At 58.7% G+C, this 56,524-nt stretch carries 59 protein-coding genes and 2 pseudogenes (2 of these 61 cut by a window edge); 26 read left to right on the plus strand and 35 right to left on the minus strand.

The genetic code is table 11. The features are described 5' to 3' along the window. Positions 1–791, plus strand: partial view of an AraC family transcriptional regulator gene (locus QWY30_RS03925; RefSeq protein WP_290238438.1) — the 3' portion only. 43 nt of this gene lie to the left of the window's left edge; 791 of the gene's 834 nt are visible here — the last part of the coding sequence; its start codon lies off the left edge, out of view; it ends in the stop codon at positions 789–791. Positions 792–844: 53 nt separating this feature from the next. Here the strand turns inward: QWY30_RS03925 and QWY30_RS03930 are convergent, their stop codons facing one another. Genes QWY30_RS03930 through QWY30_RS03940 form a run of 3 tightly spaced genes read right to left on the minus strand, consistent with a single transcriptional unit; the run spans position 845 to position 3,042 of the window. Beyond that, positions 845–1,507, minus strand: coding sequence for a peroxiredoxin-like family protein (locus tag QWY30_RS03930; RefSeq protein ID WP_290238439.1), 663 nt, complete (start codon positions 1,505–1,507; stop codon positions 845–847). Positions 1,508–1,524: 17 nt separating this feature from the next. Then, complete coding sequence (locus QWY30_RS03935; protein WP_290238440.1) at positions 1,525–2,472, minus strand: DMT family transporter; 948 nt, start codon at positions 2,470–2,472, stop codon at positions 1,525–1,527. 30 nt (positions 2,473–2,502) lie between these two features. After that, positions 2,503–3,042, minus strand: a complete 540-nt coding sequence (locus QWY30_RS03940) for a carboxymuconolactone decarboxylase family protein (protein ID WP_290238441.1) — start codon at positions 3,040–3,042, stop codon at positions 2,503–2,505. Positions 3,043–3,156: 114 nt separating this feature from the next. Between QWY30_RS03940 and QWY30_RS03945 the strand changes: the two are divergent. The 3 genes and pseudogenes from QWY30_RS03945 to istB form a co-directional block, all read left to right on the plus strand. Next, positions 3,157–3,291: pseudogene (locus QWY30_RS03945) on the plus strand (LysR family transcriptional regulator); the annotation flags it as partial. A 114-nt stretch (positions 3,292–3,405) separates the two neighbouring features. Next, entirely contained in the window at positions 3,406–4,917 is a 1,512-nt protein-coding gene (gene istA / locus QWY30_RS03950) for an IS21 family transposase (protein ID WP_290238442.1), read from the plus strand. Beyond that, on the plus strand, positions 4,907–5,719 hold the full coding sequence (istB, locus tag QWY30_RS03955; protein ID WP_290238443.1) for an IS21-like element helper ATPase IstB: 813 nt from the start codon (positions 4,907–4,909) through the stop codon (positions 5,717–5,719). Before istA ends, istB begins: the two co-directional genes overlap by 11 nt. 62 nt (positions 5,720–5,781) lie before the next feature. Here the strand turns inward: istB and QWY30_RS03960 are convergent, their stop codons facing one another. Next, positions 5,782–6,018, minus strand: a complete 237-nt coding sequence (locus QWY30_RS03960; RefSeq protein WP_290238444.1) for a hypothetical protein — start codon at positions 6,016–6,018, stop codon at positions 5,782–5,784. A 146-nt stretch (positions 6,019–6,164) separates the two neighbouring features. Here QWY30_RS03960 and QWY30_RS03965 point away from each other — a divergent pair, with 146 nt between their 5' ends. From QWY30_RS03965 to QWY30_RS04005, 9 genes and pseudogenes are all read left to right on the plus strand, one after another. After that, the gene (locus tag QWY30_RS03965) at positions 6,165–6,347 is read left to right on the plus strand and encodes a hypothetical protein (RefSeq protein WP_290238445.1); all 183 of its coding nucleotides are present in this window, start codon (positions 6,165–6,167) and stop codon (positions 6,345–6,347) included. Beyond that, positions 6,344–6,790, plus strand: coding sequence for a DUF2924 domain-containing protein (locus QWY30_RS03970; RefSeq protein WP_290238446.1), 447 nt, complete (start codon positions 6,344–6,346; stop codon positions 6,788–6,790). The genes QWY30_RS03965 and QWY30_RS03970 overlap by 4 nt, the downstream gene beginning before the upstream one ends. Further along, positions 6,787–8,133, plus strand: coding sequence for a recombinase family protein (locus tag QWY30_RS03975; RefSeq protein WP_290238447.1), 1,347 nt, complete (start codon positions 6,787–6,789; stop codon positions 8,131–8,133). The genes QWY30_RS03970 and QWY30_RS03975 overlap by 4 nt, the downstream gene beginning before the upstream one ends. Next, positions 8,130–8,525 (plus strand): protein kinase family protein, encoded by a 396-nt coding sequence (locus QWY30_RS03980; RefSeq protein ID WP_290238449.1) that lies wholly within the window; start codon positions 8,130–8,132, stop codon positions 8,523–8,525. The genes QWY30_RS03975 and QWY30_RS03980 overlap by 4 nt, the downstream gene beginning before the upstream one ends. Before the next feature lie 122 nt (positions 8,526–8,647). Then, entirely contained in the window at positions 8,648–9,214 is a 567-nt protein-coding gene (locus tag QWY30_RS03985; RefSeq protein ID WP_290238450.1) for a carboxymuconolactone decarboxylase family protein, read from the plus strand. A gap of 32 nt (positions 9,215–9,246) precedes the next feature. Beyond that, a complete protein-coding gene (locus QWY30_RS03990; RefSeq protein WP_290238451.1) occupies positions 9,247–9,936 on the plus strand; it encodes a haloacid dehalogenase type II in 690 nt (229 codons plus the stop codon). A gap of 132 nt (positions 9,937–10,068) precedes the next feature. Further along, positions 10,069–10,239 carry a nitrate/nitrite transporter NrtS gene (nrtS, locus tag QWY30_RS03995; protein WP_290238728.1) on the plus strand — a complete coding sequence of 57 codons (171 nt, stop codon included), beginning with the start codon at positions 10,069–10,071 and terminating at the stop codon, positions 10,237–10,239. A 114-nt stretch (positions 10,240–10,353) separates the two neighbouring features. Then, positions 10,354–13,269: a Tn3-like element IS1071 family transposase gene (locus QWY30_RS04000; protein WP_003049965.1), complete on the plus strand. Its 2,916-nt coding sequence runs from the start codon at positions 10,354–10,356 to the stop codon at positions 13,267–13,269. 146 nt (positions 13,270–13,415) lie between these two features. Then, positions 13,416–13,790 (plus strand): annotated as a pseudogene (locus QWY30_RS04005) (ATP-binding protein); the annotation flags it as partial. A gap of 156 nt (positions 13,791–13,946) precedes the next feature. On the opposite strand, the gene QWY30_RS04010 reads toward QWY30_RS04005, so the two are convergent. The 15 genes from QWY30_RS04010 to QWY30_RS04080 all read right to left on the minus strand — a co-directional run bounded on the left by QWY30_RS04010 (position 13,947) and on the right by QWY30_RS04080 (position 26,688). Next, positions 13,947–14,867 carry a CorA family divalent cation transporter gene (locus tag QWY30_RS04010; protein WP_290238452.1) on the minus strand — a complete coding sequence of 307 codons (921 nt, stop codon included), beginning with the start codon at positions 14,865–14,867 and terminating at the stop codon, positions 13,947–13,949. A 5-nt stretch (positions 14,868–14,872) separates the two neighbouring features. Continuing rightward, positions 14,873–15,388: an MOSC domain-containing protein gene (locus tag QWY30_RS04015; RefSeq protein ID WP_290238453.1), complete on the minus strand. Its 516-nt coding sequence runs from the start codon at positions 15,386–15,388 to the stop codon at positions 14,873–14,875. Positions 15,389–15,432: 44 nt separating this feature from the next. Then, positions 15,433–15,879, minus strand: coding sequence for a hypothetical protein (locus QWY30_RS04020; RefSeq protein ID WP_008647292.1), 447 nt, complete (start codon positions 15,877–15,879; stop codon positions 15,433–15,435). 13 nt (positions 15,880–15,892) lie between these two features. Beyond that, on the minus strand, positions 15,893–16,870 hold the full coding sequence (gene egtD, locus QWY30_RS04025; RefSeq protein ID WP_034053995.1) for an L-histidine N(alpha)-methyltransferase: 978 nt from the start codon (positions 16,868–16,870) through the stop codon (positions 15,893–15,895). Further along, positions 16,867–18,075, minus strand: a complete 1,209-nt coding sequence (gene egtB, locus QWY30_RS04030) for an ergothioneine biosynthesis protein EgtB (RefSeq protein WP_197022694.1) — start codon at positions 18,073–18,075, stop codon at positions 16,867–16,869. The genes egtD and egtB overlap by 4 nt, the downstream gene beginning before the upstream one ends. A 21-nt stretch (positions 18,076–18,096) precedes the next feature. Continuing rightward, positions 18,097–18,858, minus strand: coding sequence for an FAD-binding oxidoreductase (locus tag QWY30_RS04035; protein ID WP_042797684.1), 762 nt, complete (start codon positions 18,856–18,858; stop codon positions 18,097–18,099). Beyond that, positions 18,851–19,459 (minus strand): sulfite oxidase-like oxidoreductase, encoded by a 609-nt coding sequence (locus QWY30_RS04040; RefSeq protein WP_008647302.1) that lies wholly within the window; start codon positions 19,457–19,459, stop codon positions 18,851–18,853. Before QWY30_RS04040 ends, QWY30_RS04035 begins: the two co-directional genes overlap by 8 nt. A gap of 17 nt (positions 19,460–19,476) precedes the next feature. Beyond that, positions 19,477–20,886, minus strand: coding sequence for a mercuric reductase (locus QWY30_RS04045; RefSeq protein ID WP_034053982.1), 1,410 nt, complete (start codon positions 20,884–20,886; stop codon positions 19,477–19,479). After that, on the minus strand, positions 20,883–21,260 hold the full coding sequence (locus QWY30_RS04050) for a DUF427 domain-containing protein (protein ID WP_487300239.1): 378 nt from the start codon (positions 21,258–21,260) through the stop codon (positions 20,883–20,885). The genes QWY30_RS04045 and QWY30_RS04050 overlap by 4 nt, the downstream gene beginning before the upstream one ends. After that, entirely contained in the window at positions 21,197–22,417 is a 1,221-nt protein-coding gene (locus QWY30_RS04055; protein ID WP_008647313.1) for a bifunctional alpha/beta hydrolase/OsmC family protein, read from the minus strand. The genes QWY30_RS04050 and QWY30_RS04055 overlap by 64 nt, the downstream gene beginning before the upstream one ends. Beyond that, positions 22,414–22,854, minus strand: a complete 441-nt coding sequence (msrB, locus tag QWY30_RS04060; protein WP_034054008.1) for a peptide-methionine (R)-S-oxide reductase MsrB — start codon at positions 22,852–22,854, stop codon at positions 22,414–22,416. The genes QWY30_RS04055 and msrB overlap by 4 nt, the downstream gene beginning before the upstream one ends. Positions 22,855–23,421: 567 nt before the next feature. Beyond that, positions 23,422–24,624 (minus strand): protein adenylyltransferase SelO, encoded by a 1,203-nt coding sequence (locus QWY30_RS04065; protein WP_290238454.1) that lies wholly within the window; start codon positions 24,622–24,624, stop codon positions 23,422–23,424. A gap of 4 nt (positions 24,625–24,628) precedes the next feature. After that, positions 24,629–25,117 carry a peroxiredoxin family protein gene (locus QWY30_RS04070; RefSeq protein ID WP_290238455.1) on the minus strand — a complete coding sequence of 163 codons (489 nt, stop codon included), beginning with the start codon at positions 25,115–25,117 and terminating at the stop codon, positions 24,629–24,631. An 85-nt stretch (positions 25,118–25,202) separates the two neighbouring features. Next, positions 25,203–25,712, minus strand: a complete 510-nt coding sequence (gene msrA, locus QWY30_RS04075) for a peptide-methionine (S)-S-oxide reductase MsrA (protein ID WP_008652077.1) — start codon at positions 25,710–25,712, stop codon at positions 25,203–25,205. 124 nt (positions 25,713–25,836) lie between these two features. After that, positions 25,837–26,688, minus strand: a complete 852-nt coding sequence (locus QWY30_RS04080) for an AraC family transcriptional regulator (RefSeq protein WP_052157284.1) — start codon at positions 26,686–26,688, stop codon at positions 25,837–25,839. A 69-nt stretch (positions 26,689–26,757) separates the two neighbouring features. Between QWY30_RS04080 and QWY30_RS04085 the strand changes: the two genes are divergently transcribed. The 4 genes from QWY30_RS04085 to QWY30_RS04100 all read left to right on the plus strand — a co-directional run bounded on the left by QWY30_RS04085 (position 26,758) and on the right by QWY30_RS04100 (position 32,837). Continuing rightward, positions 26,758–28,617: a glutamine--tRNA ligase/YqeY domain fusion protein gene (locus tag QWY30_RS04085; RefSeq protein ID WP_197970338.1), complete on the plus strand. Its 1,860-nt coding sequence runs from the start codon at positions 26,758–26,760 to the stop codon at positions 28,615–28,617. Positions 28,618–28,869: 252 nt separating this feature from the next. Further along, a complete protein-coding gene (locus QWY30_RS04090) occupies positions 28,870–29,064 on the plus strand; it encodes a hypothetical protein (protein WP_290238456.1) in 195 nt (64 codons plus the stop codon). 38 nt (positions 29,065–29,102) lie between these two features. Further along, positions 29,103–29,807: an isocitrate lyase/PEP mutase family protein gene (locus QWY30_RS04095; protein ID WP_079385910.1), complete on the plus strand. Its 705-nt coding sequence runs from the start codon at positions 29,103–29,105 to the stop codon at positions 29,805–29,807. Between the two features lie 114 nt (positions 29,808–29,921). Beyond that, positions 29,922–32,837 (plus strand): Tn3-like element IS1071 family transposase, encoded by a 2,916-nt coding sequence (locus tag QWY30_RS04100; RefSeq protein ID WP_003049965.1) that lies wholly within the window; start codon positions 29,922–29,924, stop codon positions 32,835–32,837. Positions 32,838–33,011: 174 nt separating this feature from the next. Here the strand turns inward: QWY30_RS04100 and QWY30_RS04105 are convergent, their stop codons facing one another. Continuing rightward, positions 33,012–33,866: an AraC family transcriptional regulator gene (locus QWY30_RS04105; protein WP_290238457.1), complete on the minus strand. Its 855-nt coding sequence runs from the start codon at positions 33,864–33,866 to the stop codon at positions 33,012–33,014. Positions 33,867–33,964: 98 nt separating this feature from the next. Here QWY30_RS04105 and QWY30_RS04110 point away from each other — a divergent pair, with 98 nt between their 5' ends. Both QWY30_RS04110 and QWY30_RS04115 read left to right on the plus strand, forming a co-directional pair. Next, positions 33,965–34,504 (plus strand): carboxymuconolactone decarboxylase family protein, encoded by a 540-nt coding sequence (locus QWY30_RS04110; protein ID WP_290238458.1) that lies wholly within the window; start codon positions 33,965–33,967, stop codon positions 34,502–34,504. Positions 34,505–34,587: 83 nt separating this feature from the next. Continuing rightward, the gene (locus tag QWY30_RS04115) at positions 34,588–34,935 is read left to right on the plus strand and encodes a thioredoxin family protein (protein WP_353958793.1); all 348 of its coding nucleotides are present in this window, start codon (positions 34,588–34,590) and stop codon (positions 34,933–34,935) included. A 54-nt stretch (positions 34,936–34,989) separates the two neighbouring features. Here QWY30_RS04115 and gorA read toward each other — a convergent pair whose 3' ends face one another. The 14 genes from gorA to QWY30_RS04185 form a co-directional block, all read right to left on the minus strand. Next, complete coding sequence (gorA, locus tag QWY30_RS04120) at positions 34,990–36,390, minus strand: glutathione-disulfide reductase (RefSeq protein WP_290238460.1); 1,401 nt, start codon at positions 36,388–36,390, stop codon at positions 34,990–34,992. A 31-nt stretch (positions 36,391–36,421) separates the two neighbouring features. After that, on the minus strand, positions 36,422–36,985 hold the full coding sequence (locus QWY30_RS04125) for a metal-dependent hydrolase (RefSeq protein WP_290238461.1): 564 nt from the start codon (positions 36,983–36,985) through the stop codon (positions 36,422–36,424). A 57-nt stretch (positions 36,986–37,042) separates the two neighbouring features. Further along, positions 37,043–37,888: an MTAP family purine nucleoside phosphorylase gene (locus QWY30_RS04130; protein ID WP_290238462.1), complete on the minus strand. Its 846-nt coding sequence runs from the start codon at positions 37,886–37,888 to the stop codon at positions 37,043–37,045. 2 nt (positions 37,889–37,890) lie between these two features. Continuing rightward, the gene (locus tag QWY30_RS04135) at positions 37,891–38,859 is read right to left on the minus strand and encodes a hypothetical protein (RefSeq protein ID WP_290238463.1); all 969 of its coding nucleotides are present in this window, start codon (positions 38,857–38,859) and stop codon (positions 37,891–37,893) included. Further along, on the minus strand, positions 38,765–39,643 hold the full coding sequence (locus QWY30_RS04140; RefSeq protein WP_290238464.1) for a phosphonate ABC transporter ATP-binding protein: 879 nt from the start codon (positions 39,641–39,643) through the stop codon (positions 38,765–38,767). Before QWY30_RS04140 ends, QWY30_RS04135 begins: the two co-directional genes overlap by 95 nt. 5 nt (positions 39,644–39,648) lie before the next feature. Next, positions 39,649–40,542, minus strand: coding sequence for a phosphonate ABC transporter, permease protein PhnE (phnE, locus tag QWY30_RS04145; protein ID WP_290238465.1), 894 nt, complete (start codon positions 40,540–40,542; stop codon positions 39,649–39,651). A gap of 6 nt (positions 40,543–40,548) precedes the next feature. Further along, on the minus strand, positions 40,549–41,448 hold the full coding sequence (locus tag QWY30_RS04150; protein ID WP_290238466.1) for a phosphate/phosphite/phosphonate ABC transporter substrate-binding protein: 900 nt from the start codon (positions 41,446–41,448) through the stop codon (positions 40,549–40,551). Next, positions 41,445–42,584, minus strand: coding sequence for an FAD-dependent oxidoreductase (locus tag QWY30_RS04155; protein ID WP_290238467.1), 1,140 nt, complete (start codon positions 42,582–42,584; stop codon positions 41,445–41,447). Before QWY30_RS04155 ends, QWY30_RS04150 begins: the two co-directional genes overlap by 4 nt. Next, entirely contained in the window at positions 42,572–43,195 is a 624-nt protein-coding gene (locus tag QWY30_RS04160) for a TIGR04282 family arsenosugar biosynthesis glycosyltransferase (protein WP_290238468.1), read from the minus strand. Before QWY30_RS04160 ends, QWY30_RS04155 begins: the two co-directional genes overlap by 13 nt. Beyond that, positions 43,192–43,872 (minus strand): TIGR04283 family arsenosugar biosynthesis glycosyltransferase, encoded by a 681-nt coding sequence (locus tag QWY30_RS04165; protein WP_290238469.1) that lies wholly within the window; start codon positions 43,870–43,872, stop codon positions 43,192–43,194. The genes QWY30_RS04160 and QWY30_RS04165 overlap by 4 nt, the downstream gene beginning before the upstream one ends. After that, a complete protein-coding gene (locus QWY30_RS04170; protein WP_290238470.1) occupies positions 43,869–44,672 on the minus strand; it encodes a DUF547 domain-containing protein in 804 nt (267 codons plus the stop codon). Before QWY30_RS04170 ends, QWY30_RS04165 begins: the two co-directional genes overlap by 4 nt. A gap of 20 nt (positions 44,673–44,692) precedes the next feature. Then, positions 44,693–46,858 (minus strand): dihydrolipoyl dehydrogenase family protein, encoded by a 2,166-nt coding sequence (locus QWY30_RS04175; protein WP_290238734.1) that lies wholly within the window; start codon positions 46,856–46,858, stop codon positions 44,693–44,695. Further along, entirely contained in the window at positions 46,858–47,865 is a 1,008-nt protein-coding gene (gene arsS / locus QWY30_RS04180; protein WP_290238471.1) for an arsenosugar biosynthesis radical SAM (seleno)protein ArsS, read from the minus strand. The genes QWY30_RS04175 and arsS overlap by 1 nt, the downstream gene beginning before the upstream one ends. A gap of 77 nt (positions 47,866–47,942) precedes the next feature. Continuing rightward, a complete protein-coding gene (locus QWY30_RS04185; RefSeq protein WP_290238472.1) occupies positions 47,943–48,797 on the minus strand; it encodes a DUF3047 domain-containing protein in 855 nt (284 codons plus the stop codon). A 66-nt stretch (positions 48,798–48,863) separates the two neighbouring features. Here QWY30_RS04185 and QWY30_RS04190 point away from each other — a divergent pair, with 66 nt between their 5' ends. From QWY30_RS04190 to QWY30_RS04220, 7 genes are all read left to right on the plus strand, one after another. After that, positions 48,864–49,481 (plus strand): sigma-70 family RNA polymerase sigma factor, encoded by a 618-nt coding sequence (locus tag QWY30_RS04190; RefSeq protein ID WP_290238473.1) that lies wholly within the window; start codon positions 48,864–48,866, stop codon positions 49,479–49,481. Beyond that, complete coding sequence (locus tag QWY30_RS04195; protein ID WP_290238474.1) at positions 49,478–50,113, plus strand: DUF1109 domain-containing protein; 636 nt, start codon at positions 49,478–49,480, stop codon at positions 50,111–50,113. The genes QWY30_RS04190 and QWY30_RS04195 overlap by 4 nt, the downstream gene beginning before the upstream one ends. Before the next feature lie 119 nt (positions 50,114–50,232). Then, complete coding sequence (locus tag QWY30_RS04200) at positions 50,233–50,568, plus strand: hypothetical protein (RefSeq protein ID WP_290238475.1); 336 nt, start codon at positions 50,233–50,235, stop codon at positions 50,566–50,568. Positions 50,569–51,011: 443 nt separating this feature from the next. Then, entirely contained in the window at positions 51,012–52,208 is a 1,197-nt protein-coding gene (locus QWY30_RS04205) for a tyrosine-type recombinase/integrase (protein WP_290238476.1), read from the plus strand. Continuing rightward, the gene (locus QWY30_RS04210; protein ID WP_290238477.1) at positions 52,205–52,708 is read left to right on the plus strand and encodes a hypothetical protein; all 504 of its coding nucleotides are present in this window, start codon (positions 52,205–52,207) and stop codon (positions 52,706–52,708) included. Before QWY30_RS04205 ends, QWY30_RS04210 begins: the two co-directional genes overlap by 4 nt. Before the next feature lie 124 nt (positions 52,709–52,832). Further along, a complete protein-coding gene (locus QWY30_RS04215; RefSeq protein ID WP_290238478.1) occupies positions 52,833–53,084 on the plus strand; it encodes a helix-turn-helix transcriptional regulator in 252 nt (83 codons plus the stop codon). Between the two features lie 2 nt (positions 53,085–53,086). Beyond that, positions 53,087–54,322 carry a DUF3631 domain-containing protein gene (locus QWY30_RS04220; protein WP_290238479.1) on the plus strand — a complete coding sequence of 412 codons (1,236 nt, stop codon included), beginning with the start codon at positions 53,087–53,089 and terminating at the stop codon, positions 54,320–54,322. A gap of 815 nt (positions 54,323–55,137) precedes the next feature. Here QWY30_RS04220 and QWY30_RS04225 read toward each other — a convergent pair. Further along, positions 55,138–56,524, minus strand: the 3' end of a protein-coding gene (locus QWY30_RS04225; RefSeq protein WP_290238480.1) for a type III restriction-modification system endonuclease. The gene runs 1,649 nt beyond the window's last position; only the last 1,387 of its 3,036 coding nucleotides appear in the window; its start codon lies off the right edge, out of view — the gene reads right to left on this strand; the stop codon is at positions 55,138–55,140.

A 56,524-nucleotide genomic window follows, 5' to 3' on the forward strand; every position in this document is an offset into this window, starting at 1 on the left:
CTAATGTGTTTAGTCACGGGACGCTCTGCGGAGAGCACGCTTTTGAGATCCAAGCTGGAATGGGTCACATTCACATCATCAAAAAAGCACCCTTAGAAATTATTTTGAAAGAAAACCAAATCGTCGAAGTTGCCGAATCGTCGATCGTTTTCTTTCCTAGACCAACCGAACATTCTTTTCGGTCCATCAAGCCTGAAGGCGCAGATATGGTCTGTGCCAAAGTTTCTATCGGGAGCGGTCTTCAAAACCCACTGATCCTCGGCATGCCAGAAGTTTTGGTTATACCGACCTCTAAGTTAACGGGTTTTGAAGAGATTTTTAATTTGCTGTATCAAGAAGCTTTTGGGGACAGGTGCGGCAGGCAGCATGCAATCGATCATCTGATGGATTACTTAACCGTGAGGATGTATAGGTTTTTGATTCAAGAAAATTTGATTCCAACAAGCGCGATTGCTGGCATGGCTGATTCAAAGATTTCTAAAGCCATAGAGGCAATGCACAGTCAACCTGGTCAAAGCTGGAACCTAGATCAATTAGCTCAAGAAGCAGGTATGTCCAGGGCGAGATTTGCTGATCATTTCAAAGAAAAAGTTGGTGTCGCACCGATTGCATATCTAACTGAATTGAGAATTAATTTGGCAATGCGAAAGCTGCAGGAAGGAAGACCGATAAAGAACCTTCATCGTGAATTAGGCTATGCGTCTGCGTCCTCATTCACTAGGGTTTTTCATCAAAAGAATGGTTTGACTCCAAAAGAGTGGCTAGTTAATAGCTGCCTTTCTACATCTTAAATTTAAACGCTTTTCAAAAAGCTATACCTGGTCGAATTTATTTAATTTGAAAATTAACGATGTTGTTGCAAACTTATTGCTTTCAGAACTTCAGTAGGTTCTGCACGCTCTCGGTAATCTGCTTCAATGTGAGCGTAAATGATTCGACCATCACTTCCTATGACGTAAGTCGCTGGTAGCGGCAAGACCCAACGTTCATTCCCATTGAGCATTGGCAGATCGTTACCTACGCTGCCATATAGTTCAATTAATGCTTTAGGTAGTTCAAATGCAATGCCAAATGCGTTGGCTGCTAGCAAGTTTGAGTCGCTCAGCACAGGAAATGCCAATTGATTTTTTTCAGCTGTCGATAGCGAATTGTCTGGTGTCTGCGGAGAGATAGCGATCAATCTGCCACCTAACTCAATGAGTGATTCCAGATGTTGTTGCCATGCACGCAGTTCCAAGTTGCAATATGGGCACCAACCGCCGCGATAAAAAGCAACCACCAAAATATTTTGGTGCCACAGATCAGACAGACGAACAACTTGACCAGTCGCGTCAGGTAATTCGATATCTGGAGCTTGATCACCGATCTGAAGTGCACTGACCTCGATGCCAGAGGCTTTGAGCTCTGCGGTGGCCCCCTCCATCATCGCCAAACGCTCGGATGGCACTCTTTGAATAAAGCCAGCCTTGTATTCGGCCAATTGTTGGGTTAGCGAAGTGGTACTCATAGTTTTCCTCGTTTTATTTAAGTTTTATCAGAAGTGACGGACGACACAGTGACGGCAACGATCAAGCCACTCATAACGACCAGCAAGCCTATGGCTTCAAGAAATGCAGGTACATGTCCTAAGACTGGCCAAGCCATCAAGGCTGCCAGCCCTGGGGCTAGCGCTGGGAACACGGCAGCTCGAGATGGACCTAGAAGTGAAACCATTTTTGAATAGGTGTAAAGCGTACCTGCACCAGCGATCACGCCCTGAACCAACACCTCGACCCAGAAAACATTTGGTTCAGCTTGCATCAAACCCGAAGCACCTGTAAACCAGAAATAAGCGGGGGCGTAAGTGCATAGCGCACTGATTGAAATCACCGAGGTAGCCAACAAGGGGTCGAGCCGATACTTTCTCAACACAATTCCAAAACTCGCCCACAACGAGCCAGCGATTACAAACATAGCATCTCCCATCGCTGCGTTCCATGTCAAGCTAGAGGCATCTACACCTGAAATCAATACAAGTCCTATCAGCACTACAACAATTCCAACCACCCGTCGATACGTCATTCGATCACCAAGCACTACTGCACCTAACACCATGCCCATCACGCTCATGGCAGTGAATGGGAATACAGCCGCATGGCTAGGAGGTGCAAATTGCAACGCTCCGAACATTAATAGTCCAAAGGGCGTGCCTGCGAATAACGCCACCAGCAGCCATACCCGCCATCTCTGTAAGAATTGCGCACTGTCTCGACGAAATGCCATTGCAAACACTGGCAGCATCAAAACTCCAGCAACCCCAAATCTCAACACAGTCAAATCAGGCGACGACAAACCGCGTGCAATGCCCCAACGTGCATAAACGGTGTAAAGCGCACCAATACTGGCTGCGACAAGACCCACGGCGATCCCTTTGGCAAATTGATGGCGATCACTTTGCCCCAACAACGGTAGAGTCAGTGTGCTGGTGTTCATTTTGTTGTCCTATTGCAAATAGGAATCCGCTCAAGCTGTCAGTGCAGGCGCTGGTGAGAAATCCACAGGTACTTTAGTTGTCCCATGAAGGTAATTTGTCACGGTCTTGTCACCAATGACTACCATCACATCCACAAGGTTTCCTGGTGTCCAGCCAGCGGCTAAAAACTCATCGACCAGTGCAGGATTGGCATGCCCGCGTTCAATTGCAATATTTCTAACCAATCGGGCCAATACATCGAGCTTGGCATCAAAAGTGGCACGACCTTGACGAATTTCGATGATTTGTTCGGGTGTGAAGCCGACCATTCCGCCGATGACCGTATGAGCAGCTAGACAGTACTCACAGTTGTTGACCTGGCTGACAACAAGGTTTACCACTTCACGCGACTTGCCATTGATGCTGCTCTTAGCGTTTTGCAGTGTTAGGTAGGTACCCAAAGCGGTTTCAGAATGCGCCAGAGTTGCATACAGGTTTGGCACCATGCCCAAACCTTTTTTGAGGTTGTCAAACAAAACTTGGTTTTCAGTGCTGACGCTTGCGTGTGTTGGAACGTTAACTTTGCTCATGAAAATCTCCTAGGTGTGAATTGATTGCTTGTAGTTTCATTTAATCTAATAAATCACACTAGTCTAAAATTATGACTATCATTTAGTCCAATTTGGAATATATAAGGAATTCAAATGGATCGCTTAGAAGCAATGCAAACATTTGTGCGCGTAGTTGAGAGCGGGAGTTTTTCTGCAGTTGCGAGGGAATCACGCACTACTCAAAGTGGCGTGAGCAAGCAGGTCGCAGCACTTGAAAAGGTCCTTGGGTGTTGACGATCGTTCAAAATTGACCCACTTAGCGCAATAGTTTTCACCCAAAATTGACCCATGTGATTGAATGTCCTGCTCAAGGATTGAGCAGGAGAATTTGGAGTGATCACAGTGGGCATGCTAGCTAAGATTAGGCGGATGCACTTTCGCGAGAAACTCTCGATCCGAGAGATTTCGCGCCGCACCAATTTATCCCGAAATACGATCCGGCAATGGTTACGTCAGCCAGATATGGTTGAACCCCAGTACCCGGCTCGACCGATTAAAAGCATCGTTGAACCGTACTTTGAGCAGATTCGGCAGTGGCTCAAAGCGGATAGTCATCGCGCCAAGAAGGAAAGGCGTACGGCTAAGGTGATATTTAATGAGCTAAAAACGCAAGGCTATACCGGTAGCTATGTGCGTCTAGCCGTCTGGGTGCGCAAGTTACGCCAAGAGATGATGGATGCTCCAGAGCGCAAAGCGTTCGTACCGATGTTCTTTGCACACGGCGAAGCCTTCCAGTTTGATTGGAGCTGTGAGTACGTCTGGATCGCGGGTCTACGGCGCAGACTAGAAGTCTCGCATTGCAAACTTGCCTCCTCGCGTGCCTTCTGGATGGTCGCGTACTTTACTCAGAGCCACGAGATGCTGTTCGATGCACACACTCGTTCATTTATCGCGTTTGGCGGCGTGCCACGACGAGGTATCTATGACAATATGAAGACCGCTGTCGATAGGGTGCTCCGAGGCAAGGGACGCAAAGTCAATGCACGCTTTGAAGCGATGTGCAGTCATTACCTCTTTGAGCCTGACTTCTGTAATGTGGCCTCTGGCTGGGAGAAAGGCATTGTTGAGAAGAACGTCCAGGATCGCCGACGCCAGATCTGGGTAGAGGTCGGTAATCAGCGATGGGATTCACTTGAGCAAGTCAATGCATGGGTCGCTGATCGTTGTCGCACAGCATGGTCTGAGATGATGCATCCACAATGGCCGACCATGACGATTGCTGATGTCCTCCAAGATGAGCAGCAGCAAATGATGCCGTGTCCTCGACCCTTTGATGGTTATGTAGAGCAACCGATCCGGGTCTCTTCAACAAGCCTAATCCACTTTGAGCGCAACAGGTACAGCGTACCAACTGCCTATGCACATCGAGTGGTCAGTCTGCATATCTACCCGGCGGAATTAGTACTCATCGCTGATGACCAGGAGATTGCCCGCCATGTTCGACAGTTTGATCGATACGTGACAATTTATAACTGGGAGCACTACATCCCGCTCATCGAACGCAAGCCTGGGGCATTACGTAATGGAGCGCCGTTCCTGACAATGCCCGACCCGTTATTAAGTCTTCAACGTCATCTTCTGCGTCATACGGGCGGAGATCGGATCATGGCGCAAGTCTTATCCGCTATTCCGGTGCACGGCATAGAGGAGGTTCTTGTCGCAGTAGAGATTGCTCTTGAATCGGGGCATCCGAGCGGTGAGCACGTACTCAATGTACTCGGAAGGCTTAAGAGCCCGGCCACACCTGAAACTGTTCTGGTTTCGCCGCTGAGCGTGAGAATCGAACCGTTGGCGAACGTATCTCGCTATGAAACGCTACGTAACATTCCAATAGAGATCAACCATGTCCCATGAAATTATCCGTCATTTAAAGTCACTCAAACTTCACGGCATGGCCCAAAGTTGGCCTGAGCTCACTGCACACAACCGCATTGCAGACTTCGATCCTGAACAGCTCATGATGCAGCTAATCAAGTCGGAGACAGCGGAGCGAGAGGTTCGCTCAGTAGCCTATCAAATGAAAGCAGCAAGATTCCCGGCGCATCGGGACTTCAATGGATTTACGTTTAGTGAGGCACAAGTCGACGAATCACTGATGACTGAGTTGCGTACATTGTCGTTTCTAGATGCGGCACATAATCTGGTATTTATTGGCGGCCCAGGAACAGGCAAAACACATTTAGCCACGGCACTTGGGATTGACGCGATTAGACAGCATGATAAAAGGGTTCGATTCTTCTCTACGATCGAATTGGTCAATGCTCTCGAGTTGGAAAAAGCCGCAGGTAAACAGGGACAAATTGCCCACCGTCTGGTTTATGCAGACTTAGTCATCCTGGATGAGCTGGGTTATTTGCCATTTAGTCAGGCAGGCGGTGCACTTCTATTCCATCTGTTATCAAAACTCTATGAACATACAAGTGTGGCAATCACAACAAACTTGAGCTTTGCAGAATGGCCCAAAGTGTTTGGTGATGCAAAGATGACAACGGCGCTATTGGATCGGCTCACGCATCACTGCCATATCGTCGAAACTGGAAATGAATCCTGGCGTTTTAAACAGAGCGAGACGAGTAAAAAACAGACCAACAGAAAATCAAACAAAAAGGGAGATTTGGATACGAAAAAACTTAACTTATCCACAGAAACACTGTAATTTATGCAGTAACAGGGTGGGTCAGTTTTAGATGAAAACTCTGGGTCAGTTTTAAGTGATTCTCAACAGTCGTACCTACCATCGGCTTTTATGGCATCAATGACGCTTTCTTTTTCCTGATCGAAATATGCAGAAATGATCTGATCGGCATCTTCAGCGATGCTGAATATTTCTTCCCGGGATCGATCACGAAGAATTGATCGTGCGCGGTATATGACAGAAGAGGCCTGCGGAAAACGCCAATCCGTCAAGCTGCCTTTTTGCGGGTCAAAGTATTCAAATTGCTTGTAAAAACCCATTGCGCACCGTCCGATTACTTGTTTGTGTGAACCGCGCCGATGAAACATTGTCTTGCGCGACAGGAAATATTTTGTCCGAATAACAGGTTCTCGTCACTCACGACAAAGGCTGAGAAAAGCCAGGTACTGCGCCGGTATGAACCTTCATGCCAGCATCCGTCCCTCGCCCCAAACAAAAGAAGCCCTCAGAGCGGTCCCCTGCGGCCATCGCGGGTGTCATCCTGGCCATGGCCGTCATCCGCATGCGCGACCGCCAGGATGGACTTGATAACCTGACCGAACAGAGCGTTAGTACGGGGTGTCCTGACCACCAAGGAGAACCCCAGTGACTGAACCCGTTGTGGCCCGCGTGGCCGCCCTCAAAACCGCCAGTACCGCCGAACTCAAGCAGATATGGCGGGACCTCTTCGACCAAGACGCGCCCCCGTTCAACCGCCGCTTCCTTGAAACGCGCCTGGCGTACCGCATCCAGGAGTTGGCCTACGGAGGCCTTAAGCGCGAGACTGCAAAGCGCCTTGAACTGCTGGGCGAACAACTCGATGGCGGCAAGCAGGAGGTCCGGCGCCGTCGGCTGGACAACCGCCCGATCGCCGGGACTCGACTGATCCGCGAATGGCAAGGCACACCTTGCGAGGTCGTGGTGGGTGTCGACCACTTCGACTACCAGGGCCGGCGATACAAATCTCTTTCCAGCATCGCGCGCGCCATTACCGGCACCAACCGCAATGGCTGGGCCTTCTTCGGGCTGAGCTCGGCAAGGAGCGGCGCATGACGGCAGACCGCCGCCTGATCTGCGCCATCTACACGCGCAAGTCCACAGAAGAGGGGCTCGACCAGAACTTCAACTCGCTGGACGCGCAGCGGGATGCCTGTGAGAACTACATCGCCAGCCAAAAATCAGAGGCCTGGCTCATGGCGCGGGAACGCTACGACGACGGGGGCTACTCCGGGGGCAACATGGAGCGCCCCGGCCTCAAAAAACTGCTGGAAGACGTCCGCAGCGGCATGGTCGACATCATCGTCGTCTACAAAATCGACCGGCTCTCGCGCTCACTTGCCGACTTTGCCAAGCTGGTCGAGATTTTTGATGAGCACAAGGTCACCTTCGTGTCGGTGACGCAAGCGTTCAACACAACCACCTCCATGGGCCGGCTGACATTGAACATCCTGCTGTCCTTTGCCCAGTTCGAACGAGAGTTGTCTGGCGAGCGAGTGCGCGACAAGATTGCAGCCTCACGCCAGCGCGGGATCTGGATGGGTGGAATGCCACCGCTGGGCTATGACGTTTCAGACCGCAAGCTAATTCCCAACCCGGAAGAGGCGAAGGTCGTGCGGGAGATGTTCACGAGGTTCGCTGCGATGCCCTCGATGGCCACGCTTGTGAGAGACATGCGCGCCAGGGGCGTCACATCCAAGTCGTGGACCACCGGCAAGGGAATCGAACGCCAAGGCAAGTTGATCACCAAGGGCTACGTCTACAAGGTGTTCAAGAACCCTGTCTACATCGGTATGGCCGCCTACAAGGGGCAGCAGTACCCGGGCGAACACAGCGCCATCATTGATCAAGAGGTCTGGGACACGGTGCAGGAACTGCTCAAAGCGGGCGACAAGCACGTCAAGGGCGGCTGTGGGATGCGCGAAACCAAGGCGCAGTCCATGTTGCGCGGTTTGATCTTTTCCCCGGAGGGCCGGGCCTTCACGCCTGGCTGGACTAGCAAGGGTCCAAAGCAGTACCGCTACTACATCAACACCGACGCCATCAAGCTCGGCAAAGAGGCCTGCGAAGTCCGACGTGTACCGGCCGGCGAAATCGAAGGGGTTGTGGTCGAGCAGTTGCGGGGCGTTTTGAGAGCACCGGAAATTCTGGCTGCCGCGGTCAGGGAAGTCACCTTGTCTCGACCGGACATCAGCGAAGCCGATGCAATCCAGACGTTGCAGTCAATTGACCAGGTCTGGGACAACTTGTATCCGGCTGAGCAGGCATGCATCGCCAAAGCGCTGATCGAGCGGATCACGGTTCGCACGGACGGTATCGATATCAAGTGGAAGTCCACAGGCATGACCAAACTGCTTCGCGACACGGTCATGCAACAAGCCTACAAGGAGGCGGCATGACTCAAGCTGCGCAAATGCCGGAGACGACCCACATCCCAATGACCTTTCGACCGCGGGGCGGCAAGACGGTCATCGTCTTGCCTGATGGATCGCGTGGTGTGTTTCGCCGCGAGGCCACGATCGACAACACGATGATCAAGGTGATCGCCCGCGGATTCCGGTGGCAGCGACTGCTTTACGACGGGACCTACGCCACCATCGAGGACCTGGCTGCCGCGGAGAAGATCAACCCTTCCTATGTCAGCCGCATCCTGCGCCTGGCCTACTTGTCGCCAAAAGTGGTTCAGGCAATTCTTGATGGGTCACACCCAGCATGGCTGACCATGAAAGATCTTCTAAGGCCCCTGCCGTCAGACTGGGCGGAGCAAGAACGACTCTTGCTGCGCGCCTGAGTCGCTTAATCCGTTCCTGTCAGCTAGCCGAGACGAATTGAGCCAATAACGAGACTAAAGGGAAGATTAATTCATCTCGACAATCCCTAAAATATCAGTTCACTAGATAGGAAGAGGCTCCAATGTCCAGCAAGTACATCAATTCCCTCACCCCCGTCGCGCTCACGAGTGCCAACGCCCCGCAGCGCGAGATCCTTGAAACTGCGCAAAAACAGGTTGGCTTCATCCCGAACATGTACGCCAACATGGCTAACGTTCCTGGCATCCTCAGCACTTACCTGCACGGGTATGGGCTGTTTCGCAAAGATTCCGGGTTCACGCCGACGGAGCAAGAGGTCGTTTTCCTGGCTGTCAGCCAGGTCAACGGCTGCAAATACTGCACGGCTGCTCACAGCATGATCGCCGACAAGGTCTCCGGCGTGCCGGCGCCTGTGCTTCAAGCGATCCGCGCGGGTCAGGCGATCCCGGACGCCCGCCTGGCTGCCTTGTTCGCCCTGACCCAGGAACTGGTGAAGAACCTGGGTCAACCGACCCCCGCCTCGGTCGAAGCTTTCCTCAAGGCCGGCTTCACCGAAACCCATCTGCTGAATATCGTTCTTGCCATTGCGGTGAAGGTGCTGAGCAACTACACAAACCACGCGTTTGGCACGGAAGTCGACGAGCGTTTTGCAGCCTACAAGGTCGCGTGAGTTGGCCTGACAATTGACCCAGGAGGTACCGGATGGCGGCTTTGAACGGGGTGGTCTTCGATGCTTACGGTACGCTCTTCGATGTCCATTCGATCGGGCGTCGGGCTGAAGAGTTGTTTCCCCAGATGGGCGCGGCCATTTCGACCCTCTGGCGTGACAAACAGATTGAATACTCCCGGCTCGTGTCCCTGTCCGACCCCTCACCGGGGGGCAGTCGCTACTACCAGCCCTTTTGGGACCTGACCCGTGCAGCGCTGGAGTACAGCTTGGCGAAGTTAGGCCTGGCTCACGGGACGCAGGAAGTCGATGACCTCATGCGAGGCTATGCCCGGCTCGATGCGTACCCGGAATGCGAAGCCGTGTTGAAGGCGGTGAAGGCGCGGGGGCTGAAGACGGCCATCCTATCAAACGGCTCGCCCGACATGCTGAAAGTGGCCGCTGACAGTTCAGGCCTGGCCCCTTGGCTGGATCATGTGATTTCTGTCGACTCCACCCGGCAGTACAAGACCAGCCCCGTCTGTTACGCGCTCGCCTCCCAGACCTTGCAGGTGCCCACGGAATCCCTGATGTTCGTTTCATCGAACGCCTGGGACGCCATGGGGGCGACCTGGTACGGATTTCGAACTTGTTGGGTCAACCGGCAGAACCTGCCGCCAGAAGCGATAGGCTTGCCGCCGCACCATACCTGCCGCACGCTTGATGGGCTGATCGACCAGCTCTGACGCACGCACAGCCGCTTGGCATGAAGTCACCCGCCCTCAGACAAGACAAGGCCTCTTGAAGTGACGACCTCGACGGCGAAGGCCCTGGTGCTGACTGCTCTTTCCCCGAAGATCCGCCGGAGCGCCACCAAGGTGGCCCTCCTGGTCGGGAGTGTGCTCAACCTCATCAATCAGGGAGACGCAATTTTGGGTCCTGCGGAAATTTCGTGGGCTCACGTGGCACTCAACTTTTTCGTCCCCTTTTGCGTCTCCAGCTACAGCGCTGCAAGGAAGGGGTCTCCTCGTTTTCAGTGCAATAAGTGACGGTACGCAAAGCTAGCACTGGCGCGGGGGTGGTCTGGGTAGACCGTTGATTTCATTGACTTTCCTGTTCGCTTTGTAAACGGGTATGGTGGCCTCCCACTTTTGAGGTTCACGATGCAGGGTTGGCACACAACGTTTTTGGGGATGCGTGGGCTCCCCCGCGATATCAGCGACTTCGAGATGAAGGCATTTTTCACCTTCGATGGTGCCGAGCGCGACGCAATCAATGCACGCCGAGGTGATTCCCACAAGCTTGGTCTGGCGCTCCATATTGGTTTCCTGCGCATGAGTGGGCGTTTGCTCGGTGCCTTTCGGGTAATTCCAGTAGCCTTGTGGCGCCACCTTGGCAACGAGCTTGGCATTGCAGCACCAGAAGTCGCCTCGCTGAGAGCCATGTATGAACGCGGGCGCACGCTATTCGATCACCAACAAGTAGCCTGCACGGTCCTTGGATTCCAGTGGATGAGCGAGCACCAGCGCCGCTCACTGGTACGTGAACTGCGCGACGAAGTGGCGCGCTGCGCCGACCGCGATCAGCTACTCGTGCGGGCGCGTCAATGGCTGTACAAGAACAAGCTGGTGATCGTGCACGAGCGGGCAATTCGGACACTGATTGCGGCGGCACTTGCCCAGCTTGAAGTTGAAACAGGCACCGCCATCGCCGCCAGCGTTGATCCAGCAACACTTGATCGCTGGCGAGCCTCAGTTTCAGAGCTGCGCCCAGATGGACAAACCCAGCAGAGTTGGCTATGGGCTGCACCGGCGAAACACTCAACCCGCCAAATCAGCGAGGTACTGGAGCGCATCGACCTGCTTTACACGCTGGACGTTCATAAGCACCTGGCAGACATCCCCGATCTCATCTTGCGCCGCTACGCGCGCCGACTTGTCTCCAGGCCGCCCTCAGCCGGAGCCAAGATCAAAGAGCCAGCGCGCACCGTGGAGGTCGCATGCTTTCTTCGGTATTGCCTGTTCACCACCACAGACCAGTTGATCCTTATGGTGCAGCGCCGGATCGCCGATCTGTGGCGTCAGGCTGCCGCCGATGTCCCCGCTACCGTCAATTGGGCCGCAATGTACAAAACGCTGCTCGGCGAACTTGTTGCCTTGAGCGCGCAAGGTGCGGTGCCAGATGCTGAGTTGCGTGCCCGTCTTGAAGCCTTGATCACCGAAACCCAGAAACGCAAACCACCGAGCAGGGCCTCCCTGGTCCGCGAGGGATTGATTGATGGAATTCGCCCCGTGCGGTCGTTGCTCGTCGCCATTGCAAAGCTGCCCTGGCAGGCCACCGGCGAGCATCCTGCCATCGAGTACCTTGCCAAGCTGCAAGCTTTATATCTCAAAGGATCCAGAAAGCTGCCAGTTGAAGTGGTGGCACCAAGTCTGGGAATGATCTGGCAGGTTTCGATCTCCAGCCCAGACCGGGAACGGGCGTTTCAGGCGTTGGAGGTGGCCACCCTGTTTGCCCTGCGCCGCGCGGTGCGCAATGGCTCGGTCTGGATTGAGCACAGCCTGAGCTTTCGGGGTCGTGCGCGCTTGTTCTTCACGGACGAGCGTTGGCAGGCAGAGTCCAAGAAACACTATGCCCGTCTATCGTTACCCAGCAAGGCTGCCACTTTCTTGAAGCCTTTGCTGGCCAGAGTAACTGCCGGTGTCGATGCGGTGGCCGCTGCAGCCCGCAGTGGCGTACTGCGCGTGGATGATGAACTCCATTTGTCGCCATTGCCCGCAGAGGACGAAGACCCAGAAGTGACCAAGCTGCGCGCGGCTTTGGATCACCGCATCGGTGAGGTTCAATTGCCGGAAGTGATTCTGGCCGTTGACGCCCAGGTGCGCTTTAGCTGGATCATGCTCGGACGTGAGCCGCGCTCTACCGACGAGCTGCTGATGGTCTATGCCGGCATCATGGCCCACGGCACCAGTCTGACTGCGGTCGAATGCGCGCGCATGATTCCGCAATTGTCTGCCACCAGCATTCGCCAGGCCATGCGCTGGGCGCGGGACGAACGGCGTCTGAGCCAGGCCTGCCAAGCTGTGCTGGAATTCATGCAGCGACACCCGATTGCCGCCACCTGGGGGCGGTCCGATTTGGCATCTTCTGACATGATGAGCATGGAGACCACCAAACGGGTGTGGCAAGCCCGGCTTGATCCTCGGCGCAACACACCTTCCATTGGAATCTACTCCCATGTAAAAGACCGGTGGGGCATCTTCCATGCGCAGCCCTTTGTGCTCAATGAGCGCCAGGCGGGCGTGGCCATTGAAGGTGTCATCCGCCAAGAAAAGCTGGAGACCAGCCAGCTTGCTGTGGATACCCATGGCTACACCGACTTTGCCATGTCACATGCCCGTTTGCTTGGTTTTGATCTTTGCCCGCGGTTGAAGGAACTCAAACAGCGCCACCTCTTTGTGCCACGCGGCACCAAAGTGCCCGCAGAAATCGCTGCGGTGTGCGAAGCCAATGTCGACGTCGCTTTGATCGAAAAGCATTGGGATAGTCTGGTGCACCTGGCAGCCTCGGTCATGAGCGGACATGCCAGTGCGGTGGCAGCTCTTGCGCGGTTCGGTTCTGCCGCCCAGGGCGATCCAATCTATGAGGCTGGCGTGCAATTGGGGCGGTTGCTGCGTACGGCGTTTTTGGCTGACTACTTTGTCAAGGACGCTTTCAGGAACGAGTTGCGCCGGGTGCTCAATCGGGGCGAGGCTGTTAACGCCCTCAAGCGCGCCATTTATACCGGCCGGATCAGCCCGGCGCAGGCCAAACGTGTCGATGAAATGCAGGCTGTGGCCGATGCGTTGAGCCTGATGGCCAACATCGTGATGGCGTGGAATACCTCACAGATGCAGGCGGTCCTGGATCGCTGGTCGAACCGCCGCCAGGTCATTCCACCGGAACTGATCGGGAAGATTGCGCCCACCAGGCTGGAGAGCATCAACTTGCGGGGTGTGTTTCGCTTCCCGGTTGACCGCTATGCTGACCAAATCCTGCCTTCGCGGCCAAATGCATCGATAACTGGCACCAATGGATGAAACCGACCACGGTTTGACGCCACGAATCGCAGATTTGAAAGTGAACAGGAAAGTCAATGAAATCAACGATCTACCAACACCACCTCCGCGCCAGTGCTAGCTTTTCGTACCGTCACTTATTGCACTGAAAACGAGGAGACCCCAACAAGTCCGGGCAGTTGGCACACCGGCTGATGTACGTCGATCTGGTGATCCTGGATGAACTGGGCTACCTGCCGTTCACGCAGTCGGGCGGTGCGATGCTGTTCCACCTGCTCTCCAAGCTCTACGAGCGAACGAGCGTGGTGATCACCACCAACCTCACCTTCTCGGAATGGAGCAGCGTCTTCGGCGACGCCAAGATGACAACCGCCTTGCTCGACCGCCTCACGCACCACTGCCACATCGTGGAGACAGGCAATGAGAGCTGGCGATTCAAGCACTCCAGTGCCGCTGGCGCGGCACCGTCCAAGCCACGTGCAAAAGCTCAGAAAGGAGATCGAAAAGCAGCAGACCCGATAGACTTATCCACAACCGAGTAGCCAGAACATCCATCAACCCAGTGGCTCAGTATTCGACGTGATCACTGGCTCAGTTGTGCTGATGAATCAACAGGCACGTATCGTTTTTCCTAACAGCGCACCCGTCCTTGATGGACGGCTCCGAAGATACATCTCAAACAGTCCACAAACCGTCTACTAAAGCCATTTGAACCAGCGAAAGACCGCTACCAACCCAACACTCATTAGTAAGCAAAGACCTACCAACACCCAGAAGCCATTGGTGGCATCTGCGAACGGCAGTCCCAGAAGATTGGCGCCAAACAGGCCAGTGACAAAGTTCAAGGGCAAGAAGATTGTGGATACCACGGCAAAAAAATAAGAGCTTTGATTCAGCTGTCGCTCCTGAATGCGGTTTGCCTGGTCACTGAGGATATCGATACGGTCACGCAAATTCTCCAGCGTTTCGAGCAACCGCAACAGCTGGTTCAGGTGCTCCTCCAGTCGGCCTCGGTGATTTATATTCAGCGGCGGGACGACGAGAGTTGTCAACGTTTGAAGAACGGCTCGCTGGGGGCCAAGATGACGAAGAAAGCCAGAGATCGCGGTCTGGGTATTGGCCATGCTCGGGCATGCCGCTTCCGTCTGGTGCTGAACCAGAAGGCCGCCGATCAGATCCACCCCATCCTCCAGCATCTCGACCTGCTCGGAAACTTCCGCGAGGTGCTCTTCGATGAGATCGCAAAGGAAGTCACCTGGCGTTGCAGGGCCGCGCCCCTGAGAGATGTCTTCTGCAAGTTCGAGGATGGGATCCACATCCTCCTCGCGGGTCGTGATAACCCGACGCTCATCAATCCAGATTCGCATGGACACCATGTCCTCTGGATGCCCCACTCCATCAGCTCTCAGATGCATCGCTTTGAGCAGAACCATCACACCCTGCCCGTGCGACCGGGTATCTTCAGAGACCATCGCTGCGGCGATCAGCTTGTCCAGGCCGGTCGCGCTCGAGAGAAAACCTTCCGTCTCGCGGTGGTGGATGCACATGTGCAACCACGACGCACCGCCGGTCATCTGGAGAAGATGGAGGAACCCAGGCGTACGCTCTGCTTCGATCATGGCTCTCAGCCCACGGTGGATTCAACGTCAAGGTTAACGGTATCTCCAACCCGTAGCACGCCACCTACGACGATCCGTGCCGTGGCGCCCCCGTGACCACGCAGCGCGGCGTAACCGCCTTCACCGAGCTCGTCCTCCATGCGTGAACAAGGAGGACATGGCCCCGTGATTTCAATGCGGACCGAACCGCCAATTCGCCAGACAAAGCGCTCTTCCCGGAAAGGTGAATGCATCGCGGCGATGTTGATCCCCGAGATCACGAGGTTGCGCCGCAAACGCTCCGGGGCAATTGGGGCTTGCCCCGTCCAGACCCCGAGCAAGCTGAGGTGCTCAGCCTGGATCAGACTCAGCTCGCGATGGCGTTGCGCATCCGACTGACGAAGCCGCAGGGAGCGGTGATCGCCAATCAGCCCGAGACCCGGTTCGGCCCTGGCCTCCTGCACGGACACAGCGTCCTTGAGGCGATCTGGGCGCAGAACGATGGCACCAAGTCGACCTGTGCCATGAAAGCGCCGGACCAAGTCGCGCAGCGTGCCGCCCATCGTTCAGACTCGAATGAGGTGCATCACAAGACTTCCTCTATGTGCAGTTCGCGTTGCCGGAAGCTGACAACATCACCGGCTCGGGCATCTGCGATCGCTGCGTAGATGGGCGCCTGGGTGGAAATTCCCATGTAGGTGTTGCCGTCGCACTGGAAGGCATCGCTAGCAACCGCAATCACGAACCAACGCCCGTCGATGCGAACCACGGCGCCTGTCTCCACCGAATCCCGGGGACCGAAATCGATCTGACGTAAGACTTCCAGGGCCTCCTGATGATCGTGAATGGGGCATTCGAACGCCTGCGCCAGAGCGGCATTGTTGACGGCCCGCGACGCCGCATCGCTTTCACTGGGTTCATCTCCGCGGCCCGCCGCACCGACCAGGTATTGCGCATAGGTCTGTTCAGCAAACCGCAGGCGCCCTTCGGCAAGGTCCAGCATGGTCTGGCGCAGATGGGTCTTGTTGCTCATTAGGACTCCTTTTTCAGGTCGACGTTTGTTGCGTTGGGGTGAACGGTAGCCGGTGCCAGACGGTGATGGCGTACCAGCCTCGGGGGTCGGTCAGGGTGCAGGTGTTGTCAAACCCGCTTCGGCGTGCGAGGTGTTCGATTGAAGCCAGGGAGTATTTCTGGGATTGCTCTGTATAGATGGTCTCCCCGGCATGGAATACAAACCCTCGGTCAAGGGTTCTGCTGTGGACCACCTGGTCAACTTGGCTCACCAGAAAGCTTCTGGCCACGTGTTCCAGCGGACAGTAGCTGGCGTAGTGCCGAAATTTCGTCAGATCGAAGTCCATGCCCAACTCGCGATTCAACCGCGTCAGCAGATTCAAATTGAACGCAGCGGTCACGCCCTGTGAATCGTCGTATGCTGCGCGCAACATGGCCGGGTCCTTGACCAGATCCAGACCAAGCAGCACAAGGTCACCCGGGCGCAAATGCGAATGCACCCGCTGCAGCAGCTTGACGGCACCGTGTTCGTCGAGGTTGCCCAGATTGCTGCCCAGCAACATTGCAACCTGGCGTCGCCCTTCGGCAATCTGAGGCCAATGCTCGAAATAGTCTCCCAGCACCGGTTCGATGGCCATGCGGGGGAGGTACGTGTCAAAGCGGCGGCTCAGATCCGCTAGGGCGTGTGCGGACACATCCATAGGCCTGTAGATGCAATCCACTTCACGTTGCGCCAGTGCCTGGCACAGCGACAGCGTTTTGGCCCCGTCGCCGCTGCCCAGTTCAATCAGATCGATCGGGCTGCACCGAGGATCTATCCACCGGGAAAGCTCATCCGCGCGTGAGCGCAGCAGCTCGTGCTCAAGGCGTGTGAGGTAGTACTCGGGCAGCGCCATGATCTGCTGAAACAGGCGCGAGCCCTCATCGTCGTAGAACCAAGCGGATGAGAGCGCCTTCTGTGGTCGCGTCAACCCTTGCAGAACATGCTCCGTCAGTCTGTCCCGATCAGTCATGCGGACTCCCGCGAGCGAACAGGACGGATGCCCGTGAACTGCCAACGCAACGGAGCGTGAAAGAAGTTCCGGTATGTCAAACGGGCGTGGCCCGGCGATGTGGCCCAGGACGCTCCGCGCAAGACCTGCTGGTTCACCATGAACTTCCCGTTGTATTCGCCCACTGCGCCCTCGCTGCGGGCAAAACCGGGATAGGGCTGATAGGCACTGCGCGTCCATTCCCATCGACGCCCCCAGTCGAACCGGCTTGCCGCTGCTTCCCACTCGAACTCGGTGGGCAATCGCCACCCCGCCCAATCGCAGAAAGCGTGTGCCTCGTAGTAACTGACATGCGTGACTGGTGCCTGACTGGTCAGCGGCATCACCCCCTGGAGCGTGTAATGACCCCATCCGTCAGGCTGGTTAGGGTCGGGCTGCCAGTACATCGGCGCACGGAATTTAAGCGTTTGCACCCAGTCCCAGCCTTCCGCATGCCAGAGCGAATGGCGCTGATATCCTCCGTCGCGCATGAACTGAAGGTATTCATCATTGGTGACTAGCGCCACACGGATGTCTACTCCTTGAATGAGCGCCAAATGCGATGGCGACTCGTTGTCGAAGGCGAACCCTGGCCCCTGGTGGCCCATGCGAATCGTCTGCCCTTCGACGCTAAGCCAATCGTCCAGTGGTGGGCAGGTTCCATCATGTTCGGCCGTCACATCTTGGGGACCGATGCCCAGAGGGTCATACGCCGGATGCAATGGGTTGTGGCCCAGGATGTACTTGATGTCTGTGATCAGCAACTCCTGATGCTGTTGTTCATGCTGCATGCCCAGCTCTACCAAGGCCGCGACCGCGGGCTCCAGTGGTTCCTTCAGCATACGGCGCATGGACTCGTCCACATGCGCGCGATACGCCATCACCTCAGCCACCGTCGGGCGACTCAAGCTCCCTCGCTGCGGGCGTGCCAGGTGAGCGCCCTCCGATTCGTAGTAGCTGTTGAACAGGTAGCCATACAGAGGATGGAACAGTCGATAGTCCGGCTGTTGTTTCGCGAGGACAAAAGTCTCGAAGAACCACGTGGTGTGGGCCAAGTGCCACTTCGGCGGACTGACGTCGGAAACCGGTTGGGGAACATGGTCCTCGGCACTCAGAGGGGCACACAGACGTTCGCTGCGCGAACGGACAGAGACGTATCGGGTTAGGCGGATGTCTTCAGGTGTCACGGCAGATGAGAAAAAAGAGAGTCAACTTCCGAAGCGCTCGGTGCGGATGGAGACCTCGGGCACATTTAGCCCGGTGACCATATGAACGATGGACTCGACAAAGTCATTACGCCCGCAGATGAAAACCTGCGCAGATTCGGTCGCCACATCACCCAATTGCTGCAATGCCCAAGCAACATCGGCTCCATCAATGCGGCCAACGTGGTCCTGTGCGCGCGGGGCACAGGTATCCCGCGAGAGCGCCAGTCGGCTGCGAAACCGCGGCGTAAACGCTTCCCATCGCTGCAGGGTGGGCCAGAGCAACACTTCGTCAAGATGGCGTGCGGCAACCAACAGCGTTGTATGCGCTTGGCTGTATGCACCCACGCGTTGCGCTGCCATGGACAAAAGGGGAACGACGCCAGATCCTCCCCCAATCAGCAAGGCTGGTCGTGTGTTCGACTCGTCAAGCACAAAATGACCTCCAACCGGTCCGAGGACTTCAATCGTTTCGCCGTGCTGGGCCTTGTCGTGAAACCAGGTGGATACTTCGCCATCGTCCAAACGCTCAATGCCAAGCTCATAGAGCCCGGTACGTTGAGGAGGTGAGAGGAGTGAATAGCTCCGTTGTGCCTGATAGCCGTCTTCCGCTGTCAGTCGGACATCCAAATGCTGGCCCGGCCTCGGGCGAACCCATCTGTCAGGACGCAGCACCACCCGCATGACGCGTGGAGTCAGTGCCTGCAACGCATCGATGCGTGCGGTCTGCCAGCTCAGCCGGTGTTGACCAACAGCCTCATCCATAGCGCTCTTCCTTGAAAGGGTCGCCTCGCATGTGATAGCCCCGCAGTTCCCAGAACCCGGCCTCGTCGCGCTCGTTGAACTGCAGCGCATTGACCCACTTGGCCGACTTCCAGAAGTAGAGATGCGGCACCAACAGGCGTGCCGGTCCCCCGTGCTCGGGCGCGAGCGGTCGGTCGTCGTAGTGCGTTGCGATCATTGCGCGCCCTTGTGTCAGATCGGCCAACGGCACGTTGGTGGAGTAGCCGTCCTGAGAATGCGCCAACACCCAAGGCGTGGGCGCTTCCAGTCCGGCCGCCTGCAACAAGGTGTCCAACGTCACACCGCGCCAGCGGGTGTCGAATTTCGACCAGGTGGTAACGCAATGGATATCGACCACCTGCTCGGTCTGGGGCAGGGCCTGGAATTCGCTCCAGGTCCAAACGCGAACCGGCCGCACACCGACCTTCAAGGTCAAGCGCCAATCGCCAAGCGCCAAGGCTTTTGGGGTGGGGCCCGCAGTCAGCACGGGAAAACCTTCCGTCAGGGACTGTCCTGGCGGAAGTCGACCGCCGTGGTTGTGGACATCGCGATTGCGGCCGCTGAATGAGCGGTTGATGGGCATGGTGTGGGTCCTCCGGCTCACCCAGAACTTGCGGTCAAGGGCTTGCGTCGATCAATGATGGTGGGCAGGAACTCGGTGACCGTCGGGTGAACGGGCAATGCATCCCGGACCAACTTCCAGGTGCCGCCACTGGCCATCACCAGACCGATCGCCTGAATGATCTCGTCCGACTGGATCCCGAGCATGGTCGCTCCGAGGAAATGACCACTGTCCTCATCGATGAGGAGCTTGATCTTGCCCACGGTTTCGCCTTCTTCCTTCGCGCGACTGACGTCCTTCATGGCGTGAACCGCCTGGGAAATGCGTCGCCCTTCGGTCACGAGTTTTCGCGCGTCGGCCTCATAAAGACCGACGTGGGCCAGCGGAGGATCGGTAAACATGGCATAAATGCCGACGCGCGCGGCGGCGCTGCGTTGCCCTCCGGCCAGGTTCTCCGCCACGATGTCCTGATCGTGGTAGCTGGTGTGGGTAAAGGCCCCGCGCTGATTGATGTCACCCAGCGCCCAGATGCCGGGAACCGCGGTTTCGAGCCGGTCGTTGGTGACCAGGTAGCCTCGCGCACTGACCTCCAGGCCCACCGTTTCCAGGCCCAGACAGTCGGTGTTCGGTATTCGCCCGGTGGCCACCAGCAGGTGGCTGCCATCCACGCTGCGGCCACCAGCCAACTGCACCCGCACGCCAGCGTCGTTGTCCGCCTTGCCGACCCGCTCAATGCGCACGCCGGTGTTCACTTCGATGCCTTCCGCTGTCAGCATTCCGGTCACAGCGGCTGCAATGTCCTCGTCCTCGCGGGCCGTGAGGCGGGGCCCTGTTTCCAGAATGGCAACCTCACTTCCCAGCCGCCGAAAGATCTGAGCCATCTCCAGGCTGATGTATCCACCGCCGATGATCACCAGCCTGGACGGTAATTCACGCAGCGCCAACAGCCGTTCGTTGTCCAGGAACGGCAGCTCGTCCAGCCCAGGCACCGGCGGAACAAAGGGACGTGTGCCGGTGTTCAGCACCACCTTGGGCGCCACCAGCTGATGCTCGCCGGCCAGCACCACGAACTGTTCGCCTTCACGGCCCGCCAGGCGACCGCGCGCCTTGATGATGGTGAGTCCTTCCAACTGGCCCAGCCAGGCCTGCAGGCCAGAGCGAGCCTCCTCCACCCGGCGTTGCATGCGCTCCATCGCTGCCCTGAAGTTGACCTGGACCGACCCGGTTTGCACACCGAATTCGCTGGCCCGGCGCGCCATGTGAGCCACACGAGCCGACTTGCGTAGGGTCTTGGTTGGGGTGCAGCCCCGATTGACACAGGTACCACCCAGGTCACGCTCCTCGATGAGCGCCACCTTCATACCCCGGGCAACGAGTGTCGCGCCCAGAAAGGGACCGGCCTGACCGGCTCCGATCACGATCGCGTCGAACCTCTGTTCCCCGCTCATGGCCGCACCTCGACACCGCGCCAGAACGCCACCCTGCCGGTCACCGCCTCCGCACCAGCCTTGGGCGACGGGTAGTACCACGCCGCGTCAGCGTTCACGTCTTCGCCGACCACGACGTCGTAGTAGCTGGCCCGCCCCTTCCATGGACAGGTGGTGTGCGTATCGCTTGGTTTGAAATGTTCCGGGCGCAACGCGTCGTGTGGGAAATAGGCGTTGCCTTCAACTTCCACGATGTCATCGCTCTCAGCGATGGTGGTGCCTTTCCAGATGGCTCTCATGCTCCGTCTCCTTCGTTTGTGTGTGGTTGGGATCAGTCCCGAATCAGTGTGGTGGTGATCACCGGATGGTTCTCCAGCGTTCGATGCACGGGGCAACGATCGGCGATGCGCAACAGGTCCTGTCGCTGGCTTTCACTCAACGGTCCGCTCAGCAGGAGCTGCCGCGTGACGTGGTCAACCTGTCCCGAGCGATCCCCGCACTCCTGGCAATCGGTCGCGTGCGCGCGCTCATGACGCAACCTGACCTGGACATCCTTGAGCGCATAGCCTTTTCGCTTGGCGTACTGGCGCAATGTCATGGACGTGCAGGCGCCCAGCGACATCAGCAGAAGTTCATAAGGATCGGGCCCGCGTTCGCCACCACCCACTTCCTTGGGCTCATCGGCGTCGAGGTGGTGCGGACCTGCTCGCATCGATCGCCAGAAGGCGTGATCGTGCTCCCCCACCCACACCTCGCCCGCACGAAGGTCCGACGGCGCATCGTTTCGCTCGGCTCGCATCGGCAGAAACCGCGAGGCCCAGGCGCCAATCAGGTCAGCCGCATACTGCGCATCGGCCGGGCGCGTGAGCAGATGGTCCGCATCGTCCAGGCTGATGAAACTCTTAGGATGTCTGGCCGCCTTGAACAGGTCCTGTGCCTCGCCGATGTCCACCACCGCGTCACTTGGCGCGTGCATAACCAGCAAGGCCGCGCGAAGCCCCTTGACCGGGTTCTCGTGGGCTTGGGCCTGGAGCTCTTCAATGAAGGCCGGCGCGATCCTGAACGCCCGGCCGCCCAGGTCGACCTGGATCTGCCCATCCTCTTCGGACTTGGTCGGACCGAAGTGACGAAGCACATGGTCGGCCGTCGCGGGTGCGCCCAGCGTGCAAACCGCCCGTATGCCGTCGAGGCGGGCAGCCGCCGCGATGGCCGCCGTCCCCCCCAGGCTGTGTCCGACCAACAGTGCAGGCATGCCGATCGTGCTCTGCATCCAGTGCACCGCCGCCACAATGTCCGCCACGCTGGACGAAAAGCCACCGCGCCCGAAGTCGCCTTCGCTCTCGCCCAGACCGGTGAAATCAAAGCGCAGCGTGGCGATGCCCTGCTGAGCCAGCGCCCGGCTGATGCGGGTCGCGGCGAGAGAGTTCTTTCCGCAGGTAAAGCAGTGGGCAAACACCGCCAGGGCTTGTAACGGTGCATGGTCCGGGCGTTCCAAGACACCCACCAGCAGACCCTGGCTGCTGCCAGCGAAGCCTACCTTTTCGCTGCTCATGCTTTCTCCAGTGCCAGGGCGTTGATGCAGTAGCGCAGACCGCTGGGCTTGGGTCCGTCGGGAAACACGTGACCCAGGTGGGCGTCGCAGACGTTGCACGTCGTCTCCACCCGCACCATGCCGTGGCTGTTGTCTCCGTGATAGCCCACCAGACCCGGGGCAATGGCCTGCGTGAAGCTGGGCCAGCCGCTGCGGCTGTCATATTTGGTCGACGCATCGAATAGTTCAGTGCCGCAGCACACGCACCGGTAGATCCCGGGCGAAAACAGCGTACACATCGAGGAGCTGTGCGCCCGTTCGGTGCCCTTGAGCCGCGTGATTCGGAACTGCTCGGGCGTCAGCTGTTGGGCCCACTCGGCTTCGCTGCGCTCAACTCGGCGCGGTGGCGTCGGGTTGCCCGTTTCCACCAGTTGAATCACTCCTTTCCAAGTCAACATGTCGGGCCCAGGCTCCGGTGCCGCCGGTTCGTTTTCCAGCCGCTTGAGAAAGGTGACGAGCTTGTCGGCGTCGATTCGGAAATGGTTGTAGACCACTCTGCCATCGGGATCGATCAGGATGAACCAGGGTGTGCCGCCGTTGCGGTAGCGGCGCATCAGCTCCGAACCCGCGCCGTCCTGTTCGTCACCGGCGTCGTGCCCGAAGGGAATGCCCAGCGCGTAGCGGGAGTGATTGGCCAGCATGCGCTCCCAGGTGTTCGAACCGAAGTCCTCGAACACGGTCTGGACTGCGGCGAACCCGACGAAGTCGCTCCCCCGAAACGCGTCGACCACCCGGGCAAGCGCCGGAAAGCCGGTCGCATGGCACCCCGGGCAGGCGTCCTGAAAACAGAAGATGAGCTTGAACCGGCCGGGCATGCGGTCCAGGTCGAAGTGTTCCAGCGCCTGGCCCGACGCGTCCACCCACCGGGTCACACCCAGGGGAGCGGCCGCTTCGCCAAGGACACCGGGTTCCTGTTTCGTTGTGGTCATGCGAAGTCTCCTTTCAGAAATCGTTGGGTACCCCAATCAGGTGCCGCAGAAGGTGCGGTGGGCTGCGGCCACTTCGGGCGAGGCCGGCAGCGTGAATGGCCGCGCGGACTCCACCGTCTCGTACGGCCGCCCCAGCACCGCCAGCAGGCGCTCGAACGGACCGAGGTCGGCCTCGTCCACGGCACTCGACAGCGCCGCCTCCACCTGGTGATTGCGCGGGATCACGAAGGGATTGACCGACCACGCCGTTGCGGCGCAGTCCTGCAAGGTCCTTCCCTCCCGGGCCATGCGCTGGCGCCAGCGCGCCATGGCCGGCTGCTGGCCGTAGGCATATCGCCCCTGACGGTCGATCGAGCTGAACACCGTGGCCGGATCGAAACCCTCCATGAACGCACACGGACCATAGTCGATGGTCTCGCCCGAAATGCTCATGTTGTCGGTGTTCATCACCCCGTGGATGAAGCCCACGCCCATCCAGCGTGCAATCAGCTGCGCCTGCCGCTCACAGACGGCCTCCAGCATCGGAATGGGCTTGTCGGAAAGCTTGGCGAGGGCGGGGTCATGCCGCGCCACGGCATAGTCGAGCAGCCGCCGAAGCATCACCTCCTCCTCCCGCGCCGCGAAGAACTCAAAAGTGCCCACCCGCAAGTGGCTGGCCGCCACGCGCACCAAGATCGCCCCGGGGGGCGAGCCCTCGCGGTTCACCCGCTCACCGGTCCGGATCACCGCCAGCGCACGCGTCGTGGGAATGCCCAACGCGTGCATGGCCTCGCCCATGAGGTACTCGCGCAGCGCCGGGCCCAGTGCCGCCTTGCCATCGCCACGGCGCGAAAACGGCGTACGGCCCGACCCCTTGAGGGCCAGGTCCCGACGCTGTCCTGCCGTGTCGATGAGTTCCCCGAGCAGCAAGGCGCGGCCATCCCCCAAGTGTGGCGAGAACTGGCCGAACTGGTGTCCCGCGTAGGCCTGCGCCAGCGGCGCCGCCTCAGCCGGCATTTCCACGCCGGACAGCCACGCCAGACCGGTCGCAGACTTCAGCGTCGCCGGCTCCAGCCCCAGCTCCAGCGCCAGGGCGTCGTTGAACTGCACCCAGGCCGGGGCCGGGGACGGCTCGGGCTTCCAAGGCACATAGAACCCCTGCATGTCCCGGAAGAAGCTGTTGTCAAACGGCAGCCGAAACGCCGGGCCCGTCCCCGGCGTCTTCGGCTCCGACACGGCCTTTGGTGTGGACGCACGCATGACTTCAGGCCGCCTTGAGACCATCGTTCGAAGCGCCGAACGCCCCGATCAGCTGCCGCTCGTCGAGCTCGAAGTCGCTGTAGAGCACCTCGTCCAGCGGATCGATCACCAAAAACCACGGCGTGCCGCGCGTCCCGTAGTCCGCCACGAGCGACGACGCGCGTCCGATCGCAGGGTCGTGTCCGAACGGAATGTTCAAGCCGTAGCGCAACTGCGTCTCGCGCAGGCGCTCGAAGGTGTTGGACTCGGCGCCCTCGAACACGGTCTGCACCGCGGCAAACGCGAAGCCGCGATCGCCCAACGCCTTGATCAGCTTCTGCAGGGTCGGAAAGCCATGGCTGTGGCAGCCCGGACACCAGTGCTGGAAGCAGAAGATCACTTTGAACCCGTCGCCCAGATCGGACAGCTTCAGCGGTGCCATGCTGCGCCCTTCGCCGTCGATCCACCACGGCACCCGCAGCTCGGGCGCCTGTTGAATGCACCGGGATTGCATCACCATCTCCTCAGGAAAAAAACAGACACACCGGGTCGGCCCGCCCACTGGCGCGCCGACCCCCACCGTTCTTGAGCGTTGGCCGTCAGCCGATCTCGCGTCGCGGCAGCTTCCAGCCCGCACGGGGGTAGTGGCAGGTGTAGCCGTTGGGGTGCTTGACCAGGTAGTCCTGATGCTCGGGCTCGGCCTCCCAGAACGGCCCCGCGGGCGCGAGCTCGGTGACCACCTTGCCCGGCCACAAACCCGAGGCATTCACATCGGCAATGGTCTGCTGCGCCGTGGCCAGCTGCTCGTCCGAGGTGTAGAAAATGGCCGACCGGTAGGAACTGCCGCGGTCATTGCCCTGGCGCCCCGGGGTGCTCGGATCGTGGATCTGGAAGAAGAACTCCAGCAGGTCGCGAAAGCTCGTCTGCGTGGGGTCGAACTCCACCTCCAACGCCTCGGCGTGGGTGCCGTGGTTGCGGTAGGTGGCGTTGGGCACATCGCCGCCGCTGTAGCCCACACGGGTGCGCAACACGCCAGGCAGCTTGCGCACCAGGTCCTGCATGCCCCAGAAACAACCGCCGGCCAGGACTGCTTTTTCGCTCGGGTTCATCGTGATCTCCTTCAAAGTTCTGCCTCAAGGCATTGAACCTGAAGTCGGGTCCGTTCGGCACAGCACAACGGCATTCGGCGTCCGCATCACGCCACCGATCGTCCAGAACCAGGGCGCGATGGACCTACGGCTGACTCAGATGCTCCATCTGCCAAGCGCTGGGCGATTGCCCCGAGGCCCGTTGAAACGCTCGCGCGAATGCGGTGGCATTACCGTAGCCCACCTGAGAGGCCACCGCCTTCACTGCCTGCCCTTGCGCGAGTAGGTTGCGGGCAACCGCCATGCGCCAGTGGGTCAAGTAGGTCAACGGCGGTATGCCCACCACCTGGACAAAGCGCAGGGCAAAGGCAGACCGGGACAGGTGCGCCAGCTCCGCCATGCTGTCAAGCGTCCAGTCGTGCTCTGGCGATTCGTGCAGCATGGACAGCACCACACCCAGACGGCTGTCGACCATGGCCTCCAGCACACCGCCGGACAGCAGTTGCCGATCAATCAGGTGACGCACAAGCACCACGAAGGTGTATTGCAGCAGGCGGTCGATCGCTGCCCGATAACCAAAAGCACGTGCCTCGGCCTCCTCGAACAGCAGCTCTACCGGTCGCTGCAGCGATGACGTGGCGGTCAAGTCAATCACCGTGACGTCCGGCAAGATCATGTCCAGCGGCGGCGCCAATTCACTGAGGGTGGCGCACATCAGGTCCACCCCCTGCGGCCCTGAGCCCTGAACCCAGTGCTCCAACGCGCGGGGAAGCAACAGCACGCTGGGCGCCCGCACGTTCAGCGGCGCAAAGCCCTTGCGCGTCAGTTGCAGCTCGCCGCGACTCAGCAGGTGCATCGTCCCCTGCTTGAGGCCGTCAGCCTCGGATCCCTGCGTCAGGGTACAGAGATTTCCCGAGAAAAACATGCGCGCCGTGGGGGTGAACCGTAACAGCTGGTTCAGCAGAGAGGCGTTCGGCAAGGGAGTGCTTTGGTTCAAGCGCGTGACACCTGTTGTGGGTTAGACCTTGATTATATTGGAGCTTCCGCCTCTCCTTAGAATGACTGCATGCCCCCCCCGTCCCTTTCGTCCAGCATCTCTCGACACCACCAAGCTCCCGCAGAAATTGAGGGCCAGGCGCTCAGGACGTCAAACTTCCTGCGCCAGGTCATTGAAAAAGACCTCGCCACCGGCACCTACGCCCAGCGCCAATGGGGCGGCGGCCCGGGTGATGCCGCCTTCCACGACGCCGGCCAGCCCGACCCGGCCAAGATCCGCACCCGCTTCCCGCCCGAACCCAACGGCTACCTGCACGTGGGCCACGCCAAGAGCATCTGCCTGAACTTCGGCCTGGCGCGCGACTACGGCGGCGTCTGCCACATGCGCTTTGACGACACCAACCCCGAGAAGGAAGAAAAGGAGTACGTGGACTCCATCCTCGACGCGGTGCAGTGGCTGGGTTTCAACTGGGAATCCAACTTCAACGGCAAGCAGGAAAGCCACCTGTACTACGCGTCGAACTACTTCGACTTCATGTACCGCGCGGCCGAATACCTTATCACCGCCGGCCACGCCTATGTGGACGAGCAGACAGCCGAAGACATGCGCATCAACCGCGGCGACTTCGGCAAGCCCGGCGTGGACAGCCCCTTCCGCAGCCGCAGCCCGGAAGAGAACCTGGCCCGCTTCCGCGAGATGCGCGACGGCAAACTGGCCGACGGCGCCGCCGTGCTGCGCGCCAAGATCGACATGGCCTCGCCCAACATCAACCTGCGCGACCCGGCCATCTACCGCATCCGCCGCGCCACGCACCACAACACGGGCGACGCCTGGTGCATCTACCCCATGTACACCTTCGCGCACCCCATCGAGGACGCGCTGGAGCAGATCACCCACAGCATCGCCACGCTGGAATTTGAAGACCAGCGCCCGTTCTACGACTGGTTGCTGGAGCGTTTGTGCGAAGGCGGCCTGCTCAAGGCCCCACCGCCGCGGCAGTACGAATTTGCGCGCCTGAACCTGACCTACGTGATCACCAGCAAGCGCAAGCTGGCGCAGCTGGTGAACGAGAAGAAAGTCAGCGGCTGGGACGACCCGCGCATGCCCACCATCGTCGGCCTGCGCCGCCGCGGCTACACGCCCGAGGCCATCCAGCTGTTTGCCGAACGCATCGGCGTGACCAAGAGCGACTCCTGGATCGACTACAGCACGCTCGACGGCTGCCTGCGCGAAGACCTGGAAAACAAGGCCCACCGCGGCATGGCCGTGCTTGACCCCGTCAAGCTGGTGCTCACCAACTGGGCCGAAGTGTTCGGCTCTGACGGCTACACCGAAGACTGCACCCAGCCCGCCCTGCCCCACAGCACCATTGCCGAAGGCCAGACGCCGCCGCCTGACCGCGTCTTCAAGATCGGCAAGGACGTGTGGATCGAACGCGAAGACTTTGAAGAAGTGCCGCCCAAGGGCTACAAGCGCCTGTTCCCAGGCAACGTGGTGCGCCTCAAAGGCGGCTACGTCATCGAATGCACGGGTTGCGCCAAAGACGCCGAAGGCAAAGTGACCGAAGTGCACGCCAAGGTCATCCCCGGCACCAAGAGCGGCACCCCCGGCGCCGACAGCGTCAAGGCCAAAGCCGCCATCACCTGGGTGGGCAACGCCGACGGGGTGAGCGCCGAAGTGCGCCTGTACGACCGCCTGTTCACCGACCCGCAACCCGACGCGGGCGGCAAGAACTTCCTGGACGCGCTGAACCCCGACAGCCTGAAGGTGGTGACGGCGGTTGTGGAGCCTTCACTGGCTGCAGCGAAGCCAGACCAGAAATTCCAGTTTGAGCGCCACGGCTACTTCGTGGCCGACCGTGCGGACCACGGGGTGGGCGGGAAAGTGGTGTTCAACCGGGTGACGGGGTTGAAGGATCGTTGGAATTGATCGCTATTCCCACTCTGTGCTTGCTTAATGCCTCGTACAAATCGTCTTTGCTGAAGACATCGCCTTGCACCACTTCACTCTCAGAATCTGGGGGTAGCTATCTACTCCGTTTTGGCGAGTAGGTGAACAGATCCGGAACAACGCGCGGTTGACACGGCCACATAGGAGTTGCGGAGCGTTTGCCCGGTAAACCTGTCTTGAATCGTCCCGAGGAGATTCGAACGCGCTGCCTAAAGCAACCACGCAAGCAACGTGAGCCGTTTTTCGACACCGACGAATCTGTGCATGCGCTGGTTATGGTCGAAAAGTGAGGCGCTCTACCAAATCGCAAAAACGGCAGGAAGTACATGGGTGTGTGGCATACCTCCCCCGACAACAGGGCGCACGCTTTACGACAAGTTGATGCGGTGTCTGGGCGAGATTGCCCATACGCACGATACCGACTGAAGTACCCGCCACCAACTTCGGCGACTAGGATGGCCATAATGAGCCAAATCCAACGGGGTCTACGGTTCCAGCAATTGCACACTGCCGAGGCCATCTTTCTGATGCCCAACGCTTGGGACGTTGGTAGTGCGCTGATGCTCGCGTCCTGCGGCTTTCCCGCTATCGCCACTACGAGTGCAGGCGTGGCTTTCTCGCTGGGATTCCCTGATCAAGAAGCTGCTGTGAGCAGGGAGACCATGCTGGATCGCGTGGGGTCCATTGCTGCGGCAAGTCCACTTCCTGTCTCCGCCGATCTCCAGTCGGGCTACGGTGCGAGCCCTGAAGAGGTTGGAGAAACCATCGCGGCTGCGATTCGTGCTGGTGTGGTGGGCGCGAACATCGAGGACTACAGCGGCAATCCTGCGCAAGCCCTGTTCGACAGAGAGCACGCTGTCGCGCGCGTTCGGGCAGCAAGACGCGCCGCGGACGCGTCGGGAGTTCCTTTTGTTCTGACGGCCCGATCCGATGTCTACCTGACTGGTGCGAGCAATGTTTTTGCAGAGGCCGTCGAGCGATGCAATGCGTACCGAGAGGCGGGTGCGGATTGCCTCTTTGTGCCGGGGGCTTCCGACCCCAAGACCATCGAAGCGCTCGTCCGGGAGATCAATGCCCCCCTCACCGTGGTCATGGGCCTGACAGGTTCACCTCTCACCGTGCCCCAACTCGGATCTTTGGGGTCTCCTCGTTTTCAGTGCAATAAGTGACGGTACGCAAAGCTAGCACTGGCGCGGGGGTGGTCTGGGTAGACCGTTGATTTCATTGACTTTCCTGTTCGCTTTGTAAACGGGTATGGTGGCCTCCCACTTTTGAGGTTCACGATGCAGGGTTGGCACACAACGTTTTTGGGGATGCGTGGGCTCCCCCGCGATATCAGCGACTTCGAGATGAAGGCATTTTTCACCTTCGATGGTGCCGAGCGCGACGCAATCAATGCACGCCGAGGTGATTCCCACAAGCTTGGTCTGGCGCTCCATATTGGTTTCCTGCGCATGAGTGGGCGTTTGCTCGGTGCCTTTCGGGTAATTCCAGTAGCCTTGTGGCGCCACCTTGGCAACGAGCTTGGCATTGCAGCACCAGAAGTCGCCTCGCTGAGAGCCATGTATGAACGCGGGCGCACGCTATTCGATCACCAACAAGTAGCCTGCACGGTCCTTGGATTCCAGTGGATGAGCGAGCACCAGCGCCGCTCACTGGTACGTGAACTGCGCGACGAAGTGGCGCGCTGCGCCGACCGCGATCAGCTACTCGTGCGGGCGCGTCAATGGCTGTACAAGAACAAGCTGGTGATCGTGCACGAGCGGGCAATTCGGACACTGATTGCGGCGGCACTTGCCCAGCTTGAAGTTGAAACAGGCACCGCCATCGCCGCCAGCGTTGATCCAGCAACACTTGATCGCTGGCGAGCCTCAGTTTCAGAGCTGCGCCCAGATGGACAAACCCAGCAGAGTTGGCTATGGGCTGCACCGGCGAAACACTCAACCCGCCAAATCAGCGAGGTACTGGAGCGCATCGACCTGCTTTACACGCTGGACGTTCATAAGCACCTGGCAGACATCCCCGATCTCATCTTGCGCCGCTACGCGCGCCGACTTGTCTCCAGGCCGCCCTCAGCCGGAGCCAAGATCAAAGAGCCAGCGCGCACCGTGGAGGTCGCATGCTTTCTTCGGTATTGCCTGTTCACCACCACAGACCAGTTGATCCTTATGGTGCAGCGCCGGATCGCCGATCTGTGGCGTCAGGCTGCCGCCGATGTCCCCGCTACCGTCAATTGGGCCGCAATGTACAAAACGCTGCTCGGCGAACTTGTTGCCTTGAGCGCGCAAGGTGCGGTGCCAGATGCTGAGTTGCGTGCCCGTCTTGAAGCCTTGATCACCGAAACCCAGAAACGCAAACCACCGAGCAGGGCCTCCCTGGTCCGCGAGGGATTGATTGATGGAATTCGCCCCGTGCGGTCGTTGCTCGTCGCCATTGCAAAGCTGCCCTGGCAGGCCACCGGCGAGCATCCTGCCATCGAGTACCTTGCCAAGCTGCAAGCTTTATATCTCAAAGGATCCAGAAAGCTGCCAGTTGAAGTGGTGGCACCAAGTCTGGGAATGATCTGGCAGGTTTCGATCTCCAGCCCAGACCGGGAACGGGCGTTTCAGGCGTTGGAGGTGGCCACCCTGTTTGCCCTGCGCCGCGCGGTGCGCAATGGCTCGGTCTGGATTGAGCACAGCCTGAGCTTTCGGGGTCGTGCGCGCTTGTTCTTCACGGACGAGCGTTGGCAGGCAGAGTCCAAGAAACACTATGCCCGTCTATCGTTACCCAGCAAGGCTGCCACTTTCTTGAAGCCTTTGCTGGCCAGAGTAACTGCCGGTGTCGATGCGGTGGCCGCTGCAGCCCGCAGTGGCGTACTGCGCGTGGATGATGAACTCCATTTGTCGCCATTGCCCGCAGAGGACGAAGACCCAGAAGTGACCAAGCTGCGCGCGGCTTTGGATCACCGCATCGGTGAGGTTCAATTGCCGGAAGTGATTCTGGCCGTTGACGCCCAGGTGCGCTTTAGCTGGATCATGCTCGGACGTGAGCCGCGCTCTACCGACGAGCTGCTGATGGTCTATGCCGGCATCATGGCCCACGGCACCAGTCTGACTGCGGTCGAATGCGCGCGCATGATTCCGCAATTGTCTGCCACCAGCATTCGCCAGGCCATGCGCTGGGCGCGGGACGAACGGCGTCTGAGCCAGGCCTGCCAAGCTGTGCTGGAATTCATGCAGCGACACCCGATTGCCGCCACCTGGGGGCGGTCCGATTTGGCATCTTCTGACATGATGAGCATGGAGACCACCAAACGGGTGTGGCAAGCCCGGCTTGATCCTCGGCGCAACACACCTTCCATTGGAATCTACTCCCATGTAAAAGACCGGTGGGGCATCTTCCATGCGCAGCCCTTTGTGCTCAATGAGCGCCAGGCGGGCGTGGCCATTGAAGGTGTCATCCGCCAAGAAAAGCTGGAGACCAGCCAGCTTGCTGTGGATACCCATGGCTACACCGACTTTGCCATGTCACATGCCCGTTTGCTTGGTTTTGATCTTTGCCCGCGGTTGAAGGAACTCAAACAGCGCCACCTCTTTGTGCCACGCGGCACCAAAGTGCCCGCAGAAATCGCTGCGGTGTGCGAAGCCAATGTCGACGTCGCTTTGATCGAAAAGCATTGGGATAGTCTGGTGCACCTGGCAGCCTCGGTCATGAGCGGACATGCCAGTGCGGTGGCAGCTCTTGCGCGGTTCGGTTCTGCCGCCCAGGGCGATCCAATCTATGAGGCTGGCGTGCAATTGGGGCGGTTGCTGCGTACGGCGTTTTTGGCTGACTACTTTGTCAAGGACGCTTTCAGGAACGAGTTGCGCCGGGTGCTCAATCGGGGCGAGGCTGTTAACGCCCTCAAGCGCGCCATTTATACCGGCCGGATCAGCCCGGCGCAGGCCAAACGTGTCGATGAAATGCAGGCTGTGGCCGATGCGTTGAGCCTGATGGCCAACATCGTGATGGCGTGGAATACCTCACAGATGCAGGCGGTCCTGGATCGCTGGTCGAACCGCCGCCAGGTCATTCCACCGGAACTGATCGGGAAGATTGCGCCCACCAGGCTGGAGAGCATCAACTTGCGGGGTGTGTTTCGCTTCCCGGTTGACCGCTATGCTGACCAAATCCTGCCTTCGCGGCCAAATGCATCGATAACTGGCACCAATGGATGAAACCGACCACGGTTTGACGCCACGAATCGCAGATTTGAAAGTGAACAGGAAAGTCAATGAAATCAACGATCTACCAACACCACCTCCGCGCCAGTGCTAGCTTTTCGTACCGTCACTTATTGCACTGAAAACGAGGAGACCCCAAGGAATCAGGTCAGTCGCCATGACGGATGATCAAGCCGAATTCATCGAACTGCCGTCCTTGGCGGGGTCAGCCATCGCGCGGGACGCCATCCAGTCAGTCGGTGCTTGCCCCAACCGCCGTGTGAATGCGCGGGTGAGCGCTGCCGGACTCCGATAGCCGACAGAACCGGCAATGGACTTGATGGGACGCCGCTTCTCAAGAAGTGTTTGAGCCAGGGCCAGCCGCCAATCGGTCAGGTATTCCAGGGGCGGAACGCCGACCGTTTCGCGAAAGTGATGCGCGAAACGTGCCCGCGACATCCCTGCCTCATCGGCCAGACCTTCCAAGGTCCAGTTGAACTCAGGTCGCTCATGCATTGCGACAAGGGCCCTGGCCAAACGGCCATCTGCAAGAGCGCCCAAAAGTCCAGCCTTCCCCTGGTCACTCTCCATGAGATAGCGAAGCAGCACAACGAGAAAGTATCCCGCCAGGTTATCGAGCGCTGCCCGATGGCCGCATCGACGATGTGCAGCTTCTTCAAACAGTAGATGCAACGCTGGTGCAAGGGTGCTCGCTTTTTCAGCGGGTATCACCTGAACGGCCGAAATCGATCGAAACAAGGGATCCAGCGATCCTTGCCCGAGTTGTACACGCGCACAGACCAGATCAATCCCTTGAGATCCCGGAAGGATCTGGTGTGGGGTGGGCTGGGGCAAAAACACCACGGCAGGCCCGGTTACAGCGATCCTGCGACCGTCTTGTAAGAGCAACTCCATGCTACCCGCACTCAACAAGTGCAGGTGCCCCCCTTCTCCCGTGAAGCTCGCGGCTTCGCAGAGGTTGCCTGTGAAGTACACCTCTGCCCTGGGTGTGAAGCGGGAGAAGAGGGAACTTAGTCGATCCATGATACTAGCAGCAAGTTAAATGAGATTTATTTTAACTAATCGTATCAGATGATGTGAATCGTGCACTTTCCGCACGCCACCCCTCACTGGAGAAAAAAATGGCTCGAATTCAACCTCTGGCACTTGAAGCCGCTGACCCCACCACAGCGACCACGCTTCAAGCAGTCAAGACCAAAATCGGCATGGTGCCTAACCTTTTCGCCACACTGGCACGTGCACCAGCCGCTCTCAACGGTTACCTGGCCTTGGCCGACGCCTTATCCAAAGGTCAACTGAACGCGCGCCAACGCGAGATCGTTGCGCTCACCGTGGCACAAGCTAACCAGTGCCAGTACTGTCTGTCGGCACATACGCTCATCGGCAAGGGCGCCGGGCTCTCTGAAGATGCGATCCGGGACGCGCGAGCGGGCAAATCATCTAATCCGCAAGACCATGCGATCGCGGTCCTGGCATCTAAACTGGTGAAGCAGCAAGGCAACCTGAGTCAAGCCGATCTGAATACTGCCCACGCAGCAGGCATTGATGATGGTCTTGTGCTCGAGGTCGTGGTAAATGTTGCGTTTAATGTACTGACCAACTACACGAATCATGTCGCTGAGACCGATATTGACTTCCCAGTGGTTCAGATGGCTCTTTGATGAATGACAACGGGGCCCGGTGCCCCGTTGTGCGCGACTCTTTCGAACTATCACCAGAAGTAAGCTCCCATTCGCAGCTAACTATGACCTCAGGAACCGTAGTCGTACTCTGCGCCGAATGGTGTGGTGTCTGCAGGGAATTCAAAGATCCGTTTGAGGAACTGGCACGCGCACTACCCGAGTGGCGCTTAGGTTGGGTTGACATTGAGGCGCACCCTGCCACGGAAGATGTCGAGCTGGAGTCACTACCCTCGCTGATAGTGACTGGGCCAGACGAAAAAGTGATCTTTCTGGGACCAGTAGTACCTCGACCAAGTGCCATTGAACAGTTGCTCCGTGGCCTAAAAAACCACAGTCCCCTCGCGCTCTCTCATGCTGATGCGCAGTGGATAAATGCAGTGCTCGAAACCAGCCGAGATACCCACGGATGAGCAAAGCCTGGAGTCCACATTAGGTCATATGCCCCACAAGACTTGCGCAAGCCGTCAACGAACTGGCTCGCGCATCGTCACAAACTCCTCGGCCACTGTCGGGTGGATACCCAAGGTGCCGTCGAATACGGATTTGGTGGCGCCAGCTCGCATGGCCACGGCAAATCCCTGCACGATCTCACCTGCGTCTGATCCGACCATGTGCAGGCCAACCACACGATCTGTGCCGGCATCGACCACCAGCTTCATCAAGGTACGCTCGGTGCTGCCGCTCAGGGTGTGGCGCAAGGCGCGGAACTCAGAACGAAACACCAGGACATCGCCGAACTGTTGCCGGGCCTGCGCCTCGGTCAAGCCTACGGTGCCGACACTCGGGTGCGTGAAGACCGCTGTCGGAATCAGCGCGTAATCCATCTGCCGCAGGAGTTTTCCGGCGACAGGGCCGAACAAGTGGTCGACCAACTGCATGGATTCACCCAGCGCTACTGGCGTCAACTGCACGCGGGCCGTCACATCGCCCACGGCATACACATTCGGTAAATTGGTGCGGTAGTTAGCGTCCACCACGATGGCACCCTCACCCGATTGGGCTACGCCCGCAGCCTCCAGCCCCAGTCCCCGCACATTCGGTACACGGCCGGTGGCATACAGCACGGCATCTGCCATGACATGGCCGCCATCTTTCAACAGTACCTGCAGGCCACCGGCTTCGCGGGTGATGCGCAGCACATCGGCGTTCAGCCGCAAATCCACGCCGTGCTTGCGCATTTCCTCGGCGGTGAAATGCCGGACTTCGTCGTCAAAACCCCGCAGCACCTGTGCACCCCGGTACAGCTGGGTTACTTTGCTGCCCAGGCCATTGAAGATGGAGGCGAATTCACAGGCAATGTAGCCGCCGCCGACGATCACCAGGCGGGACGGGAAAGGGTCCAGATCGAACACCTCGTTGGAGGTGATGACGAATTCGCGTCCATGGAAATCGGGTACGTCAGGGGAGCCGCCGGTGGCGATCAGGAAACGTTCGGCGGTCAAGGTCTGGTGGTGGGTAGAGCCGTCGGCATTCAAGAGGGCCAGACGCACGGTATGGGCATCGAGCAGTTGCGCATGGCCATGGAGCAGGGTCACGCCTGCACCGCGGAGCAGTTGGTCGTAAACACCATTGAGGCGTGCGATCTCCTGCGCACGCCGGGCTTTGAGGAGACCCCAGTCGAGGGTGGGTGTCTCGAATTGCCAGCCATAGCCCCGGGCCTCGACAGCCGCCTGCGCGTAGTGAGCGGCGTAGCTGTACAACTTCTTGGGGATGCAGCCGACGTTGACGCAGGTGCCACCAAGACCGGCCACTCCTTGCGCTTCTGCCAAGGCGACACGGACCCCTCGCTGGGCAGCCAGGCGTGCAGCCCGCACGCCGCCGCTGCCACCTCCAATGACAAAGAAATCAAAATCGTATGCGCTCATGTGATTGCCAAGCCTTGGTTCATAAAAATCTTCAGTTGTGATGACTGTCTGTCGGTCTGCGCGTGGCCAGCTTCGTTTCGCTTCGAGTGACGATCCATAAGATCGCGATCAATCCATAGTTCAAAGCAAGCTGCCAAGGATCGTTCCAGGCCCACCCATCAAACCCTTGCTGCGTGACCGGATACAGCACGGGGGAAGGATAAAAGTCTGCCGAGTGGGTGAATACATCCATCACGATATGCATCCACCAACCCAACAGGGGCAACCACAGACGCCGCAAGAACATCCAACTCAAAAGTGTGACCAAGGCGGCTACCAGCGCGCTGTGCATGACGCAATGCAGGTGATGTGCAATGAGTTCCACCGTCGGCGGCAACACCGGTTCATAGCGTGGCAGCGCATGGAAATAGGCTTGCATGGCCGACCAGCCCTGCGGCGTTGTCAGAGCTGCGGTCACGATGGGCATGAGTTGCACCAGATCTGGCGCAACGGCGAGGGCCATCGTCCATGTTGCAGTGCTGCGCTTGATCGGTTGACGGCGACCACACCAGCGACACATCACCGCGGCCCACAGTCCATGCGCTACGACGTCCATCGTGGTCCAAGTCGAATCGCCGTGGCGGGCGAGTTGTCGCAGATGCGCACCTTGACCTCACCGGCGCAGTACGTCCAGCCACAGCTTCTGTTCTTCCGTCAATGCCGTGTCGGGGGTGAGCATGGCACTGCCCAGCGCAGAGCGAATGGCCGCATCTGGTTCGGGCAGCGCTTGTGACAGCAATGCATCTAGCACCTTGGCTGCCTTCTTCAAGGTCGATCCGTAGAGCTCGAAGATTGAAGCCACATTGACATGCTGCGACGGATCCTCCAGCCAACAGTCATAGTCGGTCACCAGGCCCACCGTCGCGTAAGCCATCTGGGCCTCCCGGGCCAAGAAGACTTCTGGCACGTTGGTCATGCCGACCAGGTGGCAGCCAGACTGGCGCAGGAAGTGACTCTCGGCCTGGGTGCCCAGGCGTGGCCCTTCGACGCAGGCGTAGGTGAGGCCGCGATGGACCTCCAGGCCACACCGGGCGGCGGCGGACCGCACGGCATCGACCAGTACGGCACTGACGGGTTTCGCTGTCGATACATGGGCGGCCACGCCCCCGCCGAAGAAGGTGCGCTGGCGCTGGCCCCGGGTCCAGTCGAAATACTGCTCCGGTATCGCAAGGTCCCCCGGCCGGATTTCAAGGGCCAAGCTGCCCACCGCCGAAAAGCCCAGAAGCATGGTGGCTCCGGCCCGCTTCAGGGCGAACACGTTGGCGCGGTAGTTGACCTCGTGCGGCAGCAGCCGGTGCCCTGCGCCATGCCGCGCCAGGAACAGCACCTCGTTCGACCCCAGCCGGCCACGCAGGACCTCGCCGGAGGGATCGCCGAAAGGCGTCGTGTCCCGGGAACGATGGGCGATCTCGAGACCCGGAAGTTCATAGAGGCCGGTGCCTCCGACGATGGCGAGCATGTTCAGTCCTCCTGACGAATGACTTGATGGGGCTGGTAGTCCGGACCGCCCTCGATCCGTTCGAAATACGACGCATGGGCATCAGTGCCAGCGGGCCATTGCGCAAGGAAAGCCTGCCGCACGGCCGCAGGATCGGCCTCGATGGCCAGGGCATCGACATGGAGCCTCTTGTGGATCACGCTGGCGCGGCTGCCCTTCGCCTCGCACGGCATGACGGCGATGCGCGTGATCAGCCCTGCCGGGTCACCCCGGAAGTTCGGCATCCCCGCTGCGCCGTTGTTGAAGATCCAGCCTGGCGAGCGCTGAGTGCCCAGGTCCAGGCGCTGGAACACGGGCAAACAGGTGTGGCTGCTCGCGAACGCATCGACGCCCCCACGGTGGAACCAGTCCCGTACCTGCTCGCGGTGGTCGACCTCGCGCAAGTGTTCCTGCGCGAACCCCCAGCCCGCCAGCGACTGCGCGTCACCGTGGACGATGCCGATGCGGCAGTCCCCCACCTCGGCCGTCAGCCACATCGGCAAGTCCGACAAGGCGGCGCGCTGGTCGGGCGTAACGGCGCCGCGTAGCCGGCGCAGGATGCGGTTCGACCGCTCCACCACCGCATCGCCGACCCAGTCGGGATAGGCGCAGCCGCAACCCGCATCGTCCTGCGGGTCGGGATCTGCCAGTTCGGTTTCCACGTTGCCGCGAAGTGCGGTGTGGGCCAGCACTGCCTGCTGGACCCGCGCAAACCGGGCCGGATCGACGTCGAACCAGTGGAAATCGCCGTTGAAGACGAGGCGTTTGCGGCCCTGCTCCGCATCGAAAAGCCGCAGGATTTCCGTCAAGGCCGACTCATTGCCATAGAGCCCGCCAACGACATACAGGACCTCCAGGTCACGCAGTGCAGCGGCCGGCGCTTGCCGGAAAACCTCGGGGCCGTAGTGGTAATGCAAGGGGCAGGTTCGTCCGGGGGTTGCTATGGCATCCATCGGCAGGGTCTCCAGTTTCGTAGAGGTTTTTCAGCAGGTCAGGACTTAGCGTCTTGAGGGGCGCATCGAATACCAGGCGTCCCTCCTTCAGCCCGATGACCCGGTCTGCCAGGCGAGGCAGCAATTCAGTGTCGTGAACCACGGTCAACAGCGTGGCATCGGCCGCCAAGGCCACCAGGGCGTCGCAGGCCTGCTGGGCGGCTGCAGGATCCAGCGCCGAGGTGGGTTCGTCGGCCAGCAGCAGCTTCGGGCGCTGCAGGCGCAGGCGTGCGAGGCTGACTTTCTGGCGTTCGCCGCCCGAGAGGCGATCGGCTCGCGTGTCCATGCGATGCTCCAGGCCCAGGTCTGAGAGCGCCTGGCGGGCCTCACGAAGCAGTGATTCCGGGTAACAGCGCAACCAACTGCGCCACAGCGGCATCGCACCCGGCCGGGCCAAGGCACCAAGCACTACGTTCTCCAGCGCGCTCAGGCGGGCGACCAGGTGCAGACCCTGCATCACCTGGCCGATCTCGGCGCGTAACGCCCGCCACTGCGCAGCGCTCATGGCTTTCGACCCCACACCTGTAACGTCGCGCCCCAAGACCGCGATACGGCCCTGCGATGCGCTCACAAATCCACCCAGGGCCTTTAGGAGCGAACTCTTGCCGGCGCCATTGGGCCCGATCAAGGCCACGCGCTCGCCATGACGGACGGTCAACGAGGGCACATCGAGGATGCATCGCCCCTTGATCTCGAGAAGCAGGTCCCGGACATCGACGACAACCCCGGGCAGCGGATGGTTCACGGCGCTCACAGCAAGGCCTTTCGGATGCGACGAGACAGCGCATCAAACGCCATGACCAGCGCAATCACCACCAGGATGATGGTCGCCAGGCGGCTCCATTGGAACAGGCTGACCGCCTCGGAAATCAGCAAGCCGAGGCCGCCGGCACCGATCAGGCCGAGGATGGTGGAATCGCGGATGTTGAACTCCCACACGTAGAGGTGATTGCTGACGAATTGGGGCAGCACCGAAGGCCAGACAGCGCTGAAAAAAACCTGTGAGGGCGAGGCACCCGTTGCCCGCACCGCGTCCACGGCTCCCATGTCGATGGTCTCGATGCTCTCCGCGTACAGCTTGCCGTAGGTGCCCATGGAGTGCAGCGCAATGGCCAGAATGCCCGCCGTGGGGCCCAGCCCCACGATGCCGACCAGCACCAGGCCGAACACCAGCGTGTGGATGGCCCGCAAGGTATCCAGCAGGGTGGAAGCCGTGCGCGAAGCCCAGGCTGGCGCGCTCAGGTTGCGGGCCGACAAGAGGCCCAAGGGCAGGGCCATCACGGCAGCCAGTAATGATCCCAGCGTGGCGATCTGAAAGGTGGTCCAGGTGGCGCGCCCCAGCCCTGCGAGAAACTGGGCCTCCACGTGCTGGCGGTTCTCCACCCTCAACAGGGTGCCGTCGTCACTGCGGTACTCCAGTCGCTCAGGGCCCCACCAGAGATCCAGGAAACTGGGGTGGGCAAACTCCGAGACCGTCTTGAGCAGGTTGTGCCAGGGCGCACGGCCCCAGGACAGATCGCCCGCCGCAAGCAGCGTCAGCAGGCAAGCCAGCACCAGCCCTGCGTAGGCAAGCACCAGCGTGAAAAAGCCGAGCCTGCCCCGGGGCAGCCAGGGCCGAGTACCAAATGTTGCCGACGGTTGCATCGGGTATTACTGCCTCGGGGTCAGCTTGCCGGTGGCCAGACCGGCGTCGCGAATCGGCTTGTAGAAGGCGTTGTCGGTGTTGACGAAGCCGGTGTAGTTGGCTGGCAGCAGCTGCGGCTGGCGCTTGAGCAGAGGACCCACCTCCAGCAAGGCCTCCTGCACACGCTTGACGAAAGCCTTGTCCTTGTAAAGCGCGGCACTGACGGCCACCGCATCGTTGGGCAGCGGCGCCGACTGCCAGATGATCTTGCTGCGCTCGGCCCGGATGAGACCTTGGTCGATCATGGCGGTGCGGTTGCGGTTGTAGTCCGCACCGGCGTCGAGCTGGCCTGCGGTCACCTGGGTCTGGATGGCCTGGTGCTTCGTGTACAGGACACGGGAGAAATGCTTCTCCGGGTCGATGCCCTGTTGCATGAAGAAGTGCAGCGGTATCAGGTAGCCCGACGTGGAGCCCTTGTCGCCAAACGCAAACGTGCGCCCTTTGCCCTTGGGGCCGATCAGGTCCTGCGCGCTGTTCAGCCCCGATTCGGGATGGGTCACGATCATGGCGAAGTATTCGGGCTTGCCCTGGTAGAGGATGGTGGAGACCACCTGCGCGTCGGCGAAGTGATGGGCCAGGACATAGCCCCAAGGGCCCATCAAGGCGATATCCGTTTCGCCGTTGGCCAGGCTCTTGGCCAGCCCCTCCCAGCTGTCGACCGTGCGCAATTCCACCGGTCGGCCCAGGCGCGCCGACAGGTGCTGGGCCAGCGGGCGGTAGGTGGCATCATTTTTTTCCCGGTCGGGCTGGAACATGCCCACTCCGAACTTGAGTGGAGCGCCTTGCGCCAGCACGGGTGTGGACCACAGGGGAGCAGACAAGGTGACGGCCGCTGCAGCGACCATCGAGCGACGGATGAGGTTCATGGGGTTTCTCCTGGGACAGGGACGGGTCTGGTGTTGGCGGACGCAAAGCGGCGCACGAATCGGCGATCGATGCGGTCTTTCCACAGCCAGGCCCAACGGCCGGACAAGCTGAAGCGTCCACGCGAGGCGATGGCACTGCCGTCTGCAGTGGACAGCAAGGACAGAAACGTGGATTGGGGTGTGTAAGGCTGCAAGGCCGCCCCGGTCAGCGCCGCGCGCAGGTTGTGCGTCAGCACAGGTCCCATCCGGACCGCGTAGACCCCGGCTTTGGGCAAGGGCGTGTGCCATTGGGCGCAATCCCCAGCCGCAAAAATGCGGGGATGGGACACCGAGCGCAGGCTGGTATCGATCAGCACGAAGCCTTCCGCGCTGGCGGCCAGGCTGCCCCGGCGGTCCGGGTCACGTTGCCAGGCATTGGCTTGAGCGCCTGTCGCCCAGAGCACCAGGTCGCTGTCACGCCCCTTGGCGTCACACCAGGCGGTGCCGAGTTGCACCGTGACGTTCGCGTCTTTCAACGCGCGCTGCGCCGCTCGCTGGGCGCTGGCGGGATAGCCAGGCAGAAGTTCAAGCCCCCGCGTCAACAACGCGCCTTGCACGTCACGGTCTGGTCGCAGCATGCGCAGCCGCCTCAGCACCGCCAGCAGGGATTCGAAACCCGCCGCACCGCCGCCCACGGCGGTCACCTGGAAGGGCCGGTTGCTGCCCTCCTCCTTGCGCCAGTCTTCGAGGAGCCGGTCGTAGCGGGTTCGCAATTGAGACAAAGGCCGCATGGACAACACATGGGCCGAAGACTCGCCTTCCGGCGGGGTCAGTGTCGAGCCGGTGTTGAGCGACAACCAGTCGTAGCGGAGCGATTCACCGTTGTCCAGGTGCACGCACTGTGTATCAGGGTCCAGGCGGTCAATGGCTGCCGACACCCAGCGCGCACCCGCTTGACCGCACAGGGCCGGGAAGTCGATGACGCTCTCCTCGAACCCATAGGTGCCTGCCAGCCATCCGGGCACCATGCCCGAATAGGGGGCCAGCGCCTGGGGCGACACCACCACCAGATCGACGCCGGCCAGAGGCTCCTGCGACCAGGCTTGCAGTACCTGGGCATGGGCATGGCCCGCACCGGCCAATATCACGCGTTGCATGTCAGCCAGCCCTCCGGCAAGTGCGCCAGGTCTGCCGGCTCGTCGATGTCTGGCACGGCCGGCAGTTCCGTCCAGGGCAAACCGATCTTTCGAGCCCTGGCACGGGTGTCCTGCATGACCTGGGGCGTACTCCAGGTCATGTCCAGGAACAGCTCTGGTACGGGACGCGTCAGGCCGACGAGTGCGTAACCCCCATCGAGTGCAGGCACGAACACGGCAGGAGCCAGATCGAGCGCCTGTTCGGCCTGCGCCAAGATGCGGGCATCGAGCGCCGGGGCGTCGGTACCGATCAACAAGGCACGGCGGTGTACGGACAGCACCCGGCTCAAGGCCCGGTACATGCGCTGACCCAGATCGCCTTCGCCCTGCAGCGTGAGATGCAAACGGTCACCCGACACGTCGCAGGCACGACCGAACGCCGGGTGCTGGTCGTTGGGCGAAACGCACAACTCGAGGTGCTCGACGGGCAGGGCCCGCGCCTGCTGCAGGGTGTGTTCCAGCAAACGCTCAGCCAGATTGGCAGCGCCCTCAGGGCCCAGTGCAGGGATCAGGCGGGTTTTGGCCAACCCGGCCACAGGGGCCTTGGCAAAGACGATCAGGGCGGTGGTCATCGGTAAGCCTCTGCCAGTCGCTCGGGGGATTCGCCGCGCCAATAGCGCCAGCGCAGGCGCCACATCAGAAGGATGGTCGTCCACACGCCGCGGCTTTCCCAACGCCGGCCAGAGGTGGCCACCTGGGCACGCAGGCAGGCCGGTCGCGCCCATTGGCGTAGCCGCTTGGAGAGTTCGATATCCTCCATCAGTGGCTGCTCGGGGAACCCGCCGATGCGTTCGAAGTTGTCGCGCCGCACGAACAGGGCCTGGTCGCCGGTGGCGATCCCGCTCAGACGAGAGCGGGCATTCATGAGCGCCGCGACGACGCGCAACATCCAGGCGGAGCCGACGATCCGGACGTCAAAGCGCCCCCACACCGCACCGGCTGCGATAGCGTCCAGCACAAGCCGGTCGGCCTGTGGCGGCAGTTGGGTGTCGGCATGCAGGAACAGCAACACCTCGCCCCGTGCCTTCGCCGCCCCCGCATTCATTTGCCTCGCCCGGCCACGCGGCGCGGTGAGTACGACCGAGGCATGCGCCTGGGCCTGATGGAAGGTGTCATCGTGGCTACCGCCGTCCACCACGATCACCTCGGCGCCCTGTTGCCTCAGGTGAGCCAAGGCACGCAGGGTGGCTTCAATGCCAGCGGCCTCGTTCAGTACCGGGACAATGATCGACAAGGCGACTGCGCTCATGGCGTTCCCTTGGCGTCATTGAGGCGCCAGTCATAGTCCAGGTAGGTGATCAACACCTGGGTGGAGCGGATGCGGGCGCGGTCGGCTTCGACGTCAGCCAGAGCGTCGGCGAAGCGAGCCGCCAACCCATGCAAGGAATAGATGCCTTGGTGGCCCAGCCGGAAGTCCTCGGCATACCAGTCGAAGATGCGTGACAGTTCTAGCTGTTCAGTCTTCGGGTTCCAGCGGTTGCGTTCCCGGTCAGCCATGAAGCGCTGCATTTGCGCATCCAGCTGCTGGTCAATCAGCTCGGGAACGTAAGCTTCCTCGCGCAGCATGGGGCAGCCGATGGAGGCACAGTTCACCGCAAAGTGGATGCGTGGATCGTTGTACACGCCGCGCTTGCGAAGCATGCCGTGTTCGATATCGTCGAGCGAGACCGTCTCACCCAACAGCGCAATCCAGCGCAACTTCCAGGGGGTGGACAGCCAGTTGCCCAGGTCCTTGATGGATGCGAGACGCGGGTAGCGCGTCAGGATCAACTCGACGGTGAAGGCGTTGTAGGCGTTGATCAAGAACGCCATTTGCTGCGCCCGGGTGAATGCCTCGAAATTCACCCGAGGCACCGCCGAGAGTTGACGTAGGTAGTCCTGCAACGCGCCCCTTTGCGCCAGGAACCCGGCGTAACGTACCTGGGAGGCGCGGCCGCCACGTTGCACCACCACGAGCGATTTGACCAAGCGGTTCCAGGCTGCGTGGGTGTGGTCGAAAGTCTGCGCCAGCACCAGGGGGGCGAACGCGGTGACGCCGAGCACCGACATGCATTGACGCCGTGTGAGCCTCATGCGCGCTCCCAAGCGTGAAACCTTTCCAACCAGCCCAAGACCCTCTGCGGCACGTGTGCACGTTTCCACTCGCCGGCTGCGTACTTGTTGGCTTCAGAGAGCGTGGGGTAGGTGTGGATGGTGCCCAGGATCTTGTTCAGGCCCAAGCCGTGCTTCATGGCCAGCACGTACTCAGCCAGAAGATCGCCCGCGTGTTCGCCGACGATGGTCACGCCCAAAATCTTGTCTTTGCCAGGCACCGTCAGAACCTTGACGAAACCGTGTGCGGTGCCGTCGGCAATGGCACGATCCAGGTCGTCGATGCCGTATTTCGTGACCTCGAAGGCAATGCCTTTGTCCTTTGCTTCGGTTTCCGACAGGCCCACGCGGGCCACTTCCGGATCGGTGAAGGTGGCCCACGGGATGACCGAGTAGTCGGCCTTGAAGCGTTTGAAGCGTCCAAACAGGGCGTTAACCGCCGCATACCAGGCCTGGTGTGCAGCCGTGTGGGTGAACTGGAACGGACCCGCCACATCGCCCACCGCGTAGATGTTGGGGTAGAGCGTTTGCAGGTAGTCGTTGGTCTCGATGGTCTTGCGCGGCGTGAGCGAAATGCCCAGTTCTTCCAGTCCATAACCGCTGACGCGCGGGCTGCGGCCTACGGCACAGAGCAGTTCATCGAAAGGCACGGCAAGTTCCTCGCCACCGTGCTGGACGATCAGGCGCTTTTCACCATTGGCCATCTCCACACGCACCGCCTGGTGCCCGGTCAGGATGTTCACCCCGTCGGCGCGCAGCGAAGCTGCAACCAACTCGCTGACTTCAGGGTCTTCGCGCACCATGATGCGCGGCGCCATCTCCACCTGTGTCACCTCGCTACCCAGGCGCGCGAAGCTCTGTGCCAGTTCGCTGCCGATGGGGCCGCCGCCCAGCACGACCAGCCGGCGGGGCAGTTCAGTCAGGTTCCATACCGTGTCGCTGGTCAGAAAGCCTGCCTCTTTCAAACCAGGAATGGGCGGAACGAAAGGGCTGGCCCCGGCGGCAATGACGATGTTGCGGGTACTCAGGGTCTGGGTGCCTCCATCGGCCAGCGTCATCTCGACGGTCCAGGGCGAAGTGATGCGCGCATGTCCTTGCAGCACCTGCACCCCCAGCCCCGTGTACCGCTCCACCGAATCGTGCGGCTCGACCTCACGAATCACGCTGTGTACCCGCTGCATCACAGCGGCAAAGTCCACCGTACCCTGGGCGTCCCGCAGCCCAAAGGTCTGCGCCTTTCGCAGTTGTTTGATCGCCTTGGCCGAGCGAATGAGGGCCTTGCTCGGCACGCAGCCGTAGTTCAGGCAGTCGCCGCCCATCTTGTGGCCTTCAATCAGCGTCACCTTGGCCTTCACGGCAGCGGCGATATAGGCCGACACCAGGCCGCCCGCGCCTGCCCCGATGACCACCAGGTTGCGGTCAAAACGCTTGGGACGTTCCCAGCGCGCATACAGCTTGCGCCTTTGCAGCGCGCCCACCACGAACTTCGCCAGCAGCGGAAACACCCCCAGAAGTGCCAGGCTCCCCAGCAGGCCGGGAGACAGCACGTCGCTCGTCGATTCGATCGCCGCCAGTTGGGTGCCCGCGTTGACGTAGACCGCCGTGCCCGCCAGCATCCCAACCTGACTGACGATGTAGAACTTGCGTGCCCCCAGCGTGGTCAGGCCCATCAGCAGGTTGATCAGCCAGAACGGAAACACGGGCACCAGCCGCAGCGTCAGGAGATAGAATGTGCCATCCTTGGCCAGCCCGTCGTTGATGGGCCGCAGCAGCTTGCCGAAGCGCTGCTGGAAGAAGTCGCGCAGCAAGTAACGCGATACCCAGAAAGCCAGCAGCGCACCCACGCTGGAGGCGAACGACACCAGCAGAAGACCCAGCGCCCAGCCAAACATAGCACCCGCAGCCAGGGTGAGGATGGATGCGCCCGGAAATGACAGCGCGGCAGCCAGCACATACACCCCAAAAAAGGCAAGGGCCGTCTGCAGCGGATGATTCGTGTAGAGGCTGGCCAGCGTATCTCGGCTGGCCTTGAGCTGATCCAGGGTCAGCCACTGGCCTAGGTCCCAGTGCCGGTAGGCCATCCACAGGACCAGACCACCTAGCAACAGCAAGAGCCACCGGACCCAAAGTCGGGGCGCACTCATCATGACTCTCCGGCGGCGCACGCGAGCTTCTGGCCGCTGGGTTCAGTTTCCAGGGCGCCACCGCAACTGCTGCCTTGTCCAGCCGTGCAACCGTAGCAATGGTCCGCCACGCGGATCGGGGTGCCGGTCACATCGGCACCAAGGAGGTCGCGCAGGTGCGGCCTTGATGCGGGCCCCAGCGTAGCCGGTATGCCCAGCATCTGGTTGAAGTCGCAGTCGTAGAGGTAACCCTGCCAATCCACACTCAGAAGGGTTCGGCACATCACCGTCTCAAGATTTTCAGGGCGATAGGAGTCCTTGAGCAGGCGCATGTAGCCCTCAAAGCTACCCTTGCTGACGAGGGTGCTGCCAAAACGCTGCACCGGCATGTTGGTGATGACAAACAACTGATTGAAGCGGATGCCGAAGTGCTGCCACAGCTCCCGCTTGTAGTCGGCCTCGAGGGGACCTTGTGCGGGTGGCAGCACGGGACCCTGTGGGTTGTAGACGAGGTTGAGCGTCAAGCCAGAACCGGGTTGTCCATAGCCCAGTTCATTGAGCAATTGCAGGCCCGCGATGCTGCGCTCGAACACCCCATCTCCGCGCTGGCGATCCACGTTCGAAGGCGAATAGCAAGGTAGAGAAGCCGTTACTTCGACGCCCTGTTCGGCCAGGAACTCGGCCAGCCCTTCCTGCCCAGGCTCCGAGAGGATGGTCAGGTTGCAGCGATCGATCACCCGCGCCCCCATTTGGCGCGCCTGTTGCACGAGCGCGCGAAAGTTTTCATTCAGCTCGGGCGCCCCGCCGGTTAAATCCACCGTCTTGATGTGGCGTGTCTGCAGAACGGCCAGCACCAACTTGACCGTGTCTTCGTCCATCATTTCGGTGCGATGGGGCCCTGCGTTCACATGGCAGTGCAGACAGGTCTGGTTGCACTTGTAGCCCAGGTTGATCTGCAGCGTTTCCAAAACCTTGCGCTGCAACGCAGGAAAGTCAGTCTTGACGAGAAGAGGTAGGGTGGGTCGCATGCTGCTCAATCAAAGGATTGGTGTCCTAGGCTATTCGTCGGGCCGGACTGAAAAGTTACAAACTCGACTCCCGGGTCCTAACCGTGCTGCCGATTACACGGTTTGTCTGCAGGCACGAAATGGAGGTCTGCAAACCCTGACTGCGCGGCAGACTGGGTGTTATCGGTATCAGCGGTGATCGCCAATTGAATGGGCTGCGCTCCAGCCCCAAAGAGCCGGGTCACGTCACGGCGCACGTCAACCCGCTCCCAGACCCATCGCCCGGCATCCTGATCGCCGCTGCGCAAGACAACCATCTGAGCACGATCTGTGTAAGCGTTGGGGCGGGTGGTGCCGACGGGTTGTCGGTTGTCCCAGACGTAATTGATCGCAGCATCGGGGACGTCCTGCCCCCACATGGCCCGCGCCACCGCCAGTTGGGCACGCAACGCAAGGCCAATGGAGGAGGCAGGCAACCGAAAGCTCACATAAACCCTTCCTGCGTAATCGTCACCCTCCTTGCGCGTCATGTCGGCCTGGGCCAATGAGGCGCCCACGCGCCAACGCCAGCACAAGACGGGGGTGGCATCGAGGTCAACGCTGATGGGGCGGGCAAGAAGCGACATGCTGGACTGGGAAATGACCTCGACCGAGTGGACACCCTCCCACTGGGTCAATCTGAAGCTGTTGGGACGTTGGCCGGACTTCAGCCGAACCTCCTGCCAGGGAACCAGTCCGAGATCGAATCGCCCCACCCACTGAACCACTGCCGGATCCGTAAGCGGCACAGCGCCAACGCTCGCACACACCGGTGCGGCCAATGCGATCAAGGCCGAAAACACGACCGGAAGGACAAGATGAGAGTGCAGCGGCTTAAGGGTGGCAAGCGGAAATCGTACGTCCGCCCCCGAAACGGACTGCTTGCGATCAGGTGGTACCAGGAGGATGTCCATATCCTCCATAATTCGCAGTTGGCAAGGCAAAGGTTACATAGCTGCGACCAGAAGCCGACCCGCACAATGTCACCGCCCATACTGGATGGGTGTAACCAAACCATCATCTCCGACGAATTGAAGAACGACGAGCAACACAGTGACTTCGAGTCCGGCCTGAAGCCGCTGTGGTTGCGCGCCCAATCAGGAGATGAGTTGTCGTACCAAAAAGCTCTTCGGTTGATTGCGGGGCGACTGCGTTCCTACTATCGTCGCCATCTGATGAACCTGCCGGACGACGTAGAGGATCTCGTGCAGGAGACTTTGCTAGCGCTGCATTTGCACCGTGGCAGTTATGACCCGACACAGCCCGTGTCAGCTTGGGTGCTGGGCATTTCCCGCCACAAATTGATGGACCTTTACCGCCGACGTGGACGGCGTGAAGCCCTGCATGAGCCGATTGACGGGTTGGAAGAACACCTGGCAGCCGAGGATCCAGGCGAAACTCTGGCTAACGTTGATCTGCACAGCCTCCTCCAAGAGTTGCCAAAGGCCCAACGCATTGCAATTGAGATGACCAAACTTGAAGGCTTGAGTGTTGCCCAGGCGTCAACACGGACAGGTGTCTCGGAATCGGCGATCAAAGTCCAGGTTCATCGGGGCCTCAAGCGTCTGGCGGCCCTCGTCCGCAAGGAGCCCACGTGAAAACCGACACTCTGATTGAAATGCTCGCAAGGCAGGCTGGCCCGGCGCCAGACTTTCCTGTGGGACGCCGGTTGGCGGCAGCTGCTGCCCTGGGGCTTTTGGCCAGCACCGTCCTCGCGCTGGCACTGATCGGCCCCTTGCCAGCGGCTGTGTTTTACACGGCCGTTCCGTGGATCAAGTTTGTCTACGCGGTGCTGCTACTGGCCGGGGCGAGCGCCTTGGCCGCGAGACTGTCCCGCCCCGTTTCTTCGACGATCACGGCTCGTGCGGCGGTCATTGGTGTTTTCCTACTGATGCTGCTCGCTGGCGCTGTGACTTTGATCGCAACTCCGGAAGGCGAGCGATGGTCTGCGTTGTTGGGGCAGACGTGGTGGATCTGTCCTTGGATGCTGATGATGCTCTCGTTGCCCGCGCTGTCGGCGATTCTCTGGGCTATGCGCAGCCTCGCGCCCACTCGCCTGCAGCAAGCAGGTTTTGCGGCTGGATTGGTCGCTGGCGTAGTGGGTGCGATGGGGTATTCATTGGCCTGCCCCGAGACGTCTGTTGCCTTCGTGGCAGTTTGGTACTCGCTCGGAATCGCACTGACTGGATGGGTCGGGCGGTGGCTAGGGCCTAAAGTCCTCCGCTGGTAATCGTCGTCGAGAGTCTGACCGATTGGACTCAGGGCAAATCGAATGAGATTCTTCGCAATAGGGTGTTGCTAAGCTGGACATGGTGTTTTGGCATCAAAACCGCCGCACCAGCGAACCAAATGAATCCCAGAATCGCCATCTCGATCTCAGCCACGCTATTCATTTCGATCTTGGCGGTCGGCAACTATTACTACCGGGTCTACTTGAAGCCGGAGCCTCCTGTCTACAAGAGCCTGTGCGAACGGCAAATCGCTGAGGTGGACGCGGCAATTACCTCTCAGTACGGGAAAGGGGCGTTACGGGTATTAGACCTGCGCCCCGACGCGAAGGTCACCGAAAAGGAAATCAATCAAGTGAGGTCCATTCGGCGTCTTGCGGTTCAACTTTTGAACGACAAGCAAGAAAATTTATGCAGAGAAACAATCCAAGCCGCTCGCGCAATCATGAAGATGTGACTCATCTGAGAGTCTCAAAACGCCATTCGGTACGGCGGCAAAACCCCGATTTTTCGCCTTCCCCCTCCTGCCGTACCGCCGGCAAAAAGTCAGGAGGTTATGAGACGAAACGAGGTTTGAGACGGATTTCGGGGGTGGTTGGGCATGGGGTCAGTCAGGAGCCCATAACAAAAAGCCCCGCGTGGTGCGGGGCTCTGAGCGCCTGACAACCCGACTGAGCGAGTTAGCAGGACTTGTTCTGGCGGACAGAGGGTCAAATCAGGTTGCTGTTTCACCTTGATCTGCCTTGATTCGCCTTGATTAAAGTTGAATTTTATCTTGAAAATTAATTTTCACCTCAGCTAGTTGCGCCAATTCACAAGGCATTTTCCAAGACTCATCATTTCGTGACAGTGCGATCTGAAATCCATCAGGTTGCAATCGAGGGAACGAAAGAGGGAATTATGCCATCCACACTCACACACACGCACTTATCTCGCTCGCTACAAGCCGGTCGATACTTCGATACAACTCCTCACTTGCATCTCCTGGTCAAAGCAAATGGCGCCAAGTATTGGGTATACAGGTTTGTAGATCATGGTAAACGCCGGGATTTGGGACTGGGGCGATATCCTCAGACTACCATTGCAGAAGCGCGAACAAAAGCGAACGATTTCAACCTCAGGCTATCGCGTGGAGAACCACTACGAATTGTCGAGCCATCTCCGCCCCAAGCAATTATTTTTAGGGATTTTGCTCAACAATACATTGAAATCCATCAGGCCGAATGGCGTAACGAGAAACACACCAGCCAATGGCTCAACACCCTAGAGGCCTACGCATACCCGGTAATCGGTGATCTACCACTTAGCCAGATCAACACGGAGCATATCCTGACTATCTTGCAACCGATCTGGCTGACAAAAACTGAGACAGCTAGAAGGCTGAGGGGAAGAATCGAAAGGATATTGGCAGCTTCAACGACCAGGCAACTGCGCTCAGGTGTGAATCCTGCTGCATGGCGTGGGCATCTTGACACGTTGCTACCAAGGCCGTCCAGAATTCAAAGGGTCGTTCACCATGCTGCGGCGCACTATCGGCACATGCATTCAATTATCTTGGCGATCCGCGAAAAAGTGTGCGTCTCTGCATTTGCTTTAGAGTTTCTGATTTTAACCGCGGCAAGGACAAGAGAGGTTTTAGGCGCTAAGTGGTCTGAGATCCAAGGGGATGTGTGGGTAATACCAGCTAATCGAATGAAGGCGTACCGAGAGCATCGGGTGCCACTTAGCCAGCGTTGCCTGGAAGTTCTCTCTATGGCAAAGTACCACTTAGGAGAATCTGAGTATATTTTTCATAACGATGGCCGCCAACTATCCAACATGGCGATGAGCAACTTGCTTAAAGGTATAGATCGGCATTGCACAGTGCATGGGTTTCGGTCAACATTTCGGGACTGGGTAGCAGAGGAAACGTCTTTTTCTGGGGAGTTAGCAGAGATGGCTTTGGCTCACACAATACGGAACCAGGTGGAGGCTGCGTATCGCAGAGGTGATCTGCTTCAGAGGCGTCGCGTGCTGATGGAAGACTGGTCAAGTTTTCTTTCGAATGTACCAGCCGAGGTGGTTGTAGCATTCCCTCTCAAAAGGAGATCAGCGTGACATCACGGAGATTTATTGATCCATCAGCTACAGCAAACTTATCCGCTGAAGAATTGAGCGTCGAGTACGAAGAGCTTTACTTCGCTTATAAGGATTTGATGAAACGGCATCGCAAGCTTGTGCCAATTGCACAAGAAAAGGCAGCAGTTATTACCGCGAAGCGAGAGCACCTGCGTCGGAATCACGTGCAACGAGTGGTCGCTGGACAGCTACGTCATGAACCTACCCGTCGTCAAGTTGAGTACTTCATACACCGCTACTGGGATCTTCAACAATCCCCTCAACACCGTCGCGTAACAGCGGATCGAATCCGAAGAGATCTAGCGGAATGGGTGTGTGATCCACAACCAATCTATGGCATCGATATGCCTGAGGATCCGTTAGTTGACTTAGCTGAATCTACGGCTAGAAAAATCTTCACTGCCTGCGGGAAGGCATTACGTGAGTGCAATGGAGACAAGGCTGTTTTTTTTACCTTAACCCGAGAGCTGCGCACATAAAAATACACCTCAGCTCGCTACGCTAGATAGTTTTACACCTCAGCTATTTGCGCCAGATTACAGGCAGCACTCATCTCCGTAGAGTTGTACTTGGCAACGACGCCAACACTTTACGGAGATTTAAATGACACTCACCTCAAACGGCCCACTCAGGTTTGTCTCACTGAGTCAGGTCATTAATCAAACATCACTCGGCAAATCAACTATTGCACTATGGGAAGCAGATGGACGCTTTCCCAAAGCGGTACGTCTATGCCGCACAAAACGTGTTTGGCTTGAGAGCGACATCGATTCATGGATGCGGGATCAGTACAACCAAAAAATCGATTCAGAAATCAATGGCCTCTCGAAAAGTCAACCAATCAGCAGGAGCTAAAAATGACTCATCCAAATAATATTTTGAACGTCAACATACAACACGGAACTTTAAACATGAACCATACACATCGCTTTGACATTGAACCCTGGGCTGATCCAGTTAGTGGCGACGAGTTACTAGCTGAAATCTGCGAGCATTTGCGATCAGTTGTGATACTGCCTCCTGGCGGAGAACTAGCGATTGCTCTCTGGATAATACATACATACTTGTTAGAGCCCGCCAATTCACCACAAACAATTAATACATCACCAGTGTTGTCGATTAATTCTCCTGATCGTCAATGCGGGAAGAGCACCGTTAAACAGATACTCGATCGTCTTGTCGCTCGCCCTTGTGCAACGGATAACATCAGCACCGCTTCCTTATACCGTCTGATTGAGCAAGAGCAGCCTACACTTTTAATCGATGAAGCAGACACCTTCCTGATGCAGAGGCAGGAGATGATTGGTATTTTGAATAGTGGTTATCGACCCGACGGATTTGTCATACGCCAGGGCGGTACAAACTTTACTGACCCAATCAAGTTTCCGACCTGGGGGGCAAAGGCAATTTTCTCGATCGGGATTTTGCCGCCAGCACTTTACTCCCGTTGCATAAGTATCCCGATGAAACGAAAGCGTCCTGAAGAAAAAGTGATGCGCTTCAATGCGTACCTCCGTCAGCGCCAGGCTGATTTGCTAGACATTCGGCGCAAAATACTTCGATTTTCCTTAGACAACAGCGGTGCAATATCAATATGCACTCCACATTTACCCGAATCCCTTGATGACAGACAGCAAGATAACTGGGAGCCCCTTTTGCAAATTGCAACTCTTTGCGGTGGTGATTGGCTTCAGCACTCAATTCAGGCAGCCATCGAACTGAGCCCACCCAACCTATTAGATGAGACCAACCTGGCTGAGATGTTGCTTGCCGACATTGCTGGGATCTTTGATTTCAACGATGATGATCGCATTTCCTCTGCCAGCTTGCTACAGATGTTAATTACCGATCTGACGAAACCTTGGGTCGATTACAGGCGGGGGCGACCCATAACACAAAGCGATATTGCATCACTGCTGCGCCGTTATGGCATAAGACCTGTTGATCAACGAGTAAATGGCAAAGTTCTGAAGTGTTACCTGGCGTCTGATTTTGAAGATGCATTCGCCAGATATCTCGGAAGAGCCGCAACGCCGCAACAAAACATTCATCGTGCGATTGACGTGATCGAACAAAATTGGGAAAGTAGCTAAGGGTAAATCTCGCGTCTCAGCAGCATGAACCTCTGGATTCAAACCGCCCCCCCTGGTATGGATACGAGGTCTCTATCCGAGGGGGGTGCTATTGCTGCTGGTCCGACGTGATGCAAAACTAGTGCTGGGGACACATAAGGTAACCAATACTCTGCGCCCCCAAGATTTAGATAGGACGCACCATCTCGCGTAAAAAAGATCCAAGATGAAATTTCGTGATTCATTCGGTTACGCATTCAAAGCACAACAAGTACTTGTATTTATTAGTTTTTTTCAGGCTGACTTCGACTTTAAAGCTGTCAAAATAACTCAAAAATTTTATTGCATCTGCATGACTCGATTTAATTATTCGATAATCAAACCCACTCTGAAATGGTAATTGACCAGCAAACTCAGCCTTTGCCAATACTGTGCGATCATCGATCTGATTCTCAGCCATTACCTCAACAATGACATATTTAAGACTTCCATTCGACGCGTCGCGCAGGAAAATGAAGTCACAGTAGTAGCTAAGCACGGCATGTGAATAGGAATCGATATACTGGTTGAAGAAATCGGACTGGCCATGCATCAGCATTCCAGTAAAGTAACTCTTCTTCACATGCTGCTCACGCAGTAAATCCCGTAACAGTCAGTTCTCTGATCCGGAGTCTAGGCAGTAAGTGTCAAGATGGAAGCCCTTGGCGCGCTCCTCGTCCTTGGTCTGTTAGTCCTAAATCCGGACGATCTTGTCTTTTGCCGCTGACACCTCGCAGTAGCGGCTCGGGGACAGCTTGGTGTGCAGATCATCCCTTTGGTACGAAACTCACAACCAATCAACGTTTTGCAGCTTCCGTCAGAAGGTCGCCAATTGACCGCGCTACTACATACCGAGCTGGGTTCTCTGATGCAGCCAATGATTCAAAATGCGCTTTGCCACACTCAATCTTTGCACTTTCCGTGTCTCGAAGGTCATCAACAAATAGGCTGCTCTTGGTTTCAACCACAAAATAAAGTCGCTGTTGCCCGTCATCCTCGACCAACACAGCCCAATCTGGGTTGTAGCTACCCAATGGGGTTTGGACCTTGAACCAGCCAGGTAACTTTGCATACAACTTAATCGCGTCATTCTTTTCAAGCGAATCAGCAAAGTCCCGCTCCGTTGTCGAGTCGTACACCACATGCTCATAGATGGATTTTTTTGCGTCCATCAGCATGTTTTTGACGTAGCCAGTCAACTCTTCCTGATCGAAAAGCTCCTGGACATAGACGTGCTGATCTCCCAGTTTCTGATACTTAATACCATCGATCAGGGCCATTCGTTTGCATCGATTAATCACTGAGGCAACCAACTCTATGAATTGCTGCGGGTTACGTTTGAAGTCGTCTAACCTTCCGGACCCAACCAAGATGTTGGTTAGCGAACGGCGAGTCAGATGTGTTCGATCTTGCAAGTCTGTCAACAAATCAGGCAACTCAATATCAGCCTCTTCGAGCAACACAGTTGATGCACCACTTTTTTCTGTGGCTAGAACGCCTGCCTTGCCAATTGCAATGTCTGCTTTACGCCATTGAAGACGTGTTTTAGGAATATCGGGGGCTTTTTGTAGCGCACTGATGCAATTAGCGATCAGCTTTGGATTATCAAACTGCACACGATAGGTTGTCTGTTGTTTGATGCGATCCCATAGCTGTCTGAACTCGTCGCTGAGATAGATGGCTTTGCCATCTTGGCCTTTACGCAGCGGTACCTGCTTTCGCTCATCGGCATTTTTGATTTCGAGACGCCCTGACACTTTACGTAACACCTCGACAATTTGCCCCCTTTGCCCGTCGAACTCGGCTGGAAGCTTCAGCACACCATCTTTAATTGCCGTTCTCAAGCTGTCCTGCACCTTGCCTTTAGCGTCAATGAAGTCTGCTGCCTTCAGATAATCCCACAACACCCTTGACTGCTCGACACCCAATGGCACCGCATAGCCATCTGGTGCTATAACCGCAATCGCTGCAAATTGATGTGGTTCGACAATGCCAAAACGTATGCCGGTATCAGCCTCAATTTCTTTCTGCAAGTTCTCTGCAAATTGTTCGTAGTTTTCAGTAGCAATGACCGTCAACGTATTGACCTCAAAGCCTCTCACTCGCTCGCCATGTTGATTAACGCACAGTCGCAAACCACGACCAATGGTCTGCCGACGCTCACGCTCAGTCTGGATATTGCGC

The sequence above is a fragment of the Zwartia panacis genome (genome assembly GCF_030410395.1).
In the GTDB taxonomy this organism is placed as follows: Bacteria; Pseudomonadota; Gammaproteobacteria; order Burkholderiales; family Burkholderiaceae_B; genus Zwartia; species Zwartia panacis.

Bases quoted from the DNA above. Each gene is read 5' to 3' on its own strand.
- QWY30_RS03930 (WP_290238439.1), bottom strand. From the start codon at position 1,507: ATGAGTACCACTTCGCTAACCCAACAATTGGCCGAATACAAGGCTGGC.
- QWY30_RS03935 (WP_290238440.1), bottom strand. From the start codon at position 2,472: ATGAACACCAGCACACTGACTCTACCGTTGTTGGGGCAAAGTGATCGC.
- QWY30_RS03940 (WP_290238441.1), bottom strand. From the start codon at position 3,042: ATGAGCAAAGTTAACGTTCCAACACACGCAAGCGTCAGCACTGAAAAC.
- istB (WP_290238443.1), top strand. From the start codon at position 4,907: ATGTCCCATGAAATTATCCGTCATTTAAAGTCACTCAAACTTCACGGC.
- QWY30_RS03960 (WP_290238444.1), bottom strand. From the start codon at position 6,018: ATGGGTTTTTACAAGCAATTTGAATACTTTGACCCGCAAAAAGGCAGC.
- QWY30_RS03965 (WP_290238445.1), top strand. From the start codon at position 6,165: ATGCCAGCATCCGTCCCTCGCCCCAAACAAAAGAAGCCCTCAGAGCGG.
- QWY30_RS03975 (WP_290238447.1), top strand. From the start codon at position 6,787: ATGACGGCAGACCGCCGCCTGATCTGCGCCATCTACACGCGCAAGTCC.
- QWY30_RS03980 (WP_290238449.1), top strand. From the start codon at position 8,130: ATGACTCAAGCTGCGCAAATGCCGGAGACGACCCACATCCCAATGACC.
- QWY30_RS03985 (WP_290238450.1), top strand. From the start codon at position 8,648: ATGTCCAGCAAGTACATCAATTCCCTCACCCCCGTCGCGCTCACGAGT.
- QWY30_RS03990 (WP_290238451.1), top strand. From the start codon at position 9,247: ATGGCGGCTTTGAACGGGGTGGTCTTCGATGCTTACGGTACGCTCTTC.
- QWY30_RS04000 (WP_003049965.1), top strand. From the start codon at position 10,354: ATGCAGGGTTGGCACACAACGTTTTTGGGGATGCGTGGGCTCCCCCGC.
- QWY30_RS04010 (WP_290238452.1), bottom strand. From the start codon at position 14,867: ATGATCGAAGCAGAGCGTACGCCTGGGTTCCTCCATCTTCTCCAGATG.
- QWY30_RS04020 (WP_008647292.1), bottom strand. From the start codon at position 15,879: ATGAGCAACAAGACCCATCTGCGCCAGACCATGCTGGACCTTGCCGAA.
- egtD (WP_034053995.1), bottom strand. From the start codon at position 16,870: ATGACTGATCGGGACAGACTGACGGAGCATGTTCTGCAAGGGTTGACG.
- QWY30_RS04035 (WP_042797684.1), bottom strand. From the start codon at position 18,858: ATGGATGAGGCTGTTGGTCAACACCGGCTGAGCTGGCAGACCGCACGC.
- QWY30_RS04040 (WP_008647302.1), bottom strand. From the start codon at position 19,459: ATGCCCATCAACCGCTCATTCAGCGGCCGCAATCGCGATGTCCACAAC.
- QWY30_RS04045 (WP_034053982.1), bottom strand. From the start codon at position 20,886: ATGAGCGGGGAACAGAGGTTCGACGCGATCGTGATCGGAGCCGGTCAG.
- QWY30_RS04055 (WP_008647313.1), bottom strand. From the start codon at position 22,417: ATGAGCAGCGAAAAGGTAGGCTTCGCTGGCAGCAGCCAGGGTCTGCTG.
- msrB (WP_034054008.1), bottom strand. From the start codon at position 22,854: ATGTTGACTTGGAAAGGAGTGATTCAACTGGTGGAAACGGGCAACCCG.
- QWY30_RS04065 (WP_290238454.1), bottom strand. From the start codon at position 24,624: ATGCGTGCGTCCACACCAAAGGCCGTGTCGGAGCCGAAGACGCCGGGG.
- QWY30_RS04070 (WP_290238455.1), bottom strand. From the start codon at position 25,117: ATGCAATCCCGGTGCATTCAACAGGCGCCCGAGCTGCGGGTGCCGTGG.
- msrA (WP_008652077.1), bottom strand. From the start codon at position 25,712: ATGAACCCGAGCGAAAAAGCAGTCCTGGCCGGCGGTTGTTTCTGGGGC.
- QWY30_RS04085 (WP_197970338.1), top strand. From the start codon at position 26,758: ATGCCCCCCCCGTCCCTTTCGTCCAGCATCTCTCGACACCACCAAGCT.
- QWY30_RS04095 (WP_079385910.1), top strand. From the start codon at position 29,103: ATGAGCCAAATCCAACGGGGTCTACGGTTCCAGCAATTGCACACTGCC.
- QWY30_RS04100 (WP_003049965.1), top strand. From the start codon at position 29,922: ATGCAGGGTTGGCACACAACGTTTTTGGGGATGCGTGGGCTCCCCCGC.
- QWY30_RS04105 (WP_290238457.1), bottom strand. From the start codon at position 33,866: ATGGATCGACTAAGTTCCCTCTTCTCCCGCTTCACACCCAGGGCAGAG.
- QWY30_RS04110 (WP_290238458.1), top strand. From the start codon at position 33,965: ATGGCTCGAATTCAACCTCTGGCACTTGAAGCCGCTGACCCCACCACA.
- QWY30_RS04115 (WP_353958793.1), top strand. From the start codon at position 34,588: ATGACCTCAGGAACCGTAGTCGTACTCTGCGCCGAATGGTGTGGTGTC.
- gorA (WP_290238460.1), bottom strand. From the start codon at position 36,390: ATGAGCGCATACGATTTTGATTTCTTTGTCATTGGAGGTGGCAGCGGC.
- QWY30_RS04125 (WP_290238461.1), bottom strand. From the start codon at position 36,985: ATGGACGTCGTAGCGCATGGACTGTGGGCCGCGGTGATGTGTCGCTGG.
- QWY30_RS04130 (WP_290238462.1), bottom strand. From the start codon at position 37,888: ATGCTCGCCATCGTCGGAGGCACCGGCCTCTATGAACTTCCGGGTCTC.
- QWY30_RS04135 (WP_290238463.1), bottom strand. From the start codon at position 38,859: ATGGATGCCATAGCAACCCCCGGACGAACCTGCCCCTTGCATTACCAC.
- phnE (WP_290238465.1), bottom strand. From the start codon at position 40,542: ATGCAACCGTCGGCAACATTTGGTACTCGGCCCTGGCTGCCCCGGGGC.
- QWY30_RS04150 (WP_290238466.1), bottom strand. From the start codon at position 41,448: ATGAACCTCATCCGTCGCTCGATGGTCGCTGCAGCGGCCGTCACCTTG.
- QWY30_RS04155 (WP_290238467.1), bottom strand. From the start codon at position 42,584: ATGCAACGCGTGATATTGGCCGGTGCGGGCCATGCCCATGCCCAGGTA.
- QWY30_RS04160 (WP_290238468.1), bottom strand. From the start codon at position 43,195: ATGACCACCGCCCTGATCGTCTTTGCCAAGGCCCCTGTGGCCGGGTTG.
- QWY30_RS04165 (WP_290238469.1), bottom strand. From the start codon at position 43,872: ATGAGCGCAGTCGCCTTGTCGATCATTGTCCCGGTACTGAACGAGGCC.
- QWY30_RS04170 (WP_290238470.1), bottom strand. From the start codon at position 44,672: ATGTCGGTGCTCGGCGTCACCGCGTTCGCCCCCCTGGTGCTGGCGCAG.
- QWY30_RS04175 (WP_290238734.1), bottom strand. From the start codon at position 46,858: ATGAGTGCGCCCCGACTTTGGGTCCGGTGGCTCTTGCTGTTGCTAGGT.
- arsS (WP_290238471.1), bottom strand. From the start codon at position 47,865: ATGCGACCCACCCTACCTCTTCTCGTCAAGACTGACTTTCCTGCGTTG.
- QWY30_RS04185 (WP_290238472.1), bottom strand. From the start codon at position 48,797: ATGGACATCCTCCTGGTACCACCTGATCGCAAGCAGTCCGTTTCGGGG.
- QWY30_RS04190 (WP_290238473.1), top strand. From the start codon at position 48,864: ATGTCACCGCCCATACTGGATGGGTGTAACCAAACCATCATCTCCGAC.
- QWY30_RS04200 (WP_290238475.1), top strand. From the start codon at position 50,233: ATGAATCCCAGAATCGCCATCTCGATCTCAGCCACGCTATTCATTTCG.
- QWY30_RS04205 (WP_290238476.1), top strand. From the start codon at position 51,012: ATGCCATCCACACTCACACACACGCACTTATCTCGCTCGCTACAAGCC.
- QWY30_RS04215 (WP_290238478.1), top strand. From the start codon at position 52,833: ATGACACTCACCTCAAACGGCCCACTCAGGTTTGTCTCACTGAGTCAG.
- QWY30_RS04220 (WP_290238479.1), top strand. From the start codon at position 53,087: ATGACTCATCCAAATAATATTTTGAACGTCAACATACAACACGGAACT.